Source organism: Flavobacterium okayamense (genome assembly GCF_019702945.1).
GTDB lineage: Bacteria > Bacteroidota > Bacteroidia > Flavobacteriales > Flavobacteriaceae > Flavobacterium > Flavobacterium okayamense.
Genome location: NZ_AP024749.1, coordinates 1,557,133 through 1,614,803 on the forward strand (window position 1 = coordinate 1,557,133; position 57,671 = coordinate 1,614,803).

Consider the following 57,671-nt stretch of genomic DNA (forward strand, 5'->3'; position numbering starts at 1 on the left):
TCCTTGTTTTATTTCACTACCATCTTTGCTTTTAACCATTAGTTTTATAGGATCTTTATTAATGATAATTTCAATCATACCAATTTTATCTTCTTTAACAGTTGTGATTAATTTTCCACTTCTTCCTAAAAAGTCATAGGCAATTTCACCTTTATGATTTATTTCTTTAAAAAATGGTTTTAAAGGTGTACAGACATATTTAGAAATAAAAACACTTACAATAATAGCTGGTATTATGGTAATCATAAAAAACCAATTAGGAAATGGAAGATAAAAATTCAAATTTACATTAATAAGCCAAGCAAAAAGTAATGTTAATGTTAAAAAAAACGTTATTGGAATTATATCTAAGTTTAAGAACTTCAAAAATTGAATAAAGTATGAAGGGTCTTGATTTACTTCAATTAATCCATCTGGATTATCCAAATTTGTGTCAGCATCGATATCAGTATCTAAATCGATGTCATAATCTCCTAAACCAGTAAATATTGTTAATATCCAATACAGTACACTTAAAATAAGCAATACAGATAAAATTGTATTTGCAGGATTAAAGGAAATTTCTAAAAGTTCGTTAAAACTCATATAATTAGTTAATATTCAATTGTTCTTTTAATTTTTTTAAAGCATCATCAGCCTTATTTTCGGTAGTATCCACAACAGAATTAATTTCATCGTCTATACTTTTAGAAGCATTAGCAATTTCTCCATATGCATCAGCGATAGCTTCTTGTTGCAACACTTTGTCTTTCATTTTTTCAAGCATACTAATTGTGCTATCTGCATCAATTTGAGTCATTTTTTTGTTTATATCTTGTGTTGCTTGACTTACTTGTACACGAGCTCTTAATGTTTTTAATTCACCTTCCCATTTTGCAATTGAAGTTTTTAAAGAATTAATGTTTACTTGCATTTTTTCAACATCATTTTCTAATTTTGAGCTTTCGGCATCAGCAATATTTGCATCTTGTGTAGCTTGTTCTTTTAATTTTAATGCTTCTTTAGCTAATCTATCACTTTCTTCTATAGAAATTTCTTCTTTTGCTCCTTTTTGAATTAAAAGTACAGCTTTATTTTGATATTCTTCGGCTTTGTTTAATAAGGAATTTTTTTCATTTTTACGTCTTATTGCAAGTGCTTTTACTTGTGCCATTGCATGAACACTTTTTTCAAGTTGTTCTTTCATTTCGCGAATTCCTTGTTCTGTCATTTTAATTGGATCTTCAAGTCCATCAATTGCAGCATGAGCTTCTGCTTTACCAATTCTAAATAATCTTCTTAAAATATTCATAATCAATAATTTTTTAATTTTTATAATTTACTAAAACGAATCATTTCTGCTGAATACTCACTCAACAGTAAACTTAATGAATTAATGGTAGCGATTAATTCATTTTGATCTAAATTTTCAGTTTGTAATGTGTCTCTGAAAATTACTTTTTCTCCATTTTCATCAAGTACAAAAGCACCATGAACAATGTCTCTGTTTTTAATCAGAAGTTCTTTATAGACTTCAGTTTCATTTTTTTTGCAACGAAATAAAAATTGTTCAACAATCAATATTTGTGGTGCAATAACTAAAATCATGTTTTTAATACCTTCAGTTTCTTTACTGATTACAAAAGTATTGTGTAACTGATTTTCATGTAAAATTTCAAAATTGAAATCTAATAACCAATCTTTAATTTTTATAAATAAATGGTTTGCTTGCATCTAAAAATATTTTCAATATGAAACAAATATAGAATAAAAAAAATAAATTGCAAAAAATATTAGCAAAATTATAAAAATATTTTCATTATCTTTGTGATGTAAATAAAATTAGCAAAGTGTATGACTTATTTTGGTACCAATATAAAAAAAATAAGACAAATTAAAGGTCTTAGTCAGCAGGCTTTTGCAGAAATGTTAGATTTAAATAGAGGAGTTATTAGTTCTTATGAAGAAGGTAGGGCCGAACCTAAAATAGAAACGTTATTACGCATAGCTACACTTTTAGATTTAACCACTGATGAATTAATATCTAAACCGATAACTATTAATAAAATTACCAATTTCAATCACATTGAGGATTTTATTTCAAAACAGTCAAATGATAATAGTTTAATTAAGGAAATTAATAGCGATGAATCGATAAAACCCATTGACTTGCAAAAAATATTAGCAGAAGTAAATTGTGTTTTTACAATAGATGATAAAGTTGCAAAAGAAAGTATTTATTCAAAAGGGAACATTTTGTTATTGTCGACTAATCTTGATAAAAATGAAAAGAATTTTTCTTACTTAGTAATTGACAAAGTTAACGGTAAAAGAATTTTAGATTTTTTTGAAGAAGATAAGGAATCATATAAAATTGTTGGTGTAATTCAAACTAGTCAAAATATTAGCTTAATTTCTTCTATTCTGAATAGATTAGAGTTAATAGAGTCAAAATTAGATTTAAGAAAATAAAAAAAGCCTTTTTGTCAAAAAGGCTTTTTTTATGAATTTATTTAAACTATTAAGCTTGATGATCTACTAAAATCCATTCTCCTGAAGCTAACATAGATTCAGCTTTTTTGAATTTCATAGTTTCACTTTTACCACTCATTACATGTTTAATTGTAACAGTATCGTTACGATTAATTTTTGGAGTCTCACGAACAATAGTTTCTGTAACTTGTTGTTGTTGAGGTTGTGACGCTTGTTGCCCAGCTTGTCTATTACGAGCTGCAATTTCGTCAGTATTTAAAGATTCTTCTTTAGTTTCAGTGTAATTTTCTTTTTGTTTTACTTCTTTAGCTTCGCTAATTGTATTAGGGTTTTGAGAAGGTAAATCCGCTTTAAATAAGAAAGAAATAACATCTTTATTTACTTCGTCCATCATTTTTCTGAATAATTCAAAAGCTTCAAACTTGTAAATTAATAATGGATCTTTTTGCTCGTGAACCGCTAATTGAACAGATTGTTTCAATTCGTCCATTTTGCGTAAATGTTTCTTCCAAGCTTCGTCAATAATTGCTAACGTAACATTTTTTTCAAAATCATTGATTAAAGTTTTAGCTTCAGAAGTATACGCTTTTTCAAGATTGGTTACAATATTTAACGATTTAATTCCGTCTGTAAAAGGAACAACAATTCTTTCGTATTGTCCGTTGTTGTTTTCGTAAACGTTTTTAACAACTGGGAAAGCTTCTTTAGCACTACGTTCGTTTTTCTCTGTATAATGTTGTAAAGCTGCTTTGTATGTTTTACCAATAATTTCTCTTTCTGTTAACTTGTTGAATTCACTTTCTGAAACAGGAGAACTAATTGAGAAAATACGAATTAAATCAAATTCATAATTCTTAAAGTCACTTGCTAACTTGTTATTTTGAACGATTAATTCGCAAGTATCATACATCATGTTAGCGATATCTACTTTTAAACGTTCTCCATGTAAAGCATGTTTACGACGTTTGTAAACTACTTCACGTTGCGCGTTCATTACATCATCATATTCTAATAAACGTTTACGAACACCAAAGTTATTTTCTTCTACTTTTTTCTGAGCTCTTTCGATAGATTTTGTCATCATTGAGTGTTGAATAACTTCACCTTCTTTTAAGCCCATACGGTCCATAATTTTAGCGACACGCTCAGAACCGAATAAACGCATTAAGTTGTCTTCTAACGAAACGTAGAATTGTGAACTACCTACATCTCCTTGACGACCTGCACGACCACGTAACTGACGATCTACACGACGAGAATCATGACGTTCTGTACCAACGATTGCTAAACCTCCTGCTTTTTTAACTTCGTCAGAAAGTTTAATATCGGTACCACGACCTGCCATGTTAGTTGCAATTGTTACAACTCCAGGTTTACCAGCTTCAGCAACAATTTCTGCTTCGCTTTTGTGCATTTTGGCATTTAATACGTTGTGATGAATACCACGTATTTTCAACATTCGACTTAATAATTCTGAAATTTCAACCGAAGTTGTACCAATCAATACTGGTCTTCCTGCTTGTGAAAGTTTAACAACATCGTCAATTACAGCATTATATTTTTCACGAACCGTTCTATAGATTAAATCTTCTTTATCTTTTCTAGCAATTGGACGGTTTGTAGGAATTTCAACAACGTCTAATTTGTAAATTTCCCAAAACTCACCAGCTTCCGTTACAGCCGTACCCGTCATACCAGACAATTTGTTATACATACGGAAGTAATTCTGTAATGTAATGGTAGCGAATGTTTGCGTAGCTGCTTCAATTTTTACATTTTCTTTTGCCTCAATTGCTTGGTGTAAACCATCAGAGTAACGACGACCGTCCATAATACGACCTGTTTGCTCGTCTACAATCATAACTTTATTATCCATGATAACATATTCGGTATCTTTTTCAAATAAAGTATAAGCTTTTAATAACTGCGTAAGCGTATGAATACGTTCCGATTTTACAGAAAAGTCTTTGTATAATTCTTCACGTTTTTCTGCTTCATCTTCTTTAGATAGGTTTTCTTTTTCAATTTTAGCAATTTCAGTTCCAATATCAGGTAAAACAAAGAAATGTTCGTCTGTATCTTTAGAAAGGAATTGAATACCATTATCGGTTAATTCTACTTGATTGTTTTTTTCTTCGATAACAAAGTATAATGCTTCATCTATTTTATGCATTTCTCTGTTATTGTCTTGCATGTAAAAATTCTCAGTTTTTTGAAGTAATTGTTTTACACCTTCTTCGGATAAGAATTTAATTAATGCTTTATTTTTAGGTAATGCTCTGTGTGTGCGTAATAAATAAAAACCAGCTTCTTTCATGTTTCCTTCTTTGAAGAAACGTTTTGCTTCAGTTAAGCAATCAGTAGCTAGTTTACGCTGTAAGTTAACCAAGTTGTCAACTTTTGGTTTTAATTCCATAAACTCATGACGGTCACCATCCACAATTGGTCCCGAAATAATTAAAGGCGTACGTGCATCATCAATTAATACTGAATCGACCTCATCGACAATTGCATAATTGTGTTTGCGCTGTACTAAATCATTTGGCCCATGAGCCATATTGTCACGCAAATAATCGAAGCCGAATTCGTTATTTGTACCGTAAGTTATATCTGCGTTGTAAGCTTTTCTACGAGCATCAGAATTTGGTTGGTGATTGTCAATACAATCAACTGTCATTCCATGGAACTCGAATAAAGGTGCTTTCCAAGTACTATCACGCTTTGCTAAGTAATCATTCACCGTTACTAAGTGAACACCATTTCCTGTTAAAGCATTTAAATATAAAGGAAGTGTTGCTACTAATGTTTTACCTTCACCCGTTTGCATTTCGGCAATTTTACCTTGATGTAAAACCACACCACCAATTAACTGTACATCATAGTGAATCATGTCCCAAGTGATGGCTTTTCCAGCAGCATCCCATGAATTTGCCCAAACAGCGTTGTCTCCTTCTATTACTATATAAGGTTTTGTAGCTGATAATTCTCTATCTTTTGGAGTTGCTGAAACAGTAATTGATGTGTTTTCTTTAAAACGACGAGCCGTTTCTTTTACAACAGCAAAAGCTTCAGGAAGAATTTCGTTCAAAACTTTTTCAGACAATTCATATGCGTCTGCTTCTAATTGATCGATTTCTGCATAGATATCTTCACGAACATCAATGTCATCAGTTGTTTCTGCTTTTTCTTTTAGAGAAGCAATTTGATTGTCTTTTTCAGCTCTTGCAGCTTTTATTTTTCCTTTAAATTCAGCAGTTTTAGCTCGAAGTTCATCATGTGAAAGTGCTTTTAGGCTACTTTCGAAAGTTTTTACTTTAGCAATTATAGGCTGAATGGCTTTAACATCTTTTTCAGACTTATCGCCAACAAATATTTTTAAAATTGAATCTACAAAACTCATAATTATAGTATTTCTATAGGGTGTGCAAATTTACAAAAAAAAAGCCTCAAGTTGAGACTTTTAAATTGTTGCGTTATTATTTTTTCTTAGTATTCATCCTCATTCCAAAGGTAATCTTCGTCAGTAGGATAATCTGGCCAAATTTCTTCCATTGACTCATAAATTTCACCTTCGTCTTCAATAGACTGTAAGTTTTCTACAACTTCTAAAGGCGCTCCTGTACGAATCGCATAGTCGATAAGTTCATCTTTAGTAGCTGGCCAAGGCGCATCACTTAAATAAGATGCTAGTTCTAATGTCCAATACATTTTTTATCGATTTAATTTAGTGCAAAAATAATTTTTTAACTTAAAAAGTCAAGTTTTTTTTGAATTATTTTTAAATAAGTTTAAAGAACGTTTATTTACTGATGTTTAATCTTTTCTCGGAATCCATTTTACTTCATCAGCGCCTAAATCGTGTGACAACTTTCGTGCCAACACAAATAAGTAGTCAGAAAGTCGGTTTAAGTAGGTAAGAACACGTTCGTCAATAGGCTCTAATTCGTGTAAATGTACTGCTAAACGTTCAGCTCTACGGCATACACAACGCCCAATATGACAATATGACACTGTAGTGTGTCCGCCGGGTAAGACGAAATGTGTCATTGGAGGTAATTCACTATCCATTTTATCAATTTCAGTTTCAAGATATTGAATGTCTTCTTCTGATATGCGATTAATGTTTAATCTTTTTTCACCGTTTTTTAATGTTTCCTTTTCTGGTGGAGTTGCCATTATGGCTCCAACAGTAAACAATCGGTCTTGAACTTCTATTAAAATAGCTTTATATAGCGGATTTATTTCTTGATCGCGAATTAAACCAATGTAGGAATTCAGTTCATCAACTGTTCCATAACTTTCAATTCGAATATGATGTTTAGGAACTCTCGTTCCTCCGAATAATGAAGTTGAACCTTTATCGCCTGTTTTTGTGTATACTTTCATGTTTATTGCTAATAGCTGTTAGCAATAAGCTTCCAGCATTTTAAAATTTAGCTCAAAGATAAGAAAAGTAGACTACTTATTCTTCACATCTGTTTCGATCATTCCATCACGTAAACGAATGATGCGATGTGCATGTGCAGCTATATCTTCTTCGTGAGTTACAAGAATTACAGTATTTCCGTTAGCATGAATTTCATCAAATAAATTCATGATTTCTAATGAGGTTTTACTATCTAAGTTTCCTGTAGGTTCATCGGCTAAAATAATCGCAGGTTTGTTAACCAAAGCTCTTGCAACTGCAACACGCTGACGTTGTCCACCTGAAAGTTGATTAGGTTTGTGGTCCATTCTGTCATCAAGACCAACTTGTGTTAGTACTTCAGTTGCACGTTCGTTTCGCTCGGTTTTAGATTTTCCTGCATAGACCATTGGTAATGCTACATTGTCTAATGCGGTAGTTCTTGGCATTAAATTAAATGTTTGGAAAACGAAACCAATTTCTTTGTTTCTAATTTCTGCCAATTCGTCGTCATGCATTTCACTTACATGTTTTCCATTTAATACATAACTTCCCGAAGTAGGAGTGTCTAAACAGCCTAATAAATTCATTAAAGTTGATTTTCCAGAACCAGATGGTCCCATTAGTGCTACGTATTCTCCTTTGTTAATGGTTAAATCAATTCCTTTTAAAACATGAATAATTTCTTCGCCAAGTGGAAAATCGCGCGTAATTCCTTTAATTTCGATAATAGGTTGTGACATTATAAAATCAGAATTAAGATTTTTAGAATTTAGAATATCTAAATTTTATATTAATAAGTAGAAGAAGTCAGTTTTTTGTTACATTTTAATTCTAGTTTTTTCAAAAAATTTCGAGCTAAAGTTACGTTTTGGATTAATAACAAAATGTTCTTTTGCTTGTTCTTTTCTAAAGAAAACTATTCCCCATTGAAAAGTATCTATAGTAACTGTAACTTTTGGATGATTTTTTATTTCTGTCCAAGCTTCTTCCATGTCTTGTGACCAATGAATATCGTCGAAAATCCAAATAGTGTCATTTGAAATCGTAGGTAAAAGCATATTAAAATAATCTAAAGTTGCTTTTTTAGAATGATTGCCGTCAAAATAAATTAAGTTGAAAGTTGAAAGTCGAAAGTCTGAAGATTTAAAGTAGGTTGAGAATTCTGTATTGACAAAATCAATAGAATTAATATTGATTTTTTTCAATTCTAATTGCGTTTGTTTAATGGTATTTGGGCAACCTTCTAAAGTGGTAATTTTTGCATTCGAATTGCCAGACGCGAGAGCAGAAGTAGCTAGTCCTAAAGATGTTCCGATTTCTAAAATTTGTTCCGGTTGAAAATAACGAACGATTCGGAATAATAATTTAGCATTTTTAATTGAAATTCCAGCATTTTTAGCAATAGCACTAATTTCCCTCGTGTTTGATTTAAAAACGCGAGAACCTGCACCAAAATCGGTTACTTTAATGGTGTTTTTATTGTTTAAAAGCGAATTTCTGTAGTTTTTTAAAATTTCGTATTCAGGATAATTGGTTTTGTCGTAAAAGCATTTGGTAACCAAATCGAATACAAATGGCGAATGCACGCCATGTTCGTTTTTGGCTTTAAAAAAGAATTTTATATAAGCTTTTATTAAATGATTCATTTTTTAGTGATTTGCTTCTCCAGTTCGCCTTAAAAAAGGCTCGTGTGTGTAAAGTGGCTAGTAATTAGCTTGCTGTTCACTATTTACTAATTACTTTTTTATTCCATTTTAGAACTCAAATCAAACCAACGTTCTTCTTTTTCTTCTAACGATTGAATGATTTTTTGCAATTCGTTTGCTTTTGTTTCTATTTGCTTCGCCTGTTCGCTTTCGCTCGAGTTATCATCAGCTACTTTGCCTTCAGCAAATTCGGCTTCAATTTCTTTTTTCTTGAATTCTAAATCTTTGATTTCACGTTCAATTTTTTGAAATTCTTTTTGCTCATTAAAGGTTAAACCAGCTTTAACTTGTTTTTCTTTCCAGGATTTAGCATTTGCCGATTCTATTTTTTCTTCTTTAACCGGTTCAGCGGAATCTTCATAGGTTCTAAAATCAGAATAGTTTCCAGGAAAATCTTCAATTTCACCATTGCCTCTGAATACAAACAAGTGATCTACAATTTTGTCCATGAAATATCGGTCGTGACTTACTACTAACAAACAACCCGGATAATCCAACAAGAAGTTTTCTAAGACATTTAAAGTCACGATATCCAAATCATTCGTTGGCTCATCGAGTATCAAGAAATTCGGATTTTGAATCAAAACCGTACACAAATACAAACGTTTCAGTTCACCACCGCTTAGTTTTTCAACGTAATCATATTGTTTTTTGGCATCAAATAAAAAACGTTCCAATAATTGCGAAGCCGAAATAATTTTTCCTTTGGTCAACGGAATGTATTCGCCATATTCTTTAATGATGTCGATAACTTTTTGTTGTGGCTTCGGGTTGATTCCGCTTTGCGTGTAATATCCGATTTTCATGGTGTCACCTACGATTACTTTTCCAGAATCGGGTTGTATACTTCCAGTAATAATATTTAAAAAAGTAGATTTTCCAGTTCCGTTTTTACCGATGATGCCCACACGTTCACCCCGTTGAAACGAATAGTTGAAATCTTTCAGAATCACTCTGTCTTGGAAACTTTTATTGATTTTTGCCAATTCAATAATTTTGCTTCCCATGCGTTCCATATTAATTTCCAACTCTACCACATTTTCTTTTCGGCGACTCATGGCTTTTTCTTTAATTACGTAAAAATCATCTTGACGCGATTTTGATTTTGTAGTACGCGCTTTTGGTTGGCGACGCATCCATTCCAGTTCTTTAACGAATAAATTTTTAGCTTTGTCAACGCTTGCATTTTCAGAAGCTATGCGCTCTTCTTTTTTCTCTAAATAATACGAATAATTGCCTTTATATTGGTATAATTTTCCGTTTTCGAGTTCTAAAATTTCGTTACAAACACGTTCTAAAAAGAAACGGTCGTGCGTAACGATAAATAAGGTTAAATTTTCTTTCGCAAAATAATCTTCTAACCATTCGATCATTTCTAAATCTAAATGGTTAGTTGGCTCATCTAAAATTAAAAAATCAGGTTTATTGATTAAGATGATTGCCAATGATAATCTCTTTTTTTGTCCACCCGAAAGATTTTTAACTTTCAGTTTTAAATCATCTAATTTTAGTTTAAATAAAATTTGCTTGTATTGCGTTTCAAAATCCCAAGCATTATGACGATCCATGTTGTCAAAAGCCTTTTGATAAGCCTCTTCATCATCAGGATTTTCAAGTGCTTTTTCGTATTGCGCTATGACTTTTAACGTATCATTATCGCTTGCGAAAATACTTTCCTCAATCGTTAGTTCAGGCTGTAAATTATCATTTTGAGATAAAAACGCCATTTTAATGTCTTTACGAACAATAACCTGACCGCTATCGGGTTCGTCTAAACCCGCCAACATGTTCATGATTGTTGTTTTTCCTGAACCATTTTTGGCGATAAAAGCGATTTTTTGATCTTTATTGATACCAAATGAAATGTTTTCAAACAAAACGCGTTCGCCGTATGCTTTGGATATATTTTCGACTGAAAGGAAGTTCATTGTTAATTTGATGATTTGAAAATGAGTCAATTTGAAAATTGATTGTGCAAAAATACTTTATTTCTTATTAAAAATTTTCAAATTTTCAAATTGGTAAATTTTCCCATTATATTTGTGCATGCAACTATCGGTAATCATCCTTAATTATAATGTTCGCTATTTTTTAGAGCAATGTGTTTTGAGTGTTCAAAAAGCACTTGAAGGTATTGATAGTGAAATTATTGTGGTGGATAATGCGTCTTCAGATGATAGTTGTCGAATGATTAAGGAGAAATTTCCTGCTATCACTTTAATTGAAAATAAGGAAAATTTAGGTTTTCCAAAAGGGAATAATATTGGAGTTGATTACGCAAAAGGTGAATACATTTGCATTTTAAATCCTGATACCGTTGTTGCTGAAGATACTTTTTCTAAAATTTTAATGTCGAAAGTCGAAAGTCAAAACCCGAAAGTCGGAATTGTTGGCTGCAAATTAATTGATGGTTCCGGAAAATTTCTTCCAGAATGTAAAAGGGGAGTTCCAACACCTTGGGTGGCTTTTACCAAGATTTTTGGGTTGTATAAATTATTTCCAAAATCGAGTTGGTTTAATCAGTATTACGCCATGCATTTAAATGAAAATCAATCAGGTGAAGTTGATATTTTCGTTGGGGCTTTTATGGTAATGAAGCGCGATTTGTATTTGGAAGTAGGCGGATTTGATGAAGATTGCTTTATGTATTCCGATGATATTGATTTGAGTTATTTGGTAAAAAAAGCAGGATATTCTAATTATTATTTTGCTGATACAACGGTTATACATTATAAAGGCGAAAGCACAGTTCGAGACGGATTGTATATGAAACGTTTTCGAGAAGCGATGCAGTTTTTTTATAAGAAACATTTTAAGAAATCTTGGTTTTTCGATGTCATGATGCAAATGGGAAGTTTTGTTTTTTCGCTCTTAAAGGTGTTCCAATCTAAAACTATCAAGGTTAAAAAACCAGAACATTACATTTTAGTAAGCGAAGAATACAATGATGAAATACTTACTAAAATTTCAAATAAATTAAAAGTGAACATTAATAAAAAGGGAAAAGAAATTCCATTAGATTTGCGAGTAGAATTTATCATAGATTTGAAATCAATTTCCTTCAAGAAAGCTATTGAATTGATGGAAAATAATATGAATAAAGCATATACATTTAAATTTTTATCAGTAAATCACGATTTTTTGATTGGAAGTAATAATTCCAATGAACGAGGGGAAGTTATTTTGTTGTAAAAAATTATTGTATTCTTTACAAATACATCTAAAAATTAGTATTTTTGCAATCCAAAGAAGTAAAACACAACTTTAGTTAAAAATATGGCAAAGTTCGAATTGAAATTACCTAAAATGGGTGAAAGTGTAGCGGAAGCTACGGTTACTAACTGGTTAAAGAAAGTTGGTGAGAAAATTGAACAAGATGAAGCAGTTCTTGAAATTGCTACTGATAAGGTTGATAGTGAAGTTCCAAGTGAGGTTTCAGGAACTTTAGTTGAAATTTTATTTAATGTTGACGATGTTGTTCAAGTAGGACAAACAATTGCTATTATTGAAACTGAAGGTGGTGCTGTTGCTGCTACTCCAGTTGCTGAAGTAAAAACGGAAGCTGCGCCAGTAGCTGAGGTTGCTAAAGCAGTTGAAGTTGCTAAAGAAACTGTTGCAACTCCTGATTTTTCAAATTCAGATAAATTCTATTCTCCATTAGTAAAAAATATTGCTAAAGAAGAAGGAATTTCTATTGCTGAATTAGATGGAATTAACGGAACAGGAAAAGACGGTAGAGTAACGAAAGAAGACATTTTAGGATATATTAAAACAAGAGGAAGTCAGCCAGTTGCAGTTTCGCAACCAGTTAAAACTGAATCAGCTGCTCCAGTTCAAGAAGCACCAAAAGCTGCTCCAACATCAGTAAATGGAGAAGATGAAATCGTAGAAATGGACAGAATGCGTAAGTTGATTTCTAAGTACATGGTGGAGTCTAAACAAACTTCAGCTCACGTACAATCTTTTATCGAAGTTGATGTTACGAATATTGTAAAATGGAGAGATAAGGTTAAGAATGCATTCGAAAAACGCGAAGGTGAAAAATTAACGTTTACGCCAATTTTCATGGAAGTTGTTGCAAAAGCGTTGAAAGATTTCCCTGGAATGAACATTCAAGTTGATGGTGAATACATTATCAAAAAGAAAAATATTAATTTAGGTATGGCTGCTGCTTTACCAAACGGAAACTTAATTGTTCCGGTAATAAAAAATGCTGACCAATTAAACTTAGTTGGTATGGCAAAACAAGTGAACGATTTAGCTAACCGTGCAAGAACTGGAAAATTAAAACCAGACGATACACAAGGAGGAACGTACACCGTTACTAACGTAGGTACTTTTGGTTCTGTTTTTGGAACACCAATTATCAACCAACCACAAGTGGGTATTTTGGCTTTAGGTGCTATTCGTAAAGTTCCTGCGGTAATCGAAACTCCAGAAGGAGATTTTATAGGAATCCGTCAAAAAATGTTTTTATCACATTCTTACGATCATAGAGTAGTTGATGGAGCATTAGGAGGAAGTTTTGTAAAAAGAGTTGCTGATTATTTAGAAGCTTGGGATATTAATAGAGAAGTTTAATTTTATTATTATAAAAATAAAAACCACGCTAATCGCGTGGTTTTTTTATGTTTTTTAGAATTATTATTATTGGAAATCCAATGCAAATAGTTAAAATAAAGTAATGTTTTAAAATTTTGGTGAGTTGAAATATAAAAATCAAACCAATAATGAGAAAAAAAATATATTTTAAGTAAAAGCTTAAATTTTTATGTTTAACTCCATCTAAAACAAAACCTAGAAATGGAATCAATATGGATAACAAAAAAAATAAAAATAGATTCAACTGGGTTAAAAAAATCCTTTAAATTATATTTGCAATATAAAGATAATTGAAATGGAATTAAAACTAAACAGACCTATTTGCTTTTTTGATTTAGAAACTACTGGAATTGATGTAGCTAAAGATAGAATTGTGGAAATATCAATTTTAAAAGTCTTTCCAAACGGGAATAAAGAAAGCAAAACTTGGTTAGTAAATCCAACAATTCCTATTCCGGCATTTGCAACTGCTGTTCATGGAATTACCAATGAAAAAGTAGCAAACGAACCAACATTCGCCGAATTAGCGCCTCATGTTTATAATATGATAAAAGATTCTGATTTGGCTGGATTTAATTCAGATCGATTTGATATTCCATTATTAGCTGAAGAATTGTTACGTGCAGAAGTTGATTTTGACATGAAAAATAGAGTAACCGTTGATGTGCAAACAATTTTTCATAAAAAAGAAGAAAGAACTTTAAGTGCAGCTTACCGTTTTTATTGTAATGAAAGCTTGGAAAATGCACATAGCGCTGAAGCTGATACTAATGCAACGTATGAAATTCTGAAAGCGCAATTAGATCGTTACGAGGATTTAGAAAACGATATGAAGAAACTTTCTGAATTCACTACTCGTAAGAAATCAGTTGATTTTGCAGGATTTATTGCTTTAAACGAAGATGGACAAGAAATTTTTACTTTTGGAAAACATAAAGGAGCTTTAGTTGATGATGTGCTAGATAAAGAACCGGGCTATTTTGGATGGATTCAAAATGCTGATTTTCCATTATATACTAAAAAAGTTTTAACAGCAATTAAGTTAAGAAAGTTAAATACGAAGTTATAAAAAAAGTAAAAGTATTTTTTTAGCTAATTACTATTCACTAATCACTAAAGAATTATGAAAATAATCTGTATAGGAAGAAATTATGCTGATCATATTTCGGAATTAAATAACGAAAGACCTACAGAGCCTGTAATATTCATGAAACCTGATTCTGCTATTTTGTTGAAAAATTTTCCATTTGTAATACCAGAATTTACTAATGATGTACATCATGAAATAGAAGTTATAGTAAAGATTAATAAAGTTGGAAAATATATAGATAAAAAATTCGCACATAAGTATTATGACGAAATTAGTTTAGGTATCGATTTTACAGCTCGAGATTTACAAAGTACGTTAAAAGAAAAAGGTTTGCCATGGGAAAAAGCTAAGGCTTTTGACGGTTCAGCGATTATTGGAGACTTTTTACCGAAAAATTCATTTACTTCATTAGAAAATATTAACTTTGAGTTAAAGAGTAATGGTAATGTAGTTCAGCAAGGCAATACATCGTTAATGCTTTGGAAAATAGATGAACTTATTGCTTATGTTTCTCAATATTTTACGCTAAAAACAGGTGATATTCTTTTTACTGGTACACCTAAAGGCGTTGCCCCGGTTAAAGATGGTGATGTTTTAGAAGGTTTCTTGGAAGGAAATCAATTGTTTAAAGTTCAAGTTAAGTAGTTATGGCGTTACAGTATAATTTATCAAAAGTTTATGAGATATCAGAAAATGATATTGATTTTGCATACCAAATTGTGAATCTTTTCTTAGAAGAAGTTCCAGCTGAAATTAAATCAATGAAAGTAGGAATTGAAGAAAAAGATTATACAAGGGTTTATACATCTGCACATAAAATTAAACCTTCTCTAGATTTATTAGGAATGGATTTAGCATATGATGAAAACATTGAAATAATGACTTGGGCAAAATCTGAAGGTAAAAGAAAGGAAATTAAAGAAATTTTTAAATCTTTAAAAGATAGAGTAGATCTTGCTGTAAAAGAAATTAAAAAAGACTTTAAACTAGCCTAACCCCATTCTTAACTTACTTTATGAAAGCATCTATAATCACTATTGGTGACGAAATACTTATTGGACAAATCGTAGATACCAATTCATCCTATATCGCTAAACAACTTGATAAAATTGGTATATCAGTTACTGAAATGCGTTCTGTTTCTGACGATAAAACTCAAATTTTAGAAACACTTTCCGAATTACAAAATAAAGTCGAAGTTGTAATTATTACTGGCGGATTAGGTCCAACAAAAGACGATATTACAAAGAAAACAATTTGTGAATATTGTAATGATGTTTTGGTTGAAAGCGAAATTGTTTTACAACATGTAAAAGAATTGATCGAAGGGTTTTATAAAAGACCTATAACACAAATTAACAGAGATCAGGCTTTAGTGCCATCAAAAGCTGAAGTTTTATTTAATAAAATGGGTACTGCCCCTGGAATGTGGTTACAAAAAGAAAATACAGTTTTTATTTCATTGCCAGGTGTTCCTTATGAAATGAAATATTTAATTGATAACGAAGTCGTTCCTAAGTTGGTTCAAAAATTTTCTCGTCCATATATTATTCATAAAACAATAATAACATATGGTAGAGGTGAAAGTTTAATAGCGGAACAAATAGAAAGTTGGGAAGATAGTTTGCCATCCTTTATTAAGTTAGCGTATTTACCAAGTCCGGGAAGAGTTCGTTTGCGTTTATCTGCTAGAGGTGCTAATGAAAAGGAATTAAAAGTTGCTATCGAGAAAGAAGTAAGTAAACTTCAAGAATTAATAGGAGATATTATTGTTGGTTTTGATGAAGACGAGCCTATTGAAGTAGTTTTAGGTAGACTGTTAACAAATAAAGGTTTGACAATTGCAACAGCGGAAAGCTGTACGGGAGGTAAAATTGCACAAACTATTGCTTCTGTTTCAGGGGCTTCAGCATATTTTAAAGGAAGTATAGTGAGTTATGCAACTGATGTTAAAGAAAGAATTTTAAATGTTTCTCATAATGTTATTGAAGAAAATTCTGTAGTGAGTGCTCAAGTTGCAAAAGAAATGGTTCTTTCCGTTCAAAAAATGATGCAAACAAATATTGCAATTTCTACGACAGGAAATGCAGGTCCATTAAAAGGGGATTCAAATGCAGAGGTAGGTATTGTGTATATAGGTATAGCAATAGATGAAGAAGTTTTTGTTGAAGAATTTAACTTTGGTCAACCGCGTGAAAAAGTCATTGATAGAGCGGTAAGTAAAGCCTTGGAATTAGTTTATAAAGAAATTTTAAAAAAATAATAAAATATAGTTGTGTAATTCATTGCTATTTTGTTTCTTTGCACCCTGATTTTGAATAACGAAATAAAAGATTAGAAATAATGTCAAGAGTTTGTGAACTAACAGGTAAAAAAGCGATGGTTGGAAACAACGTTTCTCACGCTATGAACAAAACTAAGAGAAAATTTTCTGTAAACTTAGTTAAGAAACGTTTTTACATTCCTGAAGAAGATAGATGGGTAACGTTAAAAGTATCTACAGCAGCATTAAAAACTATCAATAAGATTGGTATTTCTGCAGCATTAAAAAAAGCACAAAAATAATAGTAAGTAATTAATATTACTTAGATTAAAAATAAATCACGATGGCAAAGAAAGGTAATAGAATTCAAGTTATTTTAGAGTGTACTGAGCACAAAGCTACAGGTATGCCTGGGACGTCTCGTTACATCACTACTAAAAATAAAAAGAATACTCCAGATAGATTAGAGATTAAAAAATTTAATCCTGTTTTAAAAAGAGTAACTGTTCACAAAGAAATTAAATAATTAGCTGAAAGCATTAAGCCTTAGGCATAAAGTATAAAGATCATGGCAAAGAAAACCGTAGCAACTTTACAAACTGCATCTAAGAGATTAACTAAAGCTATTAAGATGGTTAAATCTCCTAAAACTGGTGCTTACACATTCGTAGAGCAAGTAATGGCTCCAGAAATGGTTGACGAATTCTTAAAAAAGAAATAATTCTTTTTTTTAATTATATAGGAAAGCTACTTTCGTTTGAAAGTAGCTTTTTTATTTTTATTTTTGTTATTATAATTAAATAGGATATGAGTTTTTTCAAAAAATTATTTTCATCAGAAAAAAAGGAAACTTTAGATAAAGGTTTAGAAAAATCAAAGTCTTCTTTTTTTGAAAAATTATCGAAAGCAGTTGCAGGAAAATCGAAAGTTGATGATGATGTTTTAGATAATCTAGAAGAAGTTTTAGTTTCATCTGATGTTGGTGTAAATACAACACTTAAAATTATTGAAAGAATTGAAGAGCGAGTAGAACGTGATAAATATCTTGGAACTGAAGAATTAAACAAAATCCTTCGTGAAGAAATTGCTGGTTTATTATCAGAAAACAACCATGAAGATGCTACAGAGTTTGAAGTTCCAAAAAATAAAAAGCCTTATGTTTTAATGGTTGTTGGAGTTAATGGTGTCGGAAAAACAACAACAATTGGTAAACTAGCCTATCAGTTTAAAAAAGCAGGGCATAAAGTTGTTTTAGGAGCTGCGGATACTTTTAGAGCTGCCGCTATTGACCAATTACAAGTCTGGGCAGATAGAGTAGACGTGCCCATAGTTCGTCAGCAAATGGGGAGTGATCCCGCTTCTGTTGCATTTGATACCTTACAATCTGCAGTTTCACAAGATGCAGATGTGGTAATTATTGATACTGCAGGTCGTTTGCATAATAAAGTAAACTTGATGAATGAGCTTTCTAAAGTAAAACGTGTTATGCAAAAAGTAGTTGGTGATGCGCCTCACGATGTTTTATTGGTTTTAGATGGTTCAACAGGTCAAAATGCGTTTGAGCAAGCAAAACAATTTACTGCAGCGACTGAAGTAAATTCTTTAGCAGTTACTAAATTAGACGGAACTGCTAAAGGTGGTGTTGTTATTGGAATATCAGATCAATTTAAAATTCCTGTAAAATATATTGGAGTAGGAGAAGGGATTGAAGATTTACAAGTCTTTAATAAATTTGAATTTGTAGATTCGTTTTTCAAATAAAAAAAATCCCGCCTTTGCGGGATTTTTTTAATTTATAACTGCATTTATTTTTTCCCAAAGTTGATTATCAAATTCAGAGCTGGCAAATGTTGGATTTAAAGGATCTGAAACATTTCCCATTCTTACAATAACTAATTTTTTACTAGGTATTATATAAAGTTTCTGGTCATCTTTACCTAATCCGCAATACATTTCTTCAGGCGCATTAGGAATTAGTTCTCCTTGAAATTCGAATTGTGTTTGAGGTAAATGAAAGGAAGATTTACCATTAAGCCACCACATGTAACCATAGGCTAAATTGATGCTTTGAGAAGTGTTTACAGCCTCACTTTGATATGTTTGATTGATTATTTGTTCTCCGTTCCAATTACCATTGTTTAAAGTTAATAGTCCAAATCTTGCCATACTTCTTGTGTTGCTCCAATATACATTTTCAGAACCTGTTGGTAACCATAAGCCTGTCATTCCTATTTTGTTCTTTAATTTGGAATTAAAATAATTGTCCCAAGTCGAATTGGCAGATTGAGCTATTACGTTTTGAAGTTTAAAGAACACAGTATGGTAAGCCCATCTTGTTCCGGCGTCTGCTAAATATTCTAAATCTTCAGGATTAATACCATCATTAGTGTCATCTAATCCAGAAGTCATAGTTAATAAATGTTTGCATGTTATTAGATTCTCTTTAGCTAAAGGTGCACTTGTCCAGCCAGTTCCTATGTAATCAGAAACTTTGTTGTTTATATTGATAAGACCTTCTTGTTGGGCAATTCCTGAGACTGCAGTTGTTAAAGTTTTTCCAGCACTTGCCCAATACCAAGGGGTAGAACTCGTATGGCCATTAAAATAATACTCCATTACAATTTTGCCATTATGAAGAACCATGAAACTTTTAGTATTTTTTAATTCTAAAAAATCTAATAAATCTTGAATATTATTTTCATTCCAATTTAATGATGCGGGAGTTTTTGTTTCCCAAATATCACTTCCTATAGGAGGAAAATATATATTTTCTGTAATTATATTTTGATTACTTGAATTTTCATCATCATTTGAACATCCAGCTAATATTAATAAAGTGGAAAGTAATAATAGAATTTTTTTCATAGTATAAGAGTATTTACTATTAAGACAATAAATCAAATAAAAGGTTTAATTACTAGTTAAAAATATGTAATTTAGTTTTAAAAATAAATAATGAGGTATTTTATAAGTTTCTTGTTGTTAATTCTTGTTTCTTGTCAGAAAAATATCGTAAAAAAAGATATTAATCTAATAAATGGATATTGGGAAATAGTTAAAGTTGAGTTTCCAAACGGACAAGAGAAAGTGTATAAATTTTCAGAATCAGTTGATTTTTTTAAATTAAATGATAGTTTAAAAGGCTACAGAAAAAAACTTGTACCTCAGTTCGATGGAAAGTTTTTAACGAATGAAGTAAATGAAAAGATTTCGATTTCATTTAATGAAGATTTAGTTATGATTAATTATGCTACTGAGTTTGCTAAATGGACAGAGATAATTATGAAATTAAACGATGATGAGTTAATATTGTCAAATGAGCAAGGAATAAATTATATTTATAAAAGAAAGAAAATAACAAATGAATAAGCGTTCTTCTGAAGAAAATTCTATTTCCGATGTACTAAAATCATTTATTGAAACAAATAAATTACAAAATGGTTTAGACAAAATAAATGTTCGTGATGCATGGAAGAATGTTATGGGGCCTGGAGTTAATAATTATACAACGGATGTAGTTTTAAAAAATAGCACACTTTATGTTGTTTTAACGTCTGCAGTATTAAGAGAAGAGCTTTTGTATGGGAAAGAGAAAATAATTACGATTCTAAATGAAGAATTAAGAAGGGATATTATAAAAGAAATTAATTTTAAATGAAAAATGCTTCAATTAATGAAGCATTTTTCGCAAACAAACTAAACCTAAATTAGGTCAAACCAAAATTTTAATATTATGAGAATTGAGCGGCTTCTGTTGAATCCTTCATAGCAACCGTTGAAGCTAAACCTGAAGTAACAGCATTTTGCACTTCATCAAAATAGGTTGTTCCTACAAAGTTTTGATGTTTTACAGCTCTAAAACCTTCTGCTTGTAAAGCAAACTCTCTTTCTTGTAATTCAGAATATCCTGCCATCCCTTTTTTCTTATAAGCTAGTGCTAATTCAAACATTGATGTGTTCAAAGCGTGGAAACCAGCCAATGTAATAAATTGGAATTTATACCCCATTTTTGCTAATTCTTCACGGAATGTTTCCATCTCGGCTACTGATAATTTTGCTGCCCAATTAAATGATGGCGAACAATTATAAGCTAATAATTTACCAGGATATTGAGCATGAATTGCTTCAGCAAATTGTTTTGCTTGTTCTAAATCTGGAGTTGATGTTTCTAACCAAATCAAATCAGCATAAGGAGCGTATGATAAACCTCTATCAATTCCTTGTTCTAAACCTGCTTTTACGTAGTAAAATCCTTCAGTAGAACGTTCACCAGTAACAAATTTTTTATCTCTATCGTCAATGTCACTTGTTAATAAGTTGGCAGCATCTGCATCAGTTCTTGCTACAATAAGTGTCGGAACTCCCATTACGTCAGCTGCTAAACGTGCTGCAATTAACTTATTTATAGCTTCTTGTGTTGGAACCAAAACTTTTCCGCCCAAGTGTCCACATTTTTTTGCAGATGATAATTGGTCTTCAAAATGAACTCCAGCAGCACCTGCTTCAATCATAGCTTTCATTAATTCGAATGCATTTAAATTTCCGCCAAAGCCTGCTTCAGCATCGGCAACAATTGGTACTAAATAATCTTTTTTATTTACAATTTTATTAACCGATTGAATTTGGTCGGCACGTAATAAAGCATTATTAATGCGTTTTACTACCATAGGAACGCTATTCACAGGATACAAAGATTGATCAGGATACATTTCTCCCGCGATATTTGCATCTGCTGCAACTTGCCAACCACTTAAATAAATAGCTTCTAATCCTGCTTCCACTTCTTGAATTGCTTGATTGCCAGTTAATGCGCCTAAGCCAGCAACCCATTCTTGGTTGTTTAATTTGTGCCATAAAATTTCAGCACCTCTTTTCGCAATACTATATTCAATTTGGTAAGAGCCTTGCAATTCAATTACTTTTTCAGCTGTATAAGTTCTTTCGATACCTTTCCATCTTGGATTTGTTGTCCAATCTGTTACCAATGCTTGAATTCTTTCTTGTGTTTTCATAATTTTGTATTCTTGTTTAATAGTTATGTGAGTAATTATTGAATGTTGAGCTGTCGGATGTTGCCGCATCCGGCAGTTTTTTTATTGTATATGTTCGTAAGCTTTTAAGGTTAAAAATTCGTCTAAAGTTTCGCTTAAAATCATCTCGGTAAATAGTTCGGTTGCTAATTCAAATTTTCCATTTTTATATCTTTCTGTTCCAACATATTCTTTTATTTTGGACAATTCTTCAGGAATAAATTTTCTATATAAATCTGCTGAACAAGTAGTTCCATTGTCTAGTATAACTTTCTTATTTAGCCAATGCCATAATTGTGCTCTTGAAATTTCTGCCGTAGCGGCATCTTCCATTAAGTTGTATAAAGCAGCTGCACCTACACCCATCAACCATGATTCTATGTAAAGAATTCCAACATTTATATTTTTTCGAACGCCATTTTCGGTTACTGTTCCTTTTGGTAATTCTAATAGTTGTGCTTCTGTTATGTTTAGTTCGTTACGTTTAATATGCATTTGATTTTTGGTCAGCATATTTTCATTAAAAACTTTCATAGCAACTGGAACTAAAGCTGGATGCGCTACCCAAGTGCCATCGTGACCATTTTTTACTTCACGTTCTTTATCGGCTATAACTTTATTAAATGCAATTTTATTTGCTTCGTCATCATTTTTAATTGGAATTTGAGCTGCCATTCCGCCAATGGCCAAAACATTTCTTTTATGGCAAACTTGGATAACACGAAGTGAATACGCATTCATAAACGGACTTGTCATAGTAACTTGATCGCGATCTGGCACTAAAAAGTTTGATTGTTGATTTAATTTTTTAATGTATGAAAATATGTAATCCCAACGTCCGCAATTTAATCCTGCCATGTGGTCTTTTAATTCATAAATAATTTCGTCTAATTGAAAACTAGCGGTTATGGTTTCTATTAAAACAGTTGCTTTAATTGTTTTTTGATGAATTTTTAAAAATTCTTGTGCAAATACAAAAACATCATTCCACCATCTCGCTTCTTCATAATGTTCCAATTTTGGTAAATAAAAAAATGGAGCTAAACCTTGTTTTAGTAAATTATGTGCATTATGAAAAAAGTATATTCCAAAATCGACTAATGCACCTGATAGTTTTTCACCATCAATTTCTAAATTTTTTTCATCTAAATGTAAACCACGTGGTCTTACTAATAAAGTTGCGGTTTCTTCGTTAAGTTCATATTTCTTGCCGTTTTGTTCTAAACTAATGGTTTTATTAATAGCATCTTTTAAGTTTTGTTGGCCTTCCATTAAATTGTCCCAAGTAGGAGAGCAGCTGTCTTCAAAATCAGCCATAAAAACTTTTGCACCTGAGTTAAGGGCGTTAATAACCATTTTACGATCAACTGGTCCTGTAATTTCGACCCTTCTATCTAATAATATTTCTGGAATTGGAGCGGCAGTCCATTCACTTTCTCTTATAGATTTTGTTTCTTTCAAGAAAGAAGGAACCTCGCCTGAATTAAATCTTTTTTGCTCTTTGTTTCTATTTTCTAGTAACTCTAAACGTCTATGATTAAATTTTAGATGAAGTGTTTCTATAAAAGCTAAAGCTTCTTCATTTAGAATATTTAAATATTTATTTTCAGTTTTAATTTGAATGTTTTGAACTGATGTTTCCATAAGTATTTGTTTTTGATTCCGATACAATATTATAAAATTAAAAAATACAAAACAAGCGAACGTTCGCAAAAATGTAAAAAAAGTATAAAAATTGTTTTTCGCAAAAATGTATTATCTTTGTTTTGCTAAGTAAAATAGAGCCTTCGTTAAATTTTTGTTTGCCTAAAAAAAATAATAAAATGATTGAAGAGGAATATATTCGATTAATTTTTGGTTTAAAAATGAAGCAAATTCGTTCTGATAAGAATTTGTCTTTATTTGGTTTGGCTAAACTTACAGGTTTGTCAAAATCGTATTTAAATGAAATTGAAAAAGGTAAAAAATATCCAAAACGTGATAAAATTGTAATCTTAGCCGATGCTTTAGAAACTAATTACGATAATATGGTTTCTTTAAAACTCGATAAAAATTTAGCGCCAATTGGAGAAATTCTTCAATCAAAAATTTTGAAAGAAATCCCTTTGGATATTTTTGGGATTAAAGAAAGTGATTTGATAGATATTATAGCTGAAGCACCTTTAAAAGTAAACGCATTTATTAGTACACTTTTTGAAATTGCTAAACATTATAATTTAACTCGTGAAAGTTTCTTTTTAGCAGCGTTACGTTCTTACCAGGAAGCGCATAACAATTATTTTGAAGAAATTGAAAATCAAGTAGAAAAATTTGCAAAGGCTTATTCTATTGATTTGTCAAAGCGATTGCAAGTTTCTGATTTAGAAGAAATTTTGATTGAAGAATATGGTTATACGATTAATAACGAGGAGTTAACCCAACATAAAGAATTGAATAATTTACGTTCTGTTTATGTTCCGAGTTCAAAAACTTTATTGGTTTCATCTGAAACTGATGATTCACAGCGATTGTTTATTTATGCTAAAGAAATTGCATATAACTTTTTAAATATTTCAGATAGGTTATTTACTTTTTCTTGGATAAAGTTTGAAAGCTTTGATCAGGTTTTAAACAATTTCTTAGCTTCTTACTTTGCTGGTGCATTATTAATTCCGAGAAAAGAATTAGTTGAAACTTTGAAAGAATATTTTGAAAAACAGGAGTTTACGAATGGTGCTTTTCAAAAAATGATGCATCGATTTACTGATTCTCCTGAGACTTTTTTTCAAAGATTAACTAATATTTTGCCAAAGGATTTTAATTTAAAAAATATATTCTTTTTACGATTTGCATATAAACCTCAAAGAGAATATCAATTAACTAAGGAATTACATATTACTAATTTATTGGAACCACATGCAAACGAAAGAAATGAACATTATTGTAGAAGATGGGTTTCTATTCGAACATTAGGAGAAATTGCAAATAATAATTCCGATAAAGAAGTTTTTGATGCTCAAGTTTCGTCTTATGTTCATACAGATAATGAATATTTCGTACTTTCTTCTGCTACAAGAGATCCATTTAGAAGTGGTTATTATAGGAGTATTGCCTTAGGAATTATGATTTCAGCACATTCTACAAGCAAAATTTCATTTTTAGGTAGCGAAAAGTTAAAACGAAATAAAGTTGGAGTTACCTGTGAGACTTGTGCAATTTTAGATTGTAAAGAAAGAGTAGCGCCGCCAAGAACTTTGGAGCGAAAAGAACGTTTTTTAAAGACCGATCAAATTGTTCAGGATATTATGGAAAAATATAAATAAAAAAAATCCGCTTTAAAAGCGGATTTTTTTATGATGTTTTATTTTATTAGAACATTTCTCTTCCTGCGAAGTGGAATGCACCTTCAATAGCAGCATTTTCATCAGAATCTGAACCGTGAACTGCATTTTCTCCGATAGAAGTTGCATATTTTTTACGGATAGTTCCTTCTGCAGCTTCTGCAGGGTTTGTAGCACCAATTAATGCACGGAAATCTTCAACTGCGTTGTCTTTTTCTAAGATTGCAGCAACAATTGGACCTCTTGTCATAAATTCTACTAATTCTCCGAAGAAAGGTCTTTCTGCGTGAACTGCATAAAATTTTTGAGCATCAGCAACTGTTAATTGCGTTAATTTCATTGCTACGATTCTGAAACCACCTTCAGTAATCATATTTAAAATTCCACCGATGTGTCCTTTTTCAACAGCATCTGGCTTAATCATTGTAAATGTTCTATTACTTGCCATTTTTTTAAATTTTGTGCAAAGGTAATATTTTGCAGTCTAAAAACAAGGTTTTTTAATTATTCTTTGATAGTTCTGGCAACTCTAAATCCGTAAAACTCATGCGTTTTGTTTGGTAAAGTTGAAATTCTATTCGCAGGACGTAAATAATTAACATGACTATCCCATGAACCACCTCTTACAGATCTTCTTTCCCCCATTTCTGGTCCTTTAGGGTTGTTTCCATTTTCAATTTTATAATAGTCTTTATTGTACCAATCCCAACACCATTCCCAAACATTTCCACTCATATCGAAAACACCAATTTCATTTGGCAATTTAGTTCCAATTGTGTGAGGAGATTTTTTGCTAATTTTTTTGTGCCAAGCTACATCGTCAGCATTATCGCTACCGCTATAACGAGTTTTTTTACTTTTGTTTCCACCTTTTGCAGCATATTCCCATTCTGCTTCAGTAGGTAAACGGTAACCGTTTGCTTTAAAATCACAAACATAATTTGGACCTCTCTTAGAGTAAACAGGTTGTAATTTTTCTTTTTTACTTAACCAATTACAATAAGCAATTGCCTGTTCCCAAGTAATGTTGTTGATTGGGTAATTGTCTTTCCAACCCCATTCTGGTGTTTCAGGCATTTTTAAACGGTTAGCTTTTGTAAACTGTTTCCATTCCCAAACTGTAACTTCAAATTTGCTTAATTCAAATGATTTTACAGTTACATCGTGTTCTTTTTGTTCATCGTTTTCAGCTGCTACATCATTATCCTTAGAACCCATTTTAAATGTTCCTCCCTCAACTTTTACCATATGATTTTGAGCAAAAGTAATGTTTGAAAAAATTAATAGAGATAAAGCAATTAGTGCTTTTTTGAAAGTTAAAGTAATTTTTTGCATGGTTATGAAAATGTTAAAAATTTCGGGTGCAAAGATAATTAAAATTTAACATTTTCAAATTTTTTTGTTTAAAATATAAAAAAAACGACTTTTTAGTAAGAAAAATTAAATTAAAAGTGTTTTTTATCGATAAAAGTTGCATTTCATCGATTTTACAGGGTATGAATATTGAAAGAATTTGAGAATATTTCAAAATCAGCTAGTAATTTATGTATTAATGTCTCACTATCAATATGTAAGCAAACTTCAGAAAAATTTAATTTTCGTTCTTGTAAGGATTGATTCGGGAAAAGTTGATTTTGTAATTCTATAATTTGATTTAATTCTTCATTATGTTTTCTCTTTTCAGCTTTTAATAAACGCTTTTCTAATTTATCTAAACCTTTTTTCTGTTTAGTCTCTTGTGCGTTAACCGCTCCTATAAAAGACTTATCTGTTTGATTAGCAATTTTTCTTAAGTCTTTAAATTGATCTGTTAAAAATTCTTTCTGTTTCGAAAAGTCAAACGAGATAGTTGAAAGCTCATTTGTTTTATTTTTAATTAAAGTGTTTTGTTCTGAAAATAAATCACTCCAATTTAAGTTTAGTTTAATCCTTTTCTTTTCTTGTTTTTCAGAAACTATTAAAACAGAGTTTCTTAGTTGAAGGATTGGAAAGGGTATTTGATTTTTTTGAAACATTGTTTTTAGTTCTAGCCAATAAGCGATTTCACCACCACCACCTATGTAAGCTAGGTTTGGCAAGATTACTTCTTGGTATAATGGACGTAAAATTACATTTGGACTAAAACGTTCAGGATAATTTTCTAGTTCTACTAATATTTCTTGCTCTGTAAATTGTAAAGGAGTGTTATTTATTTTATAAAGTTTGTCTTCAAAAACGATACGTTCACGCAAGGTATCTGTAATGTAAAATAGATTTATTTCCCTTGGATTAACTTGAATTTTATAGTCTTCTAGAAGTTTTGATGTTTCTAAAACCTTTAAATGATTTTCTCTATTAACCAATTCATCTTTAATGTATGGGGAAAATATTTTTTTTAATTGAGAATCATCACCGTCTATTATCACAAGTCCGAATTCTTTAAATAATTCATTAACTAAAAACCGAGTAGCTTCTGCTAAATTCTCATGTTCTAAATAAGCATTTTTAAAAAGATTTTTTATAAACTGTGCTTTTTCTCCTAAATTTAAATGTTTTGAATACTCTTCAAAAACTTTATCTAAACCTTCAGTGGATAATCTGCCTACAGGTCCTGTCGATTCTTTGTCCCAACTTACTTTTTTTTCTTCAAAATTAAAATGATTAATCTCTTCAAAATCATGGTCTTCAGTAGCCATCCAATAAACCGGAACAAAATTGTAATTAGGATATTTAGTTGAAAGTTCTTTAGCTAATTTAATTGTGGTTACAATTTTATAGATAAAGTAAATAGGACCAGTAAATAGATTTAATTGATGTCCAGTAGTAACGGTAAATGTTTTTTCTGAATCTAGTAATTCTATATTTTTTTTTGTTGCTTCAGAAATTTCACTATTTAAGTATTGATTTTTTAACTGAGTTACTAAAACTTCTCTGTTATTTAAAGGAAAATTTTGTTTTTCTTCAATTTGAAATTTGAAATTTTCAATGGTTGGAAACCTATTGTAAAGCGATTGTATTTTTTTTTCTTGATTTAAATAATCTACAATTAATTTTGAAAAATATCCTGAATTTTGAAAAGTAATACAGTCGCTTGGCATACAATTTTATTTTTTGCTAAAATACAAATTAAAAAAATGTATCCTCAAATTTTAATAAATCCTTAATAACCTATAACAGTTATTTTAGTATAAATTTTGACAGGTGATTTAATTACAGAACTAGAACCATAATTTATAGGAGTTTCTGTATAACCTTTTAAATTTTGATATATAGTAGCTTCTTTTAACCATCCAGTTTTTGGGATAATTTTATAAGCTCCCTCCGTGGTTCCATTCAATGTAATAGGATTTACATTGTCTTCTTTTGAAATTGTATTAATATTACCATCAAAAGTAATGATAGCATATTTGCTTTTATGTTTTTTTAAAGTCATTTCAGTACTACTTTTAAGCGACAATTCGTTATTTGTTAAGAGGTTGTTGCTTTTCCATTTGTCTTTTAAAGCAACCTCCTTTTTTGGATAAAAATTATTTCCAAAAAGCTGCATGTTTTTAAAAGCCTCTTCGCCATAATATTGTTTTAAATTAACCAAGATTGATTGTTTTTGTGGTTCTGAAATATTGGGAAGATTATCAAAAACTTTGGAAAATATATTCTCAAATTTTGCAACTCTTAGTACTTCACCATTTTTTGCAACTTCCATTGTGAAATCTTTATTCATCATGTTTTTAAAAATTTTATTAAAAACATTAGTAGTGTCGTTATCGGTAGTACTAAAGATTATTGTCTGTGCAGGATTATCAATTTTTAAATAAATTGAAATTAATTGTGCCCTCAAAATCATACTAGAATCTGTCTTTTTGACTACTTTATATAAAATTTCAAATGCATTTCGAGTTCTTATATCTACTTCTTGCCCATTTATTTCTTGTTCGATATCCATATCAACAATAGTTTTTTGTCGATACGTTTTTCCATTAGTCAAGTTAAGTTCGTAAGAATATTTTTCTTTACAAGAAGTAAAAAAAATGACGCTCAGTATTAAAATTTTTAATTTCATATTATCTTTTTAAGCTAAAATGCCCTTTAAATTCTTTTCCATTTTCTCTTATAACTACAAACCAGTAATCGTTTGAGGGTAATGGTTCTCCTAGATAAGTTCCATCCCAACCCTCAGACAATGAACTTAGTTGTTTTAAGAACTTTCCGTATCTATCAAAAATTTTAATAGTTAGGTTTGGTTCATTTTTAGAAAACTTGATTCTCCAAGCATCATTAAAACCATCTCCATTAGGTGTGAAAAATTTTGGATACATAAGTAAATAGATGTCTTCAGAAGCTATTCCACAACCATTTTTATCTCTTACATAAATAGTGTACTCACCATTTGGAAGGTTACTAAATAAATTACTTTCCTGGAAATCAATTCCATTTAACGAATATTCATAATCACCAGCACCTGAAACATTAATTTGAATGTAGTTTTCATTTTCAGTCCAATCATCTGATTGAATTGAATATATAGTGGCAATATTTGAATTTACTACATTAAAAGTATAGGATGAACTACATGTTACCGAGCCATGATTTTGATTAATTACAACATTGTAATTTCCTGGTTGCGAAACAGAAATTGAACTTGTTGTTTCACCAGTCGACCATAAATAAGAGTCATAACCACTATTAGCACTGATTATAATTGAACTTCCTTCGCAAATAGGCATTGTATCATTAATATTTGCTTTAGGTTTTTCTACAAGTGTAAGAGTTAGTTCTACAATTTGATAACAAGTATTTGGCGATTCAATTCTAACATAAAATGTATTGATACCTAAAACTATATCATAGTTAAAATAGTTGTTTATAAGATCAGAAGATAATTGGTTTTCTGCTCCATTTAAAGAATTGTAATATGTATAGATGTTTCCAGTCGAGTTCAATAAATTTGATTCGTAAACGCTTAGGTCGACATTTTCAAAACTATTATTCTGCTCGTCACAAATTATTTCAGAATAATTATTGGCATTTAAAGTATTTATTAATTGAATAGTTATGGCTAAACGGTTAATACTCTCGCAATTGTTTAAAGTTTGAGTTGCGTAATATGTAGTTCCATCAGTTAATAAAGTCGAATTGTTTAAAGGAATTGTACTATTAATACTATCATACCATAAGATATTTGAACCATTAATTAAAATTGAGTTTAATGTTGCGTTTTCTGTGCTACAAAAACTTTGTGTTGTTTGAATTGTTGTTGGAGTAGGCGTATTATGTATAGTAATTGATACTGGAATTCTATCGCTCTCACAACCATTAATAGTTTGTGTCGCATAATAATTTGTTCCGTCAATTAAAACTGTATTATTTGGCAAAATGTTTCCGTTTGTTTGAGCATCGTACCAAGTTATATTTTGTCCAGTTATTGTTATATCATTTAATGTGGCATTGTCATGATAACAGAATTCTTGTGGTGAGTTTAGAGTTGGATTTGCAACAGAACTAATTATTATATTTTGAGTTTGTGTTGTAGTATTTCCATTTCCATCATTATAAATCCATGTAATGGTGTGATTTCCAGAAGTTGAATAAGTTAAAGGATCAGTTGTTGTTGCACTAATACTACCCGAACAATTATCAGTTGCTGTAGGAAAAGTAGAAATAACAGTGTTGCAATCACCATTAATACTTGGAAGGTTTTGAATATCTGGAATTGGAGCTAAATTGTCTCCAACAACTACATTAAGGATTATTGTATTGTCACAACCACCAGTTCCAGTTATTTCACAAGAATATTGCCCACTATTTGAAGTTGTAGCATTAAGAATTGTTGGGTTTTGATCGGTTGAAGTAAACCCATTAGGTCCTGTCCATAAATAATTAGTCCCTCCTGAGGCTGATAATTCTAAATTATTTCCTATGCAAGGATTTACTGCAGAAGCTTGTGGAGATGAGAGGCAATCTTGGAATTTTGCTAAGTACGTATTATATATTCCTCCTAAACTGTTAAAAGTTGGATTTTCTTGATGTGATCCAATCGATGAAATACCAATAGTGCTATCAGTATTGCCGAGCAAGTATATAAAATCATTATTGTCAATTGATATTTTATTATTCACTTTGTCAGCGCCATTGTATCCTTCAGAATAATTTCCCCCGAAATAAGTGCCCCATACTCTTTGTCCATTTTCATTTAGTTTTATTGTATAAGAATCGGAATATTCTGGATTTTCCTTGTATGCTCCGAGCGTTGAAATACCACTTGTTTGTGAAGTGCATCCATGAAAGAATATATTTTCACTAGAATTAACAGCAATATCCTGAATTATTTCACCAAAATATGTTCCCCAAATAAGATTTTGATTAATTATGTCGAATTTTGCTATGAAAGAACTGTTTCCATAATTAAGAGGTAAGTGCTGAAAGCTTTCATTAAACGTACCAATACTATTGAGATTGTTTGGGTTATTTGTTACTCCAATTATATATAGATAATTATTTTTTAAAATAGATTTGTTTATATTACAAAATGTTAAGCCATTGAAATAGCTCCCCCAAATTTTATTACCATCTGGGCTAAATTTAGCTATCAAACCCGAATTGTATCCAATTAAATTTTCATTATAACTACCATTAGTACTTATGTTTTCAGAACTTCTTGTGAAACCTGTAACATAGATATTACCATCGTTACCTAAGTTAATACTTTTTATTTCGTCATTTTGATTCCCCCCAAAATATGTTCCCCAAATTCTATTTCCAAAAGTGTCAAATTTTACAATAAATCCATCGCTGTCTAAATATCCAGGAGCATGATTTTCTTGATAACTATTCTGCGTAGCAATATTTTCTAGACTATTAGCTTTACCAACCATATAAATATTGTTTTGATTATCAAAACATACATCAAAAGCACGGTCAGAACTATTTCCACCATAATAAGTTCCCCATTCTCTTAATCCTAAAGAATTCAATTTTACTAAATAAGCGTTGTCATAATAACCAGAATGTTGTGGTTGGTGGCTGTTTGGAGTTGTTACATCATTCACATTACTGCCAACATATCCTCCGAATAAAATATTAAAATTAGAATCTACATTTAAAAATTTTGGTACAACACAATAATAAGTTCCCCAAATTCTTTGCCCATTTGTGTTAAATTTTACAATAAACCCATTACCATTATAATATGTATAAGAAGAGGAGGTGAAAGACCCTTGTGTAGCAATATTATCAGTACTTCCAGTAGAACCTGAAATATAAACATTATTAAAATTGTCATTACAAATGTCGGTAGAATAATCCCCTCCATTTCCTGAGTAATATGTTCCCCACAATCTTATTGGAATAGGATCTATTAGAATAGTATTATTACATAAATTCAAATCTCCTTTTAATCCGTAAACATTATTTTTTATTTTTTTATATTTAATTTTTATTTCTTCTTTTTCATTCTTGTTTTCAATCCAACTTAAAGGAATAGTTTCTTCCATTTCTCCAAATTTGACTTTCATTCTGATTTTATTGTCTATAAGTTTGGTTTTGGCTCCTTTAAATTTTAGTTTAATGTCTGATACCTTACCGCCCGGTCTTACAATAAAATTATATTCAACAACTTTTGTGGAGTCTTTGGGTATAAAGAATACCACATCTATTTTGTTATAAATATTTTGATAGGTTATTTTTTGGTATTTATGAACTTCAGTTATTCCTTCAGGTGCATGGGTAACATTATAATAATTTTCATAATCGCTAGATTTTTCTTCAGCAATTATTTTTGAGTCTTGATTAGCATTTACAAAGTCAACATCAATTCTATGAAAATTATATTCTAATGAGTGTTCAGGAAAATTATTTGATTCTGTATTTGAATCTCTATTAATTCCATAAAACTCTTTATCTTTTTTTGTTAATGGAACTTTTTTAGTTTCATATATATCATAAGAAAACCCTTTTTCTCTTATTTGTACATTAAGACCAGAAGTGTTTAAAAGGTATTTTACTTCTTTGTTTTCTTTTAAGTTTTGATCAACAATTTGCCCTTTGTTTTCAATGAAACCAATACTTTTATTGTTTTGGGCAATAAAGTTTATAGTTTGAAATAAAAAAAAGAATAAAAAAAGTCTTTTCATATTTAAAAAATTTTTCGCAAAAATATAAACTTTAAAGCATTATCCGTTATTTAGTTAAAACAATTAATTAAAACTTTACATTTGTAAAATTTTTGATTTGAAAAACATCCTTCTCATAACGCCACCTTTTACCCAACTGAATACGCCGTATCCAGCAACTGCTTATTTAAAAGGATTTTTAAATACCAAAAGTGTTCCTTCCTTTCAAATGGATTTAGGAATTGAAGTTATCTTAGAATTGTTTTCAAAAAAAGGGTTACAAGAGATTTTCGATTTTGTCACATCGAGCGGAGTCGAGATGTCTGAAAACTCACAAAGAATTTATTCTTTGCAATCTGATTATGTAAAAACAATAGACTCGATAATTGCTTTTCTTCAAGGAAAAAATCCTTCATTAGCTCGCCAAATATGTAGTGGTAATTTCCTGCCTGAAGCATCTCGTTTTGCTCAATTAGATGATATGGAATGGGCTTTTGGAAATATGGGAATGCAAGATAAAGCGAAGCATTTAGCAACTTTGTATCTTGAAGATTTATCCGATTTTATAGTAGAATGTGTTGATGAAAATTTTGGTTTCAGTCGTTATGCTGAACGTTTAGGTAGAAGTGCGAATTCTTTTGACGGATTATATAAAGTTTTAAATAGTAAACCAACATATATTGATGAATTAGCTCTTTCAATATTAAAAAGTAGAGTTAAAGAAACTCAACCAAAACTCATTTGTTTTTCGGTTCCTTTTCCAGGAAATTTATATAGTGCGTTTCGTTGTGCACAGTTTCTAAAAAATAATTTTCCAGAAATTAAAGTGGCAATGGGAGGTGGTTTCCCTAATACGGAATTACGTGATTTAAAAGACGAAAGAGTTTTTGAATTCTTTGATTTTATTACTTTAGATGATGGCGAATTACCTGTTGAACTTCTTTACAATTTTGTATGTTCAAGCGGAGTCGATAACTCATTAAAAAGAACATTTCTTTTACAAAATAATCAAGTAATTTATAAAAACAACTCGACTTTGAATGATTACAAGCAAAGTCAAGTTGGTACACCAGATTATTCTGATTTGTTATTGGATAAATATATTTCCGTAATTGAAGTAGCAAATCCTATGCACAGTTTGTGGAGCGACGGTCGTTGGAATAAACTTACCATGGCGCATGGTTGCTATTGGGGAAAATGTACGTTTTGCGATATTTCGTTAGATTATATTAAGGTTTACGAACCCATTCATGCTAAGATTTTAGTCGATAGAATGGAGGAAATAATAGCGCAAACTGGTGAAACCGGATTTCATTTTGTAGATGAAGCAGCACCACCAGCGTTAATGCGCGAATTAGCTTTGGAAATTTTACGTCGAAATTTAGTTGTGACTTGGTGGACAAACATTCGTTTTGAAAAAAGCTTTACACGAGATTTGTGTTTTTTATTGAAAGAATCAGGTTGTATTGCAGTTTCGGGTGGTTTAGAAGTAGCTTCCGATAGATTATTAGAGCTCATTAAAAAAGGAGTTACTATTGAGCAAGTTGCACAAGTTACTCGAAATTTTACTGAAAGTGGCATTATGGTCCATGCCTATTTAATGTACGGTTATCCTACGCAAACTATTCAAGAAACAGTAGATAGTTTAGAAATGGTGCGTCAAATGTTTGAACTTGGTATTTTACAAAGTGGATTTTGGCACCAATTTGCCATGACAGCTCATAGTCCAGTTGGGTTAAATCCGGAAGAATTTGGTGTAGTTCCCGATCTAAAAGAGATTTCGTTTGCTAATAATGATGTTGAATTCAAAGATAAAACCGGAATTAATCATGATAAATTCAGTTTCGGATTGAAGAAATCACTCTTTAATTATATGCATGGAGTTTGTTTTGATTATGATTTGCAAGATTGGTTCGATTTTAAAATTCCACGGACAAAAATTCACCCTGATTATATTCAAGAATGTATTTCTAAAGAAGAAGATTTCAAAATAAGACAAAATGCTAGATTACTTTTTTTAGGTGAATTACCAAGAGTTATATACACTCAAAAACAGAAAAAAGGAAAAGTTTTTGAAAATATAATAATGTATTTTGAAACCAAAAGCAGCTCATTTTCGCTAACTTTAGAAAAAGAAAAAGGTGAGTGGTTGATTGAGCAACTTAAAAACATTCATATAACTTCAGATCATAAAATAACTCTTGCTGTTTGGAAAAATAGCTTCGATGAAATTTTTGGTGATTTTGAATTATTTTGGCATTCAAAAAATATTCAAAAAATAAAACAAAATTCATTACTTGTGTTGTAGTCAATGTAAAAAAAACAATAATTTAATGAAAACGTTGTGTTTTTTTAATGAAATTAAGAAAATATAGCTATATTTAGTAGTCAATAAATTATATGTTTTCGTTTTTTAAAAATAGGAAAGATTCTACATATGCCAAGGTTATTGGATTACTATCATTAGTTTCGGTTTGTTTACTAATATTAGTGATTGCCTTGTATTTTTACATGAAAGTACAAGAACGTCAAATTTTTAAATCCAGTAACGAGATTTACAATAATGAGGTCAATACTTTACTTAAATTAAATTCTGAATCATATACTTCAATTTCAATAGACGTTACATATTGGGATGAATTTGTTGACTTTATTGGGACTAGAGATTTAAACTGGTTCAATACTTCAGTGGCAAGTGTTTTAGATGCTTACAAATTAGAATATGTTGGTGTTTATACTACTAATGGAGAGTTTATTACAAAAGTCTCAACTACAAAGATAAATACTAAAGAATTTATTCCTAAAGAAGCTATAGATAAACTATTGCAAAAAAAAATTGATAAGTTTTATTTAAAAACTCCCGATGGTATTGTAGAAGTTTTTGGAGCAACAATTCATCCTTCGAGTGATCCTTTTAAAAATAAGACAGAGCCAGCTGGTTGTTTTTTTATGGTTCGTTTATTAGATAATGAATATTTTGCCGATATTGAAAAAATAACAACTTCTAATATAAAGTTTTATAAGGGAAATGAAGTAGCAAATAAAACAGTGTTTACGGTAGTACCTCTTAATGATTTTAAAGATGAATTAGTAACAAGCTTATATTTTAAAAGAGCTTATAATATAGACTTTTGGATCACAAAAACGATTCTTTTAATTATGGGTTTTGCACTTATAATTTCTTGGCTTGTTTACTATATTTATGCTAATAAATGGTCAAAATTGCCTTTAAGTTTCATTAAAAAAATATTGCGTGATGGCGATCAATCTGCAATTAACTCATTAAAAAACATCAAAGGTGAATTTCGTTATATAGGTAAACTTTTTGAAGATAATCAGATTCAAACTAAAGAGTTAGAAATAGCTAAAACAAAAGCAGAAGAAAGTGATAGGTTAAAATCAGCTTTCTTAATGAATCTATCCCATGAGATAAGAACACCTATGAATGCTGTTGTTGGTTTTTCTGAATTGTTATCAAATAAAGATATTTCTGAAGCTGAAAGAATTGAGTATACTAAGGTTATTCAAGAAAGTGGTAAAAATTTAATAGACATTATCGATGATTTGGTTGAAATGTCTAAAATTGATTCAAATTTGGTTAAACCGAATTTACAACCTTTTGATTTACAAGAACTAGTTTCAAACATTTATAAGACATACGATAAACTTTATTCTAATTCTGAGGTTGAATTTAAATTAATTGCTCCCGAAAATTTTGATAAAAAAATAATTACTGATAAGACAAAACTCAGTGAGATTATTACCAATTTAATGAATAATTCTCATAAGTTTACGCCTAAAGGTTTTATTATTTTAGAGTACAATTTAGATGAAAAGGCAAAAAAAATAAACTTTTGTGTTAAAGATTCAGGGATTGGCATTAAATCCGAATTTCAAGAAAATATATTTAAACGCTTTAGTAAAGTAAATTCACAAGGTATTTCGGGTAATGAAGGATTAGGATTAGGATTAGCAATTTCTAAGGCCTACATAGATATGTTAGGCGGCGAAATTACTTTTGAATCTAAAGACGGAATAGGTACAACTTTTAATTTTTCAATTCCACTTATGTTTGATGATTCAACATCTGAAGATGAAAAATTAGCTGTAGAAGTAAAAGAGCCAGTAGATTTAGGAAAAGAGTTAGTTATTTTAGTTGCCGAAGATGACAATATTAATTACCTACTAATTGAAAGAATTTTAAAGCCGTTAAATGCAAAAATAATTAGGGCTAAAGACGGAGTTGAAGCGGTAAATTTTTGTAAAGAAAATAATGAAATAGATCTTATTCTAATGGATATAAGGATGCCTAATATGAATGGGTATGAAGCATTTGTTAAGATTAGAGAATTTAATAAAAACATACCTATTATAGCGCAAACTTCTTATTCATTCGAAGAAGAATTAACTAAAATTGAATCTTTAGGTTTTACAGACTTCATTTCTAAACCTATTCAAAAGAATAAATTGCATGCTATGGTTCTTAACCATTTAAAGAAATAATTGCCTATATTATTTTACCAATATTTTCTTTTTTTTAATTACTAAAACGTTTTCTTTTACTTAATTTTACAATTCTTTTAAAAAAGTAAATATGAGTAATCATTACAAGTTAAACGTAAACAATTCTTTTCAGATCGATGCAGACCAAGAGAAAGTTTCTCATTTAGATGCTGTTAGCATTGATGAAAACAAGTATCATATTCTTAAAGATAATCAATCTTATCATACAGAAATTGTAGATGCTAATTTTATTCAAAAAAAATATACTGTTAAAGTTAATAATAACAGTTATACAGTTAAAATTGGCAATGAATTAGATACTCTTATCAAAGAAATGGGATTTGAAGTTGGTGCTTCAAAACAAGTAAATGCTATTAAAGCACCTATGCCAGGTTTAATTCTTGAAGTAAGTGTATCAGAAGGGCAAGAAGTACAAGAAAATGATCCTTTATTAATCTTAGAAGCTATGAAAATGGAAAACAGTATTGTTTCTCCAAGAAGTGGAAAAATTAAATCTGTTGTTGCCATTAAAGGAGCAGCTGTAGAAAAAGGTCAATTATTAATCGAATTCGAATAAAATGAAAAAAATATTAGTTGCAAATAGAGGGGAAATTGCACTTCGTGTTATGAAAACAGCAAAAAAAATGGGAATAAAAACCGTTGCTGTTTTTTCTGTTGCCGATAGAAATGCACCACACGTAAAATTTGCCGACGAAGCAGTATGTATTGGAGAAGCCCCTTCAAATCAATCGTATTTAAGAGGTGATAAAATTATTGAAGTTTGTAAAGAACTAGGTGTAGATGGAATACACCCTGGTTACGGATTCTTAAGTGAAAATGCTGATTTTGCTGAATTAGCAGAAAAAAATAACATTACTTTCATCGGACCAAAGTCTAAAGCGATGAAAATTATGGGAAGTAAATTAGCCGCTAAAGATGCTGTTAAAGCTTTTGATATTCCTATGGTGCCAGGTTTAGATGAAGCGATAACGGATGTTGCAAAAGCAAAAGAAGTTGCAAAAAATATTGGTTTTCCCATTTTAATTAAAGCTTCTGCTGGTGGTGGTGGAAAAGGAATGCGAATAGTTGAAAATGAAGGTGAATTTGAATCGCAAATGAACAGAGCTATTTCTGAAGCAACTTCTGCTTTTGGAGACGGTTCAGTTTTTATTGAAAAATATGTTGGTTCGCCGCGTCACATCGAAATTCAAGTAATGGCAGATACGCATGGAAACATTTTGTATTTATTCGAGAGAGAATGTTCTATTCAACGCCGTCATCAAAAAGTAGTGGAAGAAGCACCATCTTCTGTTTTAACACCAGAAATTCGTAAAGCAATGGGAGAGGCTGCTGTTAAAGTGGCACAATCTTGTGACTACTTAGGAGCAGGAACTGTTGAATTTTTATTAGACGAAAATAAAAATTTCTATTTCTTAGAAATGAATACGCGTTTACAAGTTGAACATCCGGTAACCGAAATGATTACAGGAATGGATTTAGTTGAAATGCAAATTCGTGTAGCAAGAGGTGAAGAATTACAAGTAAAACAAGAAGATTTACAAATTAACGGACATGCTATGGAACTTCGTGTGTATGCTGAAGATCCATTAAACGACTTTTTACCAAGTGTTGGAAATTTAGAAATATATCAATTACCAGTTGGAGACGGAATTCGTGTAGATAATGGTTTCGAACAAGGAATGGATGTGCCTATTTATTACGATCCAATGTTGTCTAAGTTGATTACTTACGGGAAAACACGTGAAGAATCTATTCAAAAAATGATTGAAGCGATTGCTGATTATCAAGTTGAAGGTGTAAGTACAACATTACCATTTGGTACTTTTGTTATGCAACATGAAGCTTTTCGTTCAGGAAATTTCGATACAAATTTCGTAAAGAAATATTACGATAGCGAAATTCTTAAAGAAGCACAAAATAAAGAAGCTGAAATAGCTGGATTAGTTGCATTAAAACAATATTTAGAAGATCAAAAATTAGTTCGTTTACCCAATTAATTAAGAATATAGAAAATAGAACATAGAAAATAGAAATTTTAAGTTTTTTGATAAGTCTATATTCTATTATCTATTCTCTTTAATCTAAAAAAAAGATGGAAGATAAAATCAAATCATTACAAGATAAAATTGCTTTAGCAAAATTAGGTGGAGGAGAAAAGCGTATTGCTAAGCATCACGAAAAGAAAAAATTAACAGCGAGAGAACGCGTTGAATATTTATTAGACGAAGGTTCTTTTGAAGAAATGGGAATGTTGGTTACACATCGTACAACCGATTTCGGAATGGAAAACGAATCGTATTACGGAGATGGTGTTATAACAGGTTACGGAACTATTAATGGACGTCCAGTTTATGTTTTTGCACAAGATTTTACCGTTTTTGGTGGTTCGTTATCGGAAACGCATGCAGAAAAGATTTGTAAAGTAATGGATATGGCTTTAAAAACGGGAACACCTATGATTGGTTTAAACGATTCGGGTGGAGCACGTATTCAAGAAGGTGTTCGTTCGTTAGGTGGTTATGCTGATATTTTCTTTAGAAACGTACAAGCTTCTGGAGTAATTCCTCAAATTTCTGCTATTATGGGACCATGTGCTGGTGGAGCAGTTTATTCTCCAGCAATGACCGATTTTACGATTATGGTGGAAAACAATAGTTATATGTTTGTTACCGGACCAAACGTTGTAAAAACGGTTACTAACGAAGAAGTAACTTCTGAAGAATTGGGGGGAGCAAGTACACACTCTACTAAATCGGGTGTAGCACATATTACTTCTCCAAACGGAGTGGAATGTTTAGAAGATATCAAGAAGCTATTGAGTTATATGCCTCAAAATAATCGTGAAACAACTCCAAAATTAGCTTATGAATTAGGAGAAGAATTACGTACAGCATTAAACACAATTGTTCCAGATAATGCAAACAAGCCTTACGACATGCATGATGTGATTAAAGGGATTATCGATGAAGATAGTTTTTTTGAGGTACACAAAAACTTTGCTGAAAATATTATTGTAGGTTTTGCTCGTTTAGGTGGAAGAAGTATTGGTATTGTGGCGAACCAACCTATGGTTTTAGCAGGATGTTTAGATGTGAACAGTTCAATTAAAGGTGCACGTTTCGTGCGTTTTTGTGATGCATTCAATATTCCATTATTGGTGTTAGAGGATGTGCCAGGTTTCTTACCCGGTACAGATCAAGAGTGGAACGGAATTATTACGCATGGGGCTAAATTATTATATGCATTTAGTGAAGCAACTGTGCCAAGAGTTACAGTAATTACGCGTAAAGCTTATGGTGGAGCGTATGACGTAATGAACTCAAAACACATTGGTGCCGATTTTAACTTTGCTTGGCCAACAGCAGAAATTGCAGTAATGGGAGCAAAAGGAGCTTCGGAAATTATATTTAAGAAAGAAATTAGCGAAGCAGCTGATCCAGCTGCTAAATTAGCGGAAAAAGAAGCAGAATATGCCGAATTATTTGCAAATCCTTATAGCGCTGCAAAACGCGGATTTATAGATGAGGTAATTTTACCAGAAAATACACGTAGAAAACTACTTAAAGCGTTTTCAATTTTAGAAAACAAAGTAGTAGATACTCCAAAACGTAAACACGGAAATATTCCGTTGTAATTTAAAAACCGCTGTAAGGCGGTTTTTTTATTCAAACTCTTTTATAACCCATAATGCCAAAAGAGTAGTATGTATATTTGATGACTTATCTTCATCTGGATCCCATGACCAACCTCCATCTTTATTTTGTTTTTGTAGTAATTTTTTTAACCATCTTTTTTTTACTAAATTAGGCTTTTCAAAGCATATTAATCCTATTATTCCTTCTAGCCAATTGTCATTTATTGAATCTTCTTTTTTAATTTTTTCTAAAAGTATAGGTGTTATAAAAGTAATATAGTTTTTAAAAAGTAAATTTTCTTCTCTTGTTTGATTATACTTAGACCATCTATATGCTAGTGCTATATGACTGATTTGTCTGATATTTAAATTTTCGGGTGTTTTTTCTAAGATTGTTTTTTTGCATTCAGAATCAAATCTAATACTATTAGAATTTGATGCCCAAAGAAGTAAATGTTCAATTCCTAGTGTCTTGTTATAATTGTAGATTAAAGAATCTATAGGTTTTATGTTTTTTTTCTCAATTATTGAATTAAAAAAAGAATAAGGTATTTGTTCATCTGGGTTTAGCTTTTTGTCACCTAACGGAATTTGTTTTAATGAAGGGTTAAAAGTATATTGATTATTTAACCAATGTGTCATTAATTGTAAATTATAGGAATAGTCTTTTGTTTCTTTGTTACGAATTAAAAAATCAATTGCATATTCAATCGGTTTGGTTTTAAATTGTGCATTTACTAATGAACTAAAAAGTACAAAAATCAGTATAATTTTATTCATCTTTAATGTATCGAACAGATATTAAAAAAAGGGATTGTTTTTCGTAAGCAATTGAGTGACCGTTTTCAGAAATTATTAGAATACCTTGTTTAGAATCATAATGATCATTTGTAAGATAATATCCAGATTCATTTTTAGCAATTAAAACTTTATCTTTTATAGAATAAACTCCATTTTTATTTAATGAAATAGATGTATTATAATCATTGTTTTTGTTAAATAATTCTTCATAATTTTCTAAATAATTTACAAGTAAATCTTCCCAATCCCTATTATTTGGAATTCTCCATCCTTCAGGGCAATTTTTGAAAATATCTTTTACAGCAATATTAACAGCATAATCTTCACACATCCATCTTGTTTTTCCTATCAATCGCGTTTTTATAGGTTTGTTGTTAATCTTTATAATTTCAATTGGTGATACTTTATATTCTTTTACTTTAAAATTAAAAGTTGAGTCAATACTTCCACAACTAGTTGTTTTTTTTATACTTATAGTAAGACTCGATGTGTTTGAAGGGATATTTGAAATATAAGGAGATTCATTGCTCATTTTCCAATTTTCTATTTTAAATTGAGTGCTACCCTTAACTAAATCAGAATAATAGATTTTTACTAAATTATTTTTTTGAATAATAGAATCAATTTTAGGTAACCTAGCTTTAGGTGTACACTCACCACATAAAGCAAACCATTTATTAGTAAAAAAATAATTAATGCAACCAGTAGTAGTATTGAATACCATATAACCATCTTCCGCATTCTTAATTGAATCAATTTGTTCTTGATTTAATTTAATAAAAGAAGTACTACTGTTTTTAATTTCAATATTTTGAGAAAAAACAGTATTGACTATTAGCAACGTATAAAACAATAATTTATTCATTATGGGTTTATTGCTCCTGTTTGTGTTCCATAATTAGAAAAAGTTGAACCACTGCCGTTACCTTGTAATGCTAAACCTGCAGCACCTCCATTACCTCTTCTTTGTGTTCCACCTCCTATATTCCCCGCAACACCAGGAACGCCTCCAATTCCACCAGTTCCGGCTCCTGTTCCATTGCAGGTACAAGATGTAGCACCTCTATTAACTCCAGCCCCACCAGTACCACCTGCTAAAGGAGTTCCTGCATTTCCAAAATTACTTGCTGATCCACCACATCCACAAATAAATCCTGATGTAGCTCTTGTGGTATTATTGCCACCACCTCCACCAGGAGGAGTGCCAGCGCCGCCGCCGCCGCCGCCGCCTGCAGCTGCACAAGTAGCACCGCCACCGCCACCGCCACCGCCACCGGCGCGTACGGTACCATAATTTAAAACATTTATTGGAACAGTACCTGATGTTTGTATTGCATGACCACCTCTTCCACCATTTTGTCCATTTGTATCTCCTTGGCAAACGGCATCACTCTCTTGACCTCCAGTACCGCCATCTCCACCTCCAGCATAAATATTACCATAATTATATAAAGTTATTGAAGCTCCTGCTGGCATTGTAGACGCATCAAATCCTGGGTTTCCTGCTGATCCTGATCCACCATTTGCGGCGGCAGATAAAGTTACACCAGCGCGAACGTAAACACAATAATTTTTTGCTTGACCACCACCAATGTAAGTGTTTAAATTAAATCCTGTTTGATTTGTGGAAATAATAACAATTGAATCACATGTACTACACAAGCTATTCCAAAATCCATTATTACCAGTCACAGGTATTGAACTTGTATCCCAGAATTCAAAACAATTAGTTGTTGTATTGAAAATTAATAACCCTTCAGGATGTGTTCCTCCCATGGCATCTCTTTGAATAGTTGTCATTCTTGGTAATAATACCCCTTTTGTTGTAGATCGAACCTCCAATACAGCACTAGTATTAGGAGCAGTTGTACCTATTCCAACACTATTTTCACTTGCGTCAACTGTAAAAGTACTAGCATCAACCCTTAAATCTCCGTCATTATCATTTTGTAAATATAAGATTGAATTGGTGTTTGTAATAATTTCATTGTTATCAATTCTTAGACTATTTCCAATTTCTAAAACACCTGTTCCAGCTGTTGGAGTTGCATCATTTGTATTTGTAAATTCGACACGTCCATTGCTAACGACTAATCTATCGGTTGGTGAAATATTTCCAATACCAACATTACCATTGGCTAAAACAACAACTTTTTCTGTATTATTTGTTTTAATAATTAAAGGCTGATTATCGGTAGTTCCAAGATAATTATTAGCTGGATTGGTTCCTGTATTTCCCCAAGTACTCCATTCTTTACCTTGTGATAAACTTTGCCAAATAGAAGTAGTTGCGTTCCAATAGTAAAAACCAGGTGATACATCTGCAATTGTTGCAGTATTATAAATTAATTCAGAATCTATTAGTGTGGGAACCGTTGTATTATCTGTTGAACTTGTCAATGCTACTTTAGGAATAATTAATCCATCATTGTTGATAGATTCTATGTGCAATGAACCTTGAGGGGTTGATGTGCCAATGCCAACTTGACCAATTGAAAGATTAATGATAAAAAAAGATAATAGTAGTAGATTTTTTTTCATTTTGTTAGTTTTTGTAAAAATATTTAATTTTTTTATAGTTTGTTAATTTAAAACGATGTTTGGTTAAGAATTTCGTTAAAATATAATATATATGTATTTTGTTTTTGTAAATGTTTATTTTTGGCATGCTTTTTAATCAGTATTTGTGATGATTAATTTATTATGAAACGGACAATTTTTTTATTTTTTATATTCATTTTAACTTTTTCTGCCTTCTCTCAAACGGTTGTTAACCATAGAGTGAGTGCAGGAGAAACTATTTATGCCATTGCAAAAAAATATGATGTGAAAGAGAAAGCTATATTTGATGTAAATCCTAATTTAAAAGGAAAATATCTTCAAATTGGACAAGTGATTACAGTTCCAAAAAAAGTTAAGACTATTGAAACTGTCCTAATTCTTCCAGAAACGTATAAAGTTGAAAAAGGAGATACATTTTATGGAATTTCTAAAAAGTTTAATTTATCTATAAATGAAATTCAAAAACTAAACCCCGATTTAGATTCTAGAGATTTAAAAATTGGAATGATTGTTCAACTTAAAAAGAAAGAAGAAGTTGTCGAAGTTGAACAACCTACAATTACTCCATCTGAAAATAATGTTGAGAATCAAGATGTCGAAGAAGACTTAAATGCGGTTGATGTTATTCACGTTGTAAAAAAAGGTGAAACTTTATATAGAATTGCTAGAAAATACGACACTTCAGTTTCAAAATTGCAAGAGCTAAACCCCAATTTAGATAAAACTTTACCAATGAATTATCAGTTGGTAATTAGAAAAGGAGTTCAAACTGAAAATGTTGAGGTTGTAGCGGTTAAGGATGAAGAAATAAACGAAGTTGAAAACTCTTCCCAAGTTACTTTAGCTTTAGCTGATGCTCTAATTCTAAAATCTAGCGAATTCTTAGGTGTGCGTTATCGATCTGGTGGAACTACAAAGGCAGGTTTCGATTGTTCGGGATTAATGTGTACAACATTTAAAGAAATAGATATAAACTTACCAAGAACTTCCAGAGATCAGGCAAATTATGGTATTAAGGTAAAAAGAAAACAAGCTCAAAAAGGCGACTTGATTTTTTTTGCAACAAATAGAAGACGAACTATAAGTCATGTTGGTATGATTACGGAAGTGAATGGAGACGAAATTAAGTTTATTCATTCGTCAACATCTTCGGGTGTTATTATTTCTTCCCTAAACGAAGATTATTACAAAAAACGTTTTGTACAAATTAATCGCGTGTTGAAGTAAACTATTTTACAGGAATCCAAACTTCTTCTTCCGATTCAGGATTTTCATGTCCTTTGTATTTGTCGCCTAACAGTTCAAAATGTGGTCTGTCATCTAATTTAAACTCACTTTTAGGCAACCATTCTCCAAATATAAATTGTGTTGTTTGCATAAAATCTTGAGTGGTGCCTTTATGAAGAAAAACAGCATACTTTCCAGGTTCTAATTCGAATTTTTCAAAACCTTCGGGTATAGAATCAAAATCTTTTACTTCAACTAATGCATATTTTTGGAATTTAGTTAAAGGAGTAAACTTTTCTAAACTCTTAAAATCATAAATTTGAAGTGAAAACAAATCGGCCGAAACTGCATTGTGAATTTCTTTTAATCGAGGCATTAGTTTTTTCCAAACCATAATGGTTTTATCTTCAGCTATTGAAGTAGTGGTAGAGTATCCAATTAATTTTTTAGGTTTGGTTTCTTCGATTCGTAAAAACATCTTTTTTTATCAAATATAAAAAATCCTTACCATTTACGATAAGGATTTTCAACTAACCACGCAGTATTATGAATACTACTATTAAAAAAATCTACTCTTAATTTTGTTGCAAGAAACTATAAATTTCATCTTTTAATTGTACACGTTCCATTCGAAGTTTATTTAAAACTTCATCAGTAGCTGGTTCAGCATCACTTTCAATTCTATAGATTTCATGGTCTAACTCATCGTAAGCATCAAATAATTTTTTAAAATGATTATTTTCAACCTTTAAAGAGTTAATCTTAGCTTCAAATTCTGGAAATGCCTCAGTAAGTACATGCTTTTTTATCATACCTAAAATTGTTTTAATGTTTAACTTTCATATTCAAAGTTACTTCCTTTAGATAATAAAAAACATGATATAAATCATTCAAAATAATAAAAAAACCTTGTAAATCATATTTTACAAGGTTTTAGTCATTTTTCTTAAATTAGATTAATTTCCTTTAATTCTTTTCCAAATCGATTTCGACGCTTCATCTAAAGAGTAAGATATGTTTTTATCTATGAAATAGTCACCATTTTCATTTTTACATAAGGGGAAAAATAATTCAGGTTGTTTATCCTTATTAAGGAAAACCCCAAATTTGAGCACAGATACTTTTTCAATTCCATTTTCGAATCTTGCATAGGCAAAATCTTGTGAGAAGTTTACAAAAGGTTCAAGGCTTTTATCTGCTTTAATTTTTCTAATTATGGATTCATCGTTTTGTACATAAATTAATTCCATTTTATGATTAGAGTCTAATAAAGAATAATCACTTATGTAGTAACCGTCATCTGTTTTTACAACGACTTGCCAGTAAAAAGTATTAAATGGAGTAGGTGTAACTGTTAATTTTGAAAATAAAATGTTTTCAGAATTTAATTTTTCAGTAAATTCATTATAAATGAAAGTTCTTATTACCAATCCCCAAACTAAATATAAAGTTGAAATTGTTAATGAAGTTGCTATGATTTTTTTTCGAAATGAATTGTCTTTCTTCAGAATTAATAAGACAATACAAGCTATTAATAACCAAATTGTATATAATGGGTCAACAACAAAAACATTATTTAAGGAATAGAACTCCTTAGAAAATGGATATAGTATTCTTGTGCCGTAAGTAGTACAAATATCTAATAATGGGTGTGTAAATAATGCTAAAAAAGACGCCCAAAACCAACCGAAGTAAGGTGTTTTATATTTTTTATGAAACCAAATGCCAAAAATAAGGCTTAATGGAAACAAAAAGAAAATAGAATGTGAAAATGCTCTATGAATAGCATATTGTTGAATATCTGTAAAAAAAGGATTTAATAAAACATCTAAATCTGGAATTGTACCAAGTATAGCACCATAAAGCATTGCTTTTTTTCCTATTTCCTTGTCTTTCACAAGAGCAAAAGTTGCGGCGCCAAGAACAATTTGAGATAATGAATCCATTGTTAGTTTAAAGGTTCTGCGTACAAATCAAATTCTGTAGCATCAGTAATTTTTAAATCAACAAAATCTCCAGTTTTTAAATAGAATTTCGATGCTTCAACTAATACTTCATTGTCAACATCTGGACTATCAAATTCCGTTCTTCCAATGAAATATTCGCCTTCTTTTCTATCAATAACACAACGGAAAGTTTGTCCAATTTTCTCTTGGTTTAACTCCCAAGAAATTTGAGCTTGAATATCCATAATTTCCATGGCACGTTGTTGTTTAACTTCATCTGGAACATCATCAACTAATGAATAAGCATGGGTGTTTTCTTCATGAGAATAAGCAAAGCATCCTAAACGTTCGAAACGCATTTCTTCAACCCAATTTTTTAATATTTGGAAATCTTCCTCCGTTTCACCTGGATAACCAACAATTAGAGTAGTACGAATTGCCATTTCTGGAACAGCTTTACGAAACTCCTTCAACAAGTTTGTTGTTTTTTCGTAAGTCGTTCCACGGCGCATCGATTTCAAAATATTATCAGAAATATGTTGTAAAGGAATATCTAAGTAATTACAAATCTTAGGTTCACGTTTCATTAATTCTAATACATCCATAGGGAAGCCAGTCGGGAATGCGTAATGTAAGCGTATCCATTCAATTCCTTCAACTTTAACCAATGCTTCTAAAAGTTCAGCTAAGTTTCTTTTTTTGTATAAATCTAAACCGTAATACGTTAAATCTTGAGCAATTAGAATTAATTCTTTAACGCCATTTTTTGCAAGTTTTTCAGCTTCAATTACTAATTTTTCGATTGGAGTTGAAACGTGTTTTCCTCTCATTAATGGAATCGCGCAAAAACTACACGGTCTGTCGCAACCTTCTGAAATTTTTAAATACGCATAGTTTTTAGGAGTTGTTGTTAAACGTTCGCCTATTAATTCGTGCTTATAATCAGCGCCCAAAGCTTTTAGTAATAAAGGTAATTCTGTTGTGCCAAAAAACTGATCAATATTTGGAATCTCTTTTTCTAAATCCGGCCTGTAACGTTCAGATAAACAACCAGTTACAAATACCTTATCAACCAAACCTCGTTCTTTTTTATCAGCATACTCTAAAATAGTATTAACCGATTCTTCCTTAGCATTGTCAATAAACCCACAAGTGTTGATTACAATAATATTGCCTTCGTCTTTAGTAGCTTCATGAGTTACTTCCTTTCCATTTGCTTTTAATTGTCCCATTAAAACTTCACTATCGTAAACATTTTTTGAACAACCTAAGGTAACAACATTGATTTTATTTTTCTTTAACGATTTGGTTCTCATGTGTTTAAAAATTTGGATTGCAAAATTACATTAAAAAAATGAAAGCATATCTATAAACTTTAAAAAAGAAACCCGATAGAACTTCTATCGGGTCATTGTTTTATCTTAAAGCTAAAATTAAAAATTAACAGAATATGTTAATGTTACATTATTTTGAATGGCTCTAATTCTTGAAGTATCATTCATACCTGAAGAAATTAAATATTGTTTATAATTTCTATGTGCATAAGAATAAGCTAAGTCTAATCTGTTTTTTCCAAAGTTATATCCTAATCCACCAGAATAACCTGTTAAATCTCCCATAGGGTAATCAACTGTGTACGGACTTTCTTCAAAACGATATCCACCTCTAAAACTCCACTGTTTGTATTTGAACTCTCCACCTAGGCGAATTTCTAATGCATCAGTTAGGGAATTTCCAATTCCTGTATTCAAATCTTGGTAAACAGAAACGTTTTTTGGTCGGAATTGAATTTCACTAAAGTCTTTTCTAGAAACATCTAAACTAATTAAACCTCTATTTCCAAAAATGTATGCAGCACTACCTGTTAAAGCACTTGGAGTTTGAAGTTTGTATGTAGGAAATACAAAAATTGGCCCTTGATAATATCTATTTTCATCACCAGATGGGACATTTACATTACCAAAAGTATATAAATCTTGAATTAATTCATCTGTAAGTCTATACCAAGTTGGTGATTCATATGCAATACCAACTCTGAAAGATTCGGTTACTTTTGCAATTGCACCAATATTAAATGAAAAACCAGAACCATAGGTAGATAATTGATTATCAAAAAGTATCTCTCTTACTGTAGGTTGCGATGATGCATTTTCAGGATTTTCATTATACTCGTATAAACTCGTTGTTCTAACATAGTCTGTAAAATGCGCATTTAAATTTAATCCAAGAAAAATTTTATCTTTATAAGATGTAGCAAAATTACCTGTGATTTTACCATTATAACCTGTTGTAGTTATCAGGTTTTCTTGGTAATAATTTCCTCCACCAGGAACATTTGAAATAAATAAACCTGGATTATTGGTATCAGGATTAATGATGTACGTTTCGTATCCCATATCATATTGATAATCATTGAAATCAGTATTCGCAATAAAATTTGCTTGGTCTACAAAATATTGTGAAATTGAATTGTTCGGATTTGTTCCTGCAATAAAGATTTCGTTATCAAAATCATGAGTATTTTCATAATTTAATCCAATTGAGAATTTTTTCCAGTCACTACTTCCACCTTTGTCTTCAAATATAAAAACGGCTCCTAATTGATTTAAATCTAATGTACTATAGCATTCATCCGTTTTTGTCCCAAAATAATTACTATTATTTTTAGTACTAAAACTTGAACCAGAAATACTTGCATAATTGTTTGTAAACAAAACGCTTCCCGCAGGATTTACATTAAGAGCAGATAAATCTCCTCCTAAGGCACCAAAAGCACCACTCATTGCTCTAAATCTAGCCGTTCCGGTTAGATCTTGAATGGCATATCGTAATCCATCTTCTTGTCTTATTTCTTGGGCGTTAGATATAAAAAATCCTAAGCCTAATAGTGTAATTAATGTTTTTTTCATAGCAAAATTATATTAACGTCCACGTCCACCAGAGCTTCTTCCACCTCCGCTAAAGCCTCCACTTCTTCCACCTCCAAAACTTCCTCCAGAACTTCTTGGTGAAGAAAAACCACTGTTTGAACTAGGTCTAGGTGAAGAATAGTTAGATCTTGGTCTAGGAGTTGAAGTATTATTGCTTCTTGGTGTTGTTGTATTGTTTGATCTTGGTGTAGAATAGTTATTAGATCTAGGTCTAGGAGAAGAACTATTCACATTTCTAGGATTAGAGTTATTGTTTATACTTCTTGGATTGCTTGAAGTACTTCTAGGTCGGTTTAAGTTGACATTATTTCTTGTAGAATTCCTATTTGTAGTACCATAATATGGTCTTCCTCCTCTAGGTCCTGAGCTATAAACGACATTTCTTCCATAATTTCCATAATAACCATTATACCAGCCGCCGTAATATGGATTGTACCAAGAATTCCATCCCCAACCCCAATTTGGACCATACCAAGAATTCCATCCCCAGCCCCAGTTGGCACCGTACCAAGAATTCCATCCCCAGCCCCAATTAGCACCATACCAAGAATTCCATCCCCAGTAAGGTCTATTCCAAGAGTTCCACCCCCAATAAGGGTCATACCAAGAGTTCCATCCATACCAACCATTGTTGTAGTAATTAATGGTTACATCATGATTATTATTACCCCAACTAGCATATCTGTTTGAGCTATCATATTGAGAATTATAAACAGTTACAACTGTATCATTTGCTGTTTCTGAAGAATAATTATCAACATCAGTAAAATACTCATATTGATCTTGATATTCTCCTTGCATTGATTTGAATTGTTCTGCATAAACTTGCCCATTTTGCAGATTTTCTTCTGTGTACTGATTGATTACTTCATTATCGTTTCTATCGTAATTTCCATAAACGCCATCATTATCATAATAAGAAGAATTTTGATACGAGCCACATGAAATTACAAAAACAGCTAAACTTCCAAATGCAAAAAGCATAGGAAATTTACTTAAAAAAGGTAGTTTAGTCTTCATAACGCATTTTTTTTATTGTCGGACAATACAAATTTAACTAGTTTTGTCGAATATTTTACTTAAGATAAAGTTAAACAAATTTTATGCCAAAACATTAATAATGAGCAAGAACTTAACAACTAGAGCAGAAGATTACTCAAAATGGTATAACGAATTGGTAGTTAAAGCTGATTTAGCCGAAAATTCAGGAGTAAGGGGATGTATGGTAATTAAACCATATGGTTATGCAATTTGGGAAAAAATGCAAGCCGAATTAGATAGAATGTTTAAAGAAACAGGGCATGAAAATGCTTATTTTCCACTATTTATACCCAAATCATACTTTAGTAAAGAAGCTAGCCATGTTGATGGATTTGCAAAAGAATGTGCTGTTGTAACGCACTATCGTTTAAAAACTGGTGAAGATGGAAAATCTATAGAAGTTGATCCTGATGCAAAATTAGAAGAGGAATTAATTGTTCGACCTACTTCTGAAACAATTATTTGGGATACTTATAGAAAATGGATCGAATCGTATAGAGATTTACCAATATTAGTGAACCAATGGGCGAATGTAGTTCGTTGGGAAATGCGCACGCGTTTGTTTTTGCGTACCGCTGAGTTTTTATGGCAAGAAGGACATACAGCACATGCTACAAAAGATGAAGCAATTGCAGAAGCGGAACAAATGATGAATGTGTATGCTGATTTTGCTGAAAAATTTATGGCGATTCCTGTTGTTAAAGGTTATAAAACTGCAAACGAACGTTTTGCTGGTGCGGAGGAAACCTATTGTATTGAAGCTTTAATGCAAGATGGAAAAGCCTTACAAGCAGGAACATCTCACTTTTTAGGACAAAATTTTGCCAAAGCTTTTGATGTGAAATTTGCTACAAAAGAAGGGAAGCAAGAATATGTATGGGCTACTTCTTGGGGGGTTTCTACACGATTAATGGGAGCTTTGGTCATGACTCACTCTGATGATAATGGATTAGTGTTGCCTCCAAATTTAGCACCAATTCAAGTAGTCATTGTTCCAATTCATAGAACAGATGAGCAATTAGAACAAATTTCTGCACAAGTGAATGATTTGGTTAAAGAATTAAAAAATTTAGGTGTTTCAGTTAAATACGATAGTAGAGAATCTCAACGCCCAGGATTTAAGTTTGCTGAATATGAATTGAAAGGTGTTCCAGTACGTTTAGCAATTGGTCCTAAAGACTTTGAAAATGGAACGTATGAAGTAGCTCGTAGAGATTTATTATCAAAAGAAGTTATTTCAAAAGATAGAATTGTTGACTATATAATGAATTTATTAGATGAAATTCAAACGAATTTATATGCTAAAGCGTTGGATTATAGAAATTCGCATATTACAGAAGTAAATTCATTTGATGAGTTTAAGGATTTATTAGAAACAAAAGGTGGGTTTTTATCAGCACATTGGGACGGAACTCCTGAAACAGAAGAAAAAATAAAAGAATTGACAAAAGCAACCATTCGTTGTATTCCTTTAGATCAAAAAGAAGAGGAAGGAAAATGTATTTTAACAGGTGCTCCATCTAATGGAAGAGTACTGTTTGCTAAGGCTTATTAATTTTTTTTTAAAATTTTTCATTTGACTATTGCAGGAATAAAAATTAGGTGTATCTTTGCAACCGCAAATGAGAATAATGGTCCGTTCGTCTAGGGGTTAGGACGCCAGGTTTTCATCCTGGTAACACGGGTTCGATTCCCGTACGGACTACAAAATATCTCAAGGCCCGTTCGTCTATCGGTTAGGACGCCAGGTTTTCATCCTGGTAAGAGGGGTTCGATTCCCCTACGGGCTACTAATTAGTTGTGATTAAGTTTTGTAAAATATAAGTCAAGTGTCTCTGATTTTTATTTTATTAGTTAAAACCAAAGTGATTGTAATGCAATTGTGGGAGGTTTTTCTTTTTTAACTAATAGTTTATAAATTATTATTACAATTAAAAAGAAGTAAAATGGCAAATCATAAGTCAGCTTTAAAAAGAATTAGAAGCAACGAAAAGAAAAGAGTTTTAAACAGATATCAGCACAAGACTACACGTAATGCTATTAAATCAATACGTATGGCTACTGATAAAGCTGAAGCTATTGCAAAATTACCAAGCGTAATTTCAATGATTGATAAATTAGCTAAGAAAAACATCATTCATTCTAACAAAGCTTCAAACTTAAAGTCTAAGTTAACGAAACATGTTGCAAGTTTATAATTAACTGCTTCAGTGTAGATAAAACATAAAGCTCTCCTTGTGAGAGCTTTTTTTGTATATTAAATTTACTTTATCTTTTTAATTAGTAGTGATTTATAAAATATTTACACTAATTTTGCACCTTCAAAAAATCATCGAATGAATTCTATTAGAAACATCGCTATTATTGCACACGTTGACCACGGTAAAACTACTTTGGTTGATAAAATTATGTACCATTGTCAATTATTTCGTGAAAACGAGAACACAGGAGATTTAATCCTAGACAATAATGACTTGGAGCGTGAAAGAGGGATTACAATTACTTCTAAAAACGTATCGGTTATATACAAAGGAACTAAGATTAACATTATCGATACTCCAGGTCACGCCGATTTTGGTGGAGAAGTAGAGCGTGTATTAAACATGGCTGATGGTGTGTGTTTATTAGTAGATGCATTCGAAGGACCAATGCCTCAAACTCGTTTTGTTTTACAAAAAGCAATTAGTTTAGGCTTAAAACCTTGTGTTGTTATTAATAAAGTTGATAAAGAAAACTGTACACCAGAAGAAGTTCATGAAAAGGTTTTCGACTTAATGTTTGAATTAGGGGCTACAGAAGAACAATTAGATTTTCCAACAGTTTATGGTTCGGCTAAAAATAACTGGATGAGCGATGATTGGAAAAATCAAACTGAAAACATTGAACCTTTATTAGATATGGTTTTAGAAAATGTTCCAGCTCCAAAAGTTTCTGAAGGAACTCCTCAAATGTTAATTACTTCATTAGATTTCTCAAGTTTTACAGGTCGTATTGCTATTGGTCGTTTACAAAGAGGAGTATTAAAAGAAGGAATGAATGTTTCTTTGGTAAAAAGAGACGGAAAGATTATTAAAACTAAAATAAAAGAACTACATACTTTTGAAGGTTTAGGACGTAAGAAAGTTACAGAAGTCGTTGCTGGAGATATTTGTGCTTTAGTAGGTTTAGAAGGATTTGAAATTGGTGATACTGTTGCAGATTTCGAAAACCCAGAAGCATTACAAACTATTGCAATTGATGAGCCTACAATGAGTATGTTGTTTACTATTAACGATTCACCTTTCTTTGGTAAAGAAGGTAAATTTGTAACATCTCGTCATATTAAAGATCGTTTAACTAAAGAATTAGAGAAAAACTTAGCATTACGTGTTAACGAAACAGATTCTGCTGATAAATTCTTAGTTTTTGGTCGTGGTGTTCTTCACTTATCAGTTTTAATTGAAACAATGAGAAGAGAAGGGTATGAGTTACAAATTGGTCAACCACAAGTTATCATTAAAGAAATTGATGGTGTAAAATGTGAGCCAGTTGAAGAATTAACAATTGATTTACCTGAAAATTTATCAGGAAGAGCAGTTGAGTTTGTTACAGTTCGTAAAGGTGAAATGTTAAGCATGGAGCCAAAAGGTGAACGTATGATTATTAAATTCAACATTCCATCTCGTGGAATTATTGGATTACGTAATCAATTACTTACGGCTACTGCTGGAGAAGCTATTATGTCTCACCGTTTTATTGAGTACCAACCATTCAAAGGAGAGATTCCTGGACGTTTAAGTGGTTCTTTAATTTCTATGGAAAACGGTAAAGCAATTCCTTATTCTATTGATAAATTACAAGAGCGTGGTAAATTCTTTGTTGATCCTAATGAAGATATTTACGAAGGACAAGTAATTGGTGAAAATTCACGTGGTGACGATATGGTTGTGAACGTAACTAAAACTAAAAAATTAACAAACGTTCGTTCTTCTGGAGCAGATGATAAAGCAAGAATTATTCCTGCAATTAAATTCTCATTAGAAGAAGCATTAGAATATATTCAAAAAGATGAATATGTAGAAGTAACACCAAAATCGTTACGTTTACGTAAAATTTATTTGAATGAAAACGATAGAAAACGTTTTAAAATAGCATAATTTTAAATCCCGACTTGTTCGGGATTTTTTTATTTCAGATATATTATGGAAGCAAAATTAAAATTTGGATTAGATCAATTGCTATACGGAATGAAACAAAATAACGTAGAGCAAATTTATGGAAAAGCAGATTTCCAATTTTTTGATGAAGATGAAAATGTAGTTTTAGTTTATAATAAATTGAAAGCTAAGCTTACTTTTTATGCAGATGAAGATTTTAAATTAGGTTATATTACAACTTCAAATACAGAACTTACATTTTTTGGGACTACTGTTCTAGGGAAATCTAAAAATGAAGTTTTAGAGCTTTTTAAAGCTAATAAAATTGAAAAATGGGAAATTGAAATTGTTGAAGGCGAAGAGATGTTGTTTAATGAAGACAATTGGGTTTTCTTATATTTTGATTATAACCAATTAATTAAAATTGAAATTGGTGCAGTTTTCAATAATCAAGATGAATTTGATTGGAAGTTTTAAGCATAAAAAAAGCCCTGAAAAATTCAGGGCTTTTTTATTTTTATTTTGGCATTGTTTCTAACATTTCAATTTCAAAAATAATATTAGAATTCGGTGGAATTACATTTCCTGCACCTTGTTTTCCATAACCTAAAGCAGAAGGAATATATACTAAAATTCTATCGCCATAATTCATTTGCTCTAAACCTTCAATAAAACCAGGAATTAAACCTTGTTTGTTTCCATATTTAAAAGGGAATGGTTTGTATGCATTAGCTGCTGCTCTATTTGGATCCAACTTACCATTTGCATCAGCCACATCTTGAAAACTAGTATCAAATAATTCGCCAGTAGATTCTAAGAAACCAGCGTAGTTGATATAAACTTCTGTACCGCTAGCAGGTTTTTGACCCTCTCCTTTATTTATAAATTTATAAATTACACCAGATGGTAATTTTGTACCATCTAATTTTAATTGTTCAATTCTTGCTAATGATTCGATTTTAGCTTTTTTAATCTTTTCAGCTATTTTTTTTGTCTCTTCTGCTTCTTTTTCGTGATATTCTTTGAAAACTTTAACGGCATCAAATCTTTTTGCTGCTTTCCCTTTTCTAACAATTGAAATTTTTTCAATTAAATCACCTTGAACAATTGCATTTACAACATCTTGTCCTTCTACAACATGTCCGAAAACACTGTGTTTTCCATCTAACCAAGGAGTTTCTTTATGTGTAATAAAAAACTGAGAACCATTAGTAGCTGGTCCGGCATTTGCCATTGATAAAATTCCTGCTCTATTGTGTTTTAAATCAGGATGAAATTCATCTTTAAATTGGTAACCTGGTCCACCAGAACCATTACCATCAGGATCACCACCTTGAATCATAAAGTCAGAAAGTACTCGGTGAAAAGTGAGTCCGTCATAATAAGGTTTTCCTTTTAGTTTCTCAGCAACAAAAGGGTTTTTCCCTTCTGCTAAACTTACAAAATTAGCAACTGTTATAGGTGTTTTTTCATACTCTAATTGTAAAACAATATTTCCTTTTGATGTTTTGATATCTGCATATAATCCGTCAGGAAGTTTGTCACCTGGATTATTACAAGAAGTAAATAAAGCAATTAAGCTCAGAAATAGACTTGTCATTTTTTTCATTTTTTAGTTTTCAGTATTTAAAGAATCAACTTTTATTTCGTTTAAAGTTACGGTACAAATTATTGGTTGATTAGAATCGATTTTGTCGGTATCTCCTCTATAACCATATGCCATATGTGATGGAAACAAAAATGTAACGGTTTCACCTTGTTTCATTAGTTTAATACCATCTCTTAATCCCATTAGAATATTTTCTTTATCAACGTAATACTCTTGAGGTTTTAATTCAGCTTTTGTATATATAATTTGATTCATTAAATTTTTAATTTCATAATCAAAGTAT

At 31.0% G+C, this 57,671-nt stretch carries 52 protein-coding genes and 2 tRNA genes (2 of these 54 only partly in view); 26 read left to right on the top strand and 28 right to left on the bottom strand.

From position 1 onward, the window contains the following. The 3 genes in view from KK2020170_RS07160 to KK2020170_RS07170 are tightly spaced (at most 20 nt apart) and all read right to left on the bottom strand, a layout consistent with a single transcriptional unit that may run on beyond the window. Positions 1-585, bottom strand: partial view of a hypothetical protein gene (locus KK2020170_RS07160; protein WP_221257658.1) — the 5' portion only. 72 nt of this gene lie to the left of the window's left edge; the window shows 585 of its 657 coding nt (coding positions 1-585); it begins with the start codon at positions 583-585; the stop codon falls past the left edge of the window. Between the two features lie 4 nt (positions 586-589). Next, positions 590-1,291 (bottom strand): PspA/IM30 family protein, encoded by a 702-nt coding sequence (locus KK2020170_RS07165; RefSeq protein ID WP_221257659.1) that lies wholly within the window; start codon positions 1,289-1,291, stop codon positions 590-592. 20 nt (positions 1,292-1,311) lie between these two features. Further along, positions 1,312-1,713: a type III secretion system chaperone family protein gene (locus KK2020170_RS07170; protein WP_221257660.1), complete on the bottom strand. Its 402-nt coding sequence runs from the start codon at positions 1,711-1,713 to the stop codon at positions 1,312-1,314. A 120-nt stretch (positions 1,714-1,833) separates the two neighbouring features. Between KK2020170_RS07170 and KK2020170_RS07175 the strand changes: the two genes are divergently transcribed. Then, entirely contained in the window at positions 1,834-2,451 is a 618-nt protein-coding gene (locus KK2020170_RS07175; RefSeq protein ID WP_221257661.1) for a helix-turn-helix domain-containing protein, read from the top strand. A 49-nt stretch (positions 2,452-2,500) separates the two neighbouring features. Here KK2020170_RS07175 and secA read toward each other — a convergent pair whose 3' ends face one another. The 6 genes from secA to KK2020170_RS07205 form a co-directional block, all read right to left on the bottom strand. After that, on the bottom strand, positions 2,501-5,872 hold the full coding sequence (gene secA, locus KK2020170_RS07180; protein WP_221257662.1) for a preprotein translocase subunit SecA: 3,372 nt from the start codon (positions 5,870-5,872) through the stop codon (positions 2,501-2,503). A gap of 86 nt (positions 5,873-5,958) precedes the next feature. After that, positions 5,959-6,180 carry a DUF2795 domain-containing protein gene (locus KK2020170_RS07185; protein WP_002986941.1) on the bottom strand — a complete coding sequence of 74 codons (222 nt, stop codon included), beginning with the start codon at positions 6,178-6,180 and terminating at the stop codon, positions 5,959-5,961. A gap of 105 nt (positions 6,181-6,285) precedes the next feature. Beyond that, positions 6,286-6,858: a cob(I)yrinic acid a,c-diamide adenosyltransferase gene (locus tag KK2020170_RS07190; RefSeq protein ID WP_221257663.1), complete on the bottom strand. Its 573-nt coding sequence runs from the start codon at positions 6,856-6,858 to the stop codon at positions 6,286-6,288. Positions 6,859-6,930: 72 nt separating this feature from the next. Continuing rightward, positions 6,931-7,620 (bottom strand): ABC transporter ATP-binding protein, encoded by a 690-nt coding sequence (locus tag KK2020170_RS07195; protein WP_305070118.1) that lies wholly within the window; start codon positions 7,618-7,620, stop codon positions 6,931-6,933. Positions 7,621-7,698: 78 nt separating this feature from the next. Next, positions 7,699-8,526 carry an O-methyltransferase gene (locus KK2020170_RS07200; protein WP_221257664.1) on the bottom strand — a complete coding sequence of 276 codons (828 nt, stop codon included), beginning with the start codon at positions 8,524-8,526 and terminating at the stop codon, positions 7,699-7,701. Between the two features lie 98 nt (positions 8,527-8,624). Continuing rightward, entirely contained in the window at positions 8,625-10,514 is a 1,890-nt protein-coding gene (locus KK2020170_RS07205) for an ABC-F family ATP-binding cassette domain-containing protein (RefSeq protein WP_221257665.1), read from the bottom strand. A 118-nt stretch (positions 10,515-10,632) separates the two neighbouring features. Here KK2020170_RS07205 and KK2020170_RS07210 point away from each other — a divergent pair, with 118 nt between their 5' ends. From KK2020170_RS07210 to ftsY, 10 genes are all read left to right on the top strand, one after another. Beyond that, complete coding sequence (locus tag KK2020170_RS07210) at positions 10,633-11,778, top strand: glycosyltransferase family 2 protein (RefSeq protein WP_221257666.1); 1,146 nt, start codon at positions 10,633-10,635, stop codon at positions 11,776-11,778. A gap of 84 nt (positions 11,779-11,862) precedes the next feature. After that, the gene (locus tag KK2020170_RS07215) at positions 11,863-13,167 is read left to right on the top strand and encodes a dihydrolipoamide acetyltransferase family protein (protein WP_221257667.1); all 1,305 of its coding nucleotides are present in this window, start codon (positions 11,863-11,865) and stop codon (positions 13,165-13,167) included. 316 nt (positions 13,168-13,483) lie between these two features. Continuing rightward, positions 13,484-14,257: a 3'-5' exonuclease gene (locus tag KK2020170_RS07220; RefSeq protein ID WP_221257668.1), complete on the top strand. Its 774-nt coding sequence runs from the start codon at positions 13,484-13,486 to the stop codon at positions 14,255-14,257. Positions 14,258-14,311: 54 nt separating this feature from the next. Continuing rightward, entirely contained in the window at positions 14,312-14,923 is a 612-nt protein-coding gene (locus KK2020170_RS07225) for a fumarylacetoacetate hydrolase family protein (RefSeq protein WP_221257669.1), read from the top strand. Between the two features lie 2 nt (positions 14,924-14,925). Beyond that, positions 14,926-15,273 carry an Hpt domain-containing protein gene (locus KK2020170_RS07230; protein WP_221257670.1) on the top strand — a complete coding sequence of 116 codons (348 nt, stop codon included), beginning with the start codon at positions 14,926-14,928 and terminating at the stop codon, positions 15,271-15,273. Positions 15,274-15,293: 20 nt separating this feature from the next. Then, entirely contained in the window at positions 15,294-16,541 is a 1,248-nt protein-coding gene (locus KK2020170_RS07235; RefSeq protein ID WP_221257671.1) for a CinA family nicotinamide mononucleotide deamidase-related protein, read from the top strand. Between the two features lie 80 nt (positions 16,542-16,621). After that, complete coding sequence (gene rpmB / locus KK2020170_RS07240) at positions 16,622-16,843, top strand: 50S ribosomal protein L28 (RefSeq protein WP_221257672.1); 222 nt, start codon at positions 16,622-16,624, stop codon at positions 16,841-16,843. A gap of 41 nt (positions 16,844-16,884) precedes the next feature. Next, positions 16,885-17,067, top strand: a complete 183-nt coding sequence (gene rpmG, locus KK2020170_RS07245; protein WP_072785033.1) for a 50S ribosomal protein L33 — start codon at positions 16,885-16,887, stop codon at positions 17,065-17,067. A 42-nt stretch (positions 17,068-17,109) separates the two neighbouring features. Then, positions 17,110-17,262, top strand: a complete 153-nt coding sequence (locus tag KK2020170_RS07250; protein ID WP_221257673.1) for a DUF4295 domain-containing protein — start codon at positions 17,110-17,112, stop codon at positions 17,260-17,262. A gap of 86 nt (positions 17,263-17,348) precedes the next feature. Continuing rightward, positions 17,349-18,302, top strand: coding sequence for a signal recognition particle-docking protein FtsY (gene ftsY / locus KK2020170_RS07255; protein ID WP_221257674.1), 954 nt, complete (start codon positions 17,349-17,351; stop codon positions 18,300-18,302). A gap of 27 nt (positions 18,303-18,329) precedes the next feature. On the opposite strand, the gene KK2020170_RS07260 is transcribed toward ftsY, so the two are convergent. Continuing rightward, entirely contained in the window at positions 18,330-19,406 is a 1,077-nt protein-coding gene (locus KK2020170_RS07260) for a serine hydrolase domain-containing protein (RefSeq protein WP_221257675.1), read from the bottom strand. Between the two features lie 90 nt (positions 19,407-19,496). On the opposite strand from KK2020170_RS07260, the gene KK2020170_RS07265 reads away from it, so the two are divergent. Together KK2020170_RS07265 and KK2020170_RS07270 are read left to right on the top strand one after the other, a co-directional pair. Beyond that, positions 19,497-19,910, top strand: a complete 414-nt coding sequence (locus KK2020170_RS07265) for a lipocalin family protein (protein WP_221257676.1) — start codon at positions 19,497-19,499, stop codon at positions 19,908-19,910. Next, positions 19,903-20,199: a DciA family protein gene (locus KK2020170_RS07270; protein WP_221257677.1), complete on the top strand. Its 297-nt coding sequence runs from the start codon at positions 19,903-19,905 to the stop codon at positions 20,197-20,199. The genes KK2020170_RS07265 and KK2020170_RS07270 overlap by 8 nt, the downstream gene beginning before the upstream one ends. 73 nt (positions 20,200-20,272) lie before the next feature. Here KK2020170_RS07270 and aceA read toward each other — a convergent pair whose 3' ends face one another. After that, the gene (gene aceA / locus KK2020170_RS07275; RefSeq protein ID WP_221257678.1) at positions 20,273-21,553 is read right to left on the bottom strand and encodes an isocitrate lyase; all 1,281 of its coding nucleotides are present in this window, start codon (positions 21,551-21,553) and stop codon (positions 20,273-20,275) included. An 81-nt stretch (positions 21,554-21,634) separates the two neighbouring features. Continuing rightward, positions 21,635-23,215, bottom strand: a complete 1,581-nt coding sequence (gene aceB / locus KK2020170_RS07280; protein WP_221257679.1) for a malate synthase A — start codon at positions 23,213-23,215, stop codon at positions 21,635-21,637. A 179-nt stretch (positions 23,216-23,394) separates the two neighbouring features. Between aceB and KK2020170_RS07285 the strand changes: the two genes are divergently transcribed. Then, positions 23,395-24,873, top strand: coding sequence for a helix-turn-helix domain-containing protein (locus KK2020170_RS07285; RefSeq protein WP_221257680.1), 1,479 nt, complete (start codon positions 23,395-23,397; stop codon positions 24,871-24,873). 46 nt (positions 24,874-24,919) lie between these two features. Here KK2020170_RS07285 and KK2020170_RS07290 read toward each other — a convergent pair whose 3' ends face one another. The 5 genes from KK2020170_RS07290 to KK2020170_RS07310 form a co-directional block, all read right to left on the bottom strand. After that, positions 24,920-25,339 (bottom strand): nucleoside-diphosphate kinase, encoded by a 420-nt coding sequence (locus KK2020170_RS07290; protein WP_221257681.1) that lies wholly within the window; start codon positions 25,337-25,339, stop codon positions 24,920-24,922. Positions 25,340-25,395: 56 nt separating this feature from the next. Continuing rightward, positions 25,396-26,226: a formylglycine-generating enzyme family protein gene (locus KK2020170_RS07295; protein WP_221257682.1), complete on the bottom strand. Its 831-nt coding sequence runs from the start codon at positions 26,224-26,226 to the stop codon at positions 25,396-25,398. Positions 26,227-26,378: 152 nt separating this feature from the next. Further along, a complete protein-coding gene (gene bshC / locus KK2020170_RS07300) occupies positions 26,379-27,968 on the bottom strand; it encodes a bacillithiol biosynthesis cysteine-adding enzyme BshC (protein WP_221257683.1) in 1,590 nt (529 codons plus the stop codon). Positions 27,969-28,030: 62 nt separating this feature from the next. Continuing rightward, complete coding sequence (locus KK2020170_RS07305) at positions 28,031-28,930, bottom strand: DUF6263 family protein (protein ID WP_221257684.1); 900 nt, start codon at positions 28,928-28,930, stop codon at positions 28,031-28,033. A 1-nt stretch (position 28,931) separates the two neighbouring features. Further along, a complete protein-coding gene (locus KK2020170_RS07310) occupies positions 28,932-32,999 on the bottom strand; it encodes a DUF7948 domain-containing protein (RefSeq protein WP_221257685.1) in 4,068 nt (1,355 codons plus the stop codon). Between the two features lie 97 nt (positions 33,000-33,096). Between KK2020170_RS07310 and KK2020170_RS07315 the strand changes: the two genes are divergently transcribed. The 5 genes from KK2020170_RS07315 (at position 33,097) to KK2020170_RS07335 (ending at position 41,136) form a co-directional block, all read left to right on the top strand. Beyond that, positions 33,097-35,286 carry a B12-binding domain-containing radical SAM protein gene (locus KK2020170_RS07315; protein WP_221257686.1) on the top strand — a complete coding sequence of 730 codons (2,190 nt, stop codon included), beginning with the start codon at positions 33,097-33,099 and terminating at the stop codon, positions 35,284-35,286. A gap of 203 nt (positions 35,287-35,489) precedes the next feature. Next, the gene (locus tag KK2020170_RS07320) at positions 35,490-37,481 is read left to right on the top strand and encodes a response regulator (RefSeq protein WP_221257687.1); all 1,992 of its coding nucleotides are present in this window, start codon (positions 35,490-35,492) and stop codon (positions 37,479-37,481) included. A 91-nt stretch (positions 37,482-37,572) separates the two neighbouring features. Then, on the top strand, positions 37,573-38,058 hold the full coding sequence (locus tag KK2020170_RS07325; protein WP_221257688.1) for an acyl-CoA carboxylase biotin carboxyl carrier protein subunit: 486 nt from the start codon (positions 37,573-37,575) through the stop codon (positions 38,056-38,058). Position 38,059: 1 nt separating this feature from the next. Continuing rightward, on the top strand, positions 38,060-39,499 hold the full coding sequence (gene accC / locus KK2020170_RS07330) for an acetyl-CoA carboxylase biotin carboxylase subunit (RefSeq protein WP_221257689.1): 1,440 nt from the start codon (positions 38,060-38,062) through the stop codon (positions 39,497-39,499). A 95-nt stretch (positions 39,500-39,594) separates the two neighbouring features. After that, positions 39,595-41,136, top strand: coding sequence for an acyl-CoA carboxylase subunit beta (locus KK2020170_RS07335; RefSeq protein WP_221257690.1), 1,542 nt, complete (start codon positions 39,595-39,597; stop codon positions 41,134-41,136). A gap of 27 nt (positions 41,137-41,163) precedes the next feature. Here KK2020170_RS07335 and KK2020170_RS07340 read toward each other — a convergent pair whose 3' ends face one another. The 3 genes from KK2020170_RS07340 to KK2020170_RS13220 are packed head-to-tail and all read right to left on the bottom strand — an operon-like array spanning position 41,164 to position 44,478. Next, the gene (locus tag KK2020170_RS07340; RefSeq protein ID WP_221257691.1) at positions 41,164-41,916 is read right to left on the bottom strand and encodes a hypothetical protein; all 753 of its coding nucleotides are present in this window, start codon (positions 41,914-41,916) and stop codon (positions 41,164-41,166) included. Beyond that, positions 41,909-42,802 (bottom strand): fibrobacter succinogenes major paralogous domain-containing protein, encoded by an 894-nt coding sequence (locus KK2020170_RS07345; protein ID WP_221257692.1) that lies wholly within the window; start codon positions 42,800-42,802, stop codon positions 41,909-41,911. The genes KK2020170_RS07340 and KK2020170_RS07345 overlap by 8 nt, the downstream gene beginning before the upstream one ends. Beyond that, on the bottom strand, positions 42,802-44,478 hold the full coding sequence (locus tag KK2020170_RS13220; RefSeq protein WP_221257693.1) for a hypothetical protein: 1,677 nt from the start codon (positions 44,476-44,478) through the stop codon (positions 42,802-42,804). Before KK2020170_RS13220 ends, KK2020170_RS07345 begins: the two co-directional genes overlap by 1 nt. 162 nt (positions 44,479-44,640) lie before the next feature. Between KK2020170_RS13220 and KK2020170_RS07355 the strand changes: the two genes are divergently transcribed. Further along, positions 44,641-45,726: a peptidoglycan endopeptidase gene (locus KK2020170_RS07355; RefSeq protein ID WP_221257694.1), complete on the top strand. Its 1,086-nt coding sequence runs from the start codon at positions 44,641-44,643 to the stop codon at positions 45,724-45,726. 1 nt (position 45,727) lies between these two features. Here the strand turns inward: KK2020170_RS07355 and KK2020170_RS07360 are convergent, their stop codons facing one another. The 6 genes from KK2020170_RS07360 to KK2020170_RS13225 all read right to left on the bottom strand — a co-directional run bounded on the left by KK2020170_RS07360 (position 45,728) and on the right by KK2020170_RS13225 (position 51,622). Continuing rightward, positions 45,728-46,204: a GyrI-like domain-containing protein gene (locus KK2020170_RS07360; protein ID WP_221257695.1), complete on the bottom strand. Its 477-nt coding sequence runs from the start codon at positions 46,202-46,204 to the stop codon at positions 45,728-45,730. A gap of 97 nt (positions 46,205-46,301) precedes the next feature. Further along, on the bottom strand, positions 46,302-46,538 hold the full coding sequence (locus tag KK2020170_RS07365) for an HP1242/YdcH family protein (RefSeq protein ID WP_221257696.1): 237 nt from the start codon (positions 46,536-46,538) through the stop codon (positions 46,302-46,304). Positions 46,539-46,682: 144 nt separating this feature from the next. Next, positions 46,683-47,672 carry a metal-dependent hydrolase gene (locus tag KK2020170_RS07370; protein ID WP_221257697.1) on the bottom strand — a complete coding sequence of 330 codons (990 nt, stop codon included), beginning with the start codon at positions 47,670-47,672 and terminating at the stop codon, positions 46,683-46,685. A gap of 2 nt (positions 47,673-47,674) precedes the next feature. Continuing rightward, positions 47,675-48,988, bottom strand: coding sequence for a 30S ribosomal protein S12 methylthiotransferase RimO (gene rimO, locus KK2020170_RS07375; RefSeq protein ID WP_221257698.1), 1,314 nt, complete (start codon positions 48,986-48,988; stop codon positions 47,675-47,677). 117 nt (positions 48,989-49,105) lie between these two features. Next, positions 49,106-50,581: an OmpP1/FadL family transporter gene (locus KK2020170_RS07380; protein ID WP_221257699.1), complete on the bottom strand. Its 1,476-nt coding sequence runs from the start codon at positions 50,579-50,581 to the stop codon at positions 49,106-49,108. A 12-nt stretch (positions 50,582-50,593) separates the two neighbouring features. Next, positions 50,594-51,622 carry a hypothetical protein gene (locus KK2020170_RS13225; RefSeq protein WP_221257700.1) on the bottom strand — a complete coding sequence of 343 codons (1,029 nt, stop codon included), beginning with the start codon at positions 51,620-51,622 and terminating at the stop codon, positions 50,594-50,596. Between the two features lie 100 nt (positions 51,623-51,722). Between KK2020170_RS13225 and proS the strand changes: the two genes are divergently transcribed. The 6 genes from proS to KK2020170_RS07415 all read left to right on the top strand — a co-directional run bounded on the left by proS (position 51,723) and on the right by KK2020170_RS07415 (position 56,256). After that, positions 51,723-53,198 (top strand): proline--tRNA ligase, encoded by a 1,476-nt coding sequence (proS, locus tag KK2020170_RS07390; RefSeq protein ID WP_221257701.1) that lies wholly within the window; start codon positions 51,723-51,725, stop codon positions 53,196-53,198. A gap of 78 nt (positions 53,199-53,276) precedes the next feature. Continuing rightward, positions 53,277-53,348 (top strand) — tRNA-Glu (locus KK2020170_RS07395). A 13-nt stretch (positions 53,349-53,361) separates the two neighbouring features. Continuing rightward, positions 53,362-53,433, top strand: a tRNA-Glu gene (locus KK2020170_RS07400). 156 nt (positions 53,434-53,589) lie between these two features. Further along, positions 53,590-53,841, top strand: coding sequence for a 30S ribosomal protein S20 (rpsT, locus tag KK2020170_RS07405; RefSeq protein WP_221257702.1), 252 nt, complete (start codon positions 53,590-53,592; stop codon positions 53,839-53,841). 138 nt (positions 53,842-53,979) lie between these two features. Continuing rightward, the gene (typA, locus tag KK2020170_RS07410) at positions 53,980-55,779 is read left to right on the top strand and encodes a translational GTPase TypA (protein ID WP_221257703.1); all 1,800 of its coding nucleotides are present in this window, start codon (positions 53,980-53,982) and stop codon (positions 55,777-55,779) included. A 45-nt stretch (positions 55,780-55,824) separates the two neighbouring features. Then, complete coding sequence (locus KK2020170_RS07415) at positions 55,825-56,256, top strand: hypothetical protein (protein ID WP_221257704.1); 432 nt, start codon at positions 55,825-55,827, stop codon at positions 56,254-56,256. A 40-nt stretch (positions 56,257-56,296) separates the two neighbouring features. On the opposite strand, the gene KK2020170_RS07420 is transcribed toward KK2020170_RS07415, so the two are convergent. Continuing rightward, complete coding sequence (locus tag KK2020170_RS07420; RefSeq protein ID WP_221257705.1) at positions 56,297-57,388, bottom strand: peptidylprolyl isomerase; 1,092 nt, start codon at positions 57,386-57,388, stop codon at positions 56,297-56,299. Positions 57,389-57,391: 3 nt separating this feature from the next. After that, on the bottom strand, positions 57,392-57,671 hold the 3' portion of the coding sequence (gldI, locus tag KK2020170_RS07425; protein ID WP_221257706.1) for a gliding motility-associated peptidyl-prolyl isomerase GldI. Its footprint extends 275 nt past the window's final position; 280 of the gene's 555 nt are visible here — the last part of the coding sequence; its start codon lies off the right edge, out of view; its stop codon occupies positions 57,392-57,394.

Bases quoted from the DNA above. Each gene is read 5' to 3' on its own strand.
- KK2020170_RS07165 (WP_221257659.1), bottom strand. From the start codon at position 1,291: ATGAATATTTTAAGAAGATTATTTAGAATTGGTAAAGCAGAAGCTCAT.
- KK2020170_RS07170 (WP_221257660.1), bottom strand. From the start codon at position 1,713: ATGCAAGCAAACCATTTATTTATAAAAATTAAAGATTGGTTATTAGAT.
- KK2020170_RS07175 (WP_221257661.1), top strand. From the start codon at position 1,834: ATGACTTATTTTGGTACCAATATAAAAAAAATAAGACAAATTAAAGGT.
- secA (WP_221257662.1), bottom strand. From the start codon at position 5,872: ATGAGTTTTGTAGATTCAATTTTAAAAATATTTGTTGGCGATAAGTCT.
- KK2020170_RS07185 (WP_002986941.1), bottom strand. From the start codon at position 6,180: ATGTATTGGACATTAGAACTAGCATCTTATTTAAGTGATGCGCCTTGG.
- KK2020170_RS07190 (WP_221257663.1), bottom strand. From the start codon at position 6,858: ATGAAAGTATACACAAAAACAGGCGATAAAGGTTCAACTTCATTATTC.
- KK2020170_RS07195 (WP_305070118.1), bottom strand. From the start codon at position 7,620: ATGTCACAACCTATTATCGAAATTAAAGGAATTACGCGCGATTTTCCA.
- KK2020170_RS07200 (WP_221257664.1), bottom strand. From the start codon at position 8,526: ATGAATCATTTAATAAAAGCTTATATAAAATTCTTTTTTAAAGCCAAA.
- KK2020170_RS07205 (WP_221257665.1), bottom strand. From the start codon at position 10,514: ATGAACTTCCTTTCAGTCGAAAATATATCCAAAGCATACGGCGAACGC.
- KK2020170_RS07210 (WP_221257666.1), top strand. From the start codon at position 10,633: ATGCAACTATCGGTAATCATCCTTAATTATAATGTTCGCTATTTTTTA.
- KK2020170_RS07215 (WP_221257667.1), top strand. From the start codon at position 11,863: ATGGCAAAGTTCGAATTGAAATTACCTAAAATGGGTGAAAGTGTAGCG.
- KK2020170_RS07220 (WP_221257668.1), top strand. From the start codon at position 13,484: ATGGAATTAAAACTAAACAGACCTATTTGCTTTTTTGATTTAGAAACT.
- KK2020170_RS07225 (WP_221257669.1), top strand. From the start codon at position 14,312: ATGAAAATAATCTGTATAGGAAGAAATTATGCTGATCATATTTCGGAA.
- KK2020170_RS07230 (WP_221257670.1), top strand. From the start codon at position 14,926: ATGGCGTTACAGTATAATTTATCAAAAGTTTATGAGATATCAGAAAAT.
- KK2020170_RS07235 (WP_221257671.1), top strand. From the start codon at position 15,294: ATGAAAGCATCTATAATCACTATTGGTGACGAAATACTTATTGGACAA.
- rpmB (WP_221257672.1), top strand. From the start codon at position 16,622: ATGTCAAGAGTTTGTGAACTAACAGGTAAAAAAGCGATGGTTGGAAAC.
- rpmG (WP_072785033.1), top strand. From the start codon at position 16,885: ATGGCAAAGAAAGGTAATAGAATTCAAGTTATTTTAGAGTGTACTGAG.
- KK2020170_RS07250 (WP_221257673.1), top strand. From the start codon at position 17,110: ATGGCAAAGAAAACCGTAGCAACTTTACAAACTGCATCTAAGAGATTA.
- ftsY (WP_221257674.1), top strand. From the start codon at position 17,349: ATGAGTTTTTTCAAAAAATTATTTTCATCAGAAAAAAAGGAAACTTTA.
- KK2020170_RS07260 (WP_221257675.1), bottom strand. From the start codon at position 19,406: ATGAAAAAAATTCTATTATTACTTTCCACTTTATTAATATTAGCTGGA.
- KK2020170_RS07265 (WP_221257676.1), top strand. From the start codon at position 19,497: ATGAGGTATTTTATAAGTTTCTTGTTGTTAATTCTTGTTTCTTGTCAG.
- KK2020170_RS07270 (WP_221257677.1), top strand. From the start codon at position 19,903: ATGAATAAGCGTTCTTCTGAAGAAAATTCTATTTCCGATGTACTAAAA.
- aceA (WP_221257678.1), bottom strand. From the start codon at position 21,553: ATGAAAACACAAGAAAGAATTCAAGCATTGGTAACAGATTGGACAACA.
- aceB (WP_221257679.1), bottom strand. From the start codon at position 23,215: ATGGAAACATCAGTTCAAAACATTCAAATTAAAACTGAAAATAAATAT.
- KK2020170_RS07285 (WP_221257680.1), top strand. From the start codon at position 23,395: ATGATTGAAGAGGAATATATTCGATTAATTTTTGGTTTAAAAATGAAG.
- KK2020170_RS07290 (WP_221257681.1), bottom strand. From the start codon at position 25,339: ATGGCAAGTAATAGAACATTTACAATGATTAAGCCAGATGCTGTTGAA.
- KK2020170_RS07295 (WP_221257682.1), bottom strand. From the start codon at position 26,226: ATGCAAAAAATTACTTTAACTTTCAAAAAAGCACTAATTGCTTTATCT.
- bshC (WP_221257683.1), bottom strand. From the start codon at position 27,968: ATGCCAAGCGACTGTATTACTTTTCAAAATTCAGGATATTTTTCAAAA.
- KK2020170_RS07305 (WP_221257684.1), bottom strand. From the start codon at position 28,930: ATGAAATTAAAAATTTTAATACTGAGCGTCATTTTTTTTACTTCTTGT.
- KK2020170_RS07310 (WP_221257685.1), bottom strand. From the start codon at position 32,999: ATGAAAAGACTTTTTTTATTCTTTTTTTTATTTCAAACTATAAACTTT.
- KK2020170_RS07320 (WP_221257687.1), top strand. From the start codon at position 35,490: ATGAAAGTACAAGAACGTCAAATTTTTAAATCCAGTAACGAGATTTAC.
- KK2020170_RS07325 (WP_221257688.1), top strand. From the start codon at position 37,573: ATGAGTAATCATTACAAGTTAAACGTAAACAATTCTTTTCAGATCGAT.
- accC (WP_221257689.1), top strand. From the start codon at position 38,060: ATGAAAAAAATATTAGTTGCAAATAGAGGGGAAATTGCACTTCGTGTT.
- KK2020170_RS07335 (WP_221257690.1), top strand. From the start codon at position 39,595: ATGGAAGATAAAATCAAATCATTACAAGATAAAATTGCTTTAGCAAAA.
- KK2020170_RS07340 (WP_221257691.1), bottom strand. From the start codon at position 41,916: ATGAATAAAATTATACTGATTTTTGTACTTTTTAGTTCATTAGTAAAT.
- KK2020170_RS07345 (WP_221257692.1), bottom strand. From the start codon at position 42,802: ATGAATAAATTATTGTTTTATACGTTGCTAATAGTCAATACTGTTTTT.
- KK2020170_RS13220 (WP_221257693.1), bottom strand. From the start codon at position 44,478: ATGAAAAAAAATCTACTACTATTATCTTTTTTTATCATTAATCTTTCA.
- KK2020170_RS07355 (WP_221257694.1), top strand. From the start codon at position 44,641: ATGAAACGGACAATTTTTTTATTTTTTATATTCATTTTAACTTTTTCT.
- KK2020170_RS07360 (WP_221257695.1), bottom strand. From the start codon at position 46,204: ATGTTTTTACGAATCGAAGAAACCAAACCTAAAAAATTAATTGGATAC.
- KK2020170_RS07365 (WP_221257696.1), bottom strand. From the start codon at position 46,538: ATGATAAAAAAGCATGTACTTACTGAGGCATTTCCAGAATTTGAAGCT.
- KK2020170_RS07370 (WP_221257697.1), bottom strand. From the start codon at position 47,672: ATGGATTCATTATCTCAAATTGTTCTTGGCGCCGCAACTTTTGCTCTT.
- rimO (WP_221257698.1), bottom strand. From the start codon at position 48,988: ATGAGAACCAAATCGTTAAAGAAAAATAAAATCAATGTTGTTACCTTA.
- KK2020170_RS07380 (WP_221257699.1), bottom strand. From the start codon at position 50,581: ATGAAAAAAACATTAATTACACTATTAGGCTTAGGATTTTTTATATCT.
- KK2020170_RS13225 (WP_221257700.1), bottom strand. From the start codon at position 51,622: ATGAAGACTAAACTACCTTTTTTAAGTAAATTTCCTATGCTTTTTGCA.
- proS (WP_221257701.1), top strand. From the start codon at position 51,723: ATGAGCAAGAACTTAACAACTAGAGCAGAAGATTACTCAAAATGGTAT.
- rpsT (WP_221257702.1), top strand. From the start codon at position 53,590: ATGGCAAATCATAAGTCAGCTTTAAAAAGAATTAGAAGCAACGAAAAG.
- typA (WP_221257703.1), top strand. From the start codon at position 53,980: ATGAATTCTATTAGAAACATCGCTATTATTGCACACGTTGACCACGGT.
- KK2020170_RS07415 (WP_221257704.1), top strand. From the start codon at position 55,825: ATGGAAGCAAAATTAAAATTTGGATTAGATCAATTGCTATACGGAATG.
- KK2020170_RS07420 (WP_221257705.1), bottom strand. From the start codon at position 57,388: ATGAAAAAAATGACAAGTCTATTTCTGAGCTTAATTGCTTTATTTACT.